This is a genomic window from Streptomyces sp. cf386 (assembly GCF_900103585.1).
Classification (GTDB): Bacteria; Actinomycetota; Actinomycetes; order Streptomycetales; family Streptomycetaceae; genus Streptomyces.
Window position 1 is genome coordinate 398,417 of sequence record NZ_FNHV01000004.1, and the last position, 57,671, is coordinate 456,087.

Here is a 57,671-nt window from a genome sequence, read left to right on the forward strand (position 1 = left end):
GCCGGAAGCCGCCGATGTCGCCGAGGGCGCTCAGCAGCGGGGCGCCCGACGGGGGAGAGGCGAGGTCGTTGACCGCCGTCTCCTCCAGGCCCTGCACCATCGGCTTGATGGTGAACTGGCTCCCGCTGTCCCACTTCGTCAGATCCTCGGTGCCGTAGATCGTCGCACCCGTCCCGTACATCATCCGGTTCGAGTCGAACGGGTCGATCTCCAGCGCCTCCGTCATCCAGCCCAGCTTCGGCGTCTGCTCGGGCGGCGAGGGGTTCGCGCCCCAGGTCAACCACGGTGACGACGAGACGTCCATCGTGTAGCGGTTGGCGCGGTTGGGATACGACGTGTAGTCCCACGCCTTCGTCCAGGTGCCGCCGCTGTCCGTCGAGCGGAAGATCTGCGTGTCCGGCCACCAGGAGCTGTACGCCGTCGCCATCACGGTGCCGGGCCGCTGCCGGTCGACGGTCAGCCCGCTGAAGCCGTAGTAGGTGTCGGCCTCCGCCACCGGGCTGATGTCCGTCCAGGCGCCGGTCGCCGTCGCGTACCGCCACAGCCGGCCCTTGCCGCCGTCGTACGGGCCGCCCTTGTCGCTGTAGGCGAGATAGAGGTATCCGTTCTCCGCGTCCAGCACGCCCTTGTGCGCCAGGTATCCCGTCGGCTGCCCGGCGACCCGCGACCACGTCGCACCCGCGTCGGTGGACCGGTACACGGCGTTGTCCTTGTCGGCGACCCCGACGTAGATGGTCTGCGTCGCGCTCCCGGACGTTCCCGTGGACTCGTCGAAGGTGACCCAGACGATGCCCTGGTTGTCGCTGGCGTATCCGCTGGTGTCGCTCGGATCCTGCACGTAGTTCCCGACGTTGGGGAAGTTCGCCACCTGCGACCAGGTCGCCCCGGAATCCGTCGACCGCCACAGCCCCTTGCCGCTGGGCGCGCCCAGATACAGCACGCTGTTCCTGTTCGGGTCGACCGCCAGGCGCTCACCCATGCCCCGGCCGGGCATGTTGCCGCCCAGCTTGAACGGCAGATCGGCCTTCTGCCAGCTCGCGCCCCGGTCGGAGGAGCGCATGACGGCGCCGTTCCCCGGGTCCCAGCTGTTGGTGTACGTCCCGACCGCTGCGTACACCCGGTCCGGGTCCACGGAGTCGGACGCGAGGCTCACCACACCCGTGTGCCCCCAGTCGCCCCAGCCCACCGAGTCCAGCAGCGGCGTCCAGGTCTTCGACGACTCCTGCCAGCGGTAGGCGCCGCCGATGTCGGTGCGGGCGTAGGCGAGGTTCTTCTCGGCGCGGTTGAAGACGATGCCGGGGACGAAACCGCCGCCGTCGATGCGGGCGTTCTTCCAGGTGTAGGTGTCGGCGCTGATCGACACGTCCTTCGACGCATGGGCGGCCAGCGCGGGCGGGCTGCCCGCGAGGAGGCCGGCCGCGAGCGCCAGCACCGCCGTGAGGATGCGGGTTCTTCGCACGGGGGTCCTTTCCGGGATGTGGGGGGAGGGAGAGGAAACCGAGATGGTAAGCGCTTGCTATCGACTGCGAGAGTAGCCGGGCGACCCCCAGTGCGGGAGAGGGCCGCCCGGCGAATCGGCCTCGCCGTCAGGTGACGAGACCACGCACGCGAAGCCTTCAAGCGGTTCCGCGAAAACGCCGTGAGCCGTCACGCCCCTTTCTTCAGGGACGCGGGGAACTGCGCGACCAGCCACAGTGGACCGGCAGACAAGTCACGGCCTTCTCGCGGAGCGCTTGGCGGGGGCTGGTTACTCGAGAAGCTCCGCGTACGAACCCATGGCCAAGGCGATGTCCGCCTGGGCCCAGAACCGGTGATACGTGAACGACGGCGCCGCACCGCCCGCGAGATACGCCTCGATCTTCGACCAGGCCGGATCGTCCTCGTAGAACGAGCGGATCGACTCGAAGGTCGACGACGAGTTGATCGCGTCGCCGTTCGGCATGGTGCCGGTCCAGCCGCTCGGGACGTAGATCCCGTCGTCGAAGCGGTTGTAGTCGGCCCGGGTCTCCGGGACGGCGATGCCCAGGGCGTCCTGGTGGTGGTCCCACATGCCGTCGAGGAGCGCCTTGGCCGTGGACGCGGCCTCGGTGTCACCGGAGCGGTCGGCGTAGTACGTCAGGGTCTTGGCGTACGCGGCCGCCACGCCGACGTCGTTGGTGTAGTCGGCGACGGTGACGTGAAGTCCGTTGTTGGCGCCCGGACTTGAGGCGTTCCAGGTGTCGGGCTGGCCCGACCACTGGAGTGTGGACGGGAACCGGAAGGTGCCGTCCGGGTTGATCGTGGTGTGGGACAGCGCCCAGTCGACCCACTTGTCGAGGACCGTCTTCGCGGCAGCGTTCCCCGTCTGCTGGTAGTACTCGGCCACCCGCTCCATCGACCACGCCTGGAAGCCGAACCACTGGTTGGACGGCGGGTCGTGGTAGACGGGCTGCTGGTCGTAGTACATCCCGTAGAAGGTCGACTTGCCCGACGGCGGAGTCGCGTACCGGCCCGCCCAGCTGTTGGTCGCACCGCCCGCGATCGCGCCCTCGCTGGACTGCAGCCAGCGGTAGAACTCGACCTGCCGCTCAAGGGACTTGGCCCAGTCCGCCTGTCCCGTCGCCGACTTGGGCTTCAGATCGGCATACGCGCTGAGCGCATACGCGGCCATGGGGTTCTGGTAGCCGCCGTGCGCGTGGCTGGAGCCGATGCGCCAGGCCCAGCCCGCCGAGGTGTCGGTGGCGCCGCCCCAGGCGTAGTACCAGGAGAGCAGATAGTGCGAGGCGTCCTTGCCGGTGCCGGCCGGGCAGGACGAGGCGCCCACACAGTTGCCGACCTTCTTGAAGTACTTGTCGTACATCGCGTAGCGCAGGTAGTCGCCCATCTTCGCGGCCTTGGCCACGGTCGCGGAGATGTCGCCGCCCTTGCCCTGCTCGTCGGCCCACTTGTCGGCCCAGTACGCGGCCTGCACCGCACGGGCGTCGGCGTCCGGGGCGTTGGTGAACTTCCACTGCTTGGCGTACGACGCGTCACCGGTGAACAGGTCCAAGTACCCGTTCGTCCCGCCGTACTTGAAGGCGTCGCAGGTCGGCTGCGGCACCGTCTCCCACACCGACTCCTGCGCGCCGCGCTGGAAGGTGTTGATGTACGACGGCCCGGTGTCCGTCGGACCCGCCTCGCACTTGCCCGGCGAGTTGCCGTAGCCGTAGGTGTTGTCGACGTCCTGGAGCCAGTGCATGCCGTAGACGTCGTCCGTGTCGTAGGCGCTCTTCAGCTCACCGGCGATCGGGTCCGAGCCGACCGAGACCGACGCGTCGAGCTTCGCCGGGTACTCGTTCGGGGTGTCCAGTTCGGGCGCGTACGTCGCCGGCTTCGAGGCGTTGTAGAAGGAGTTCGTCGGCTGGTCGGCGTGGGTCGGGATCATGTACTTCTCCATGATGTCCCAGGCCCCGTTGAACTTGGACCAGTCGCCCGTGACCTTGCCGTACATGGCTTGCAGCCAGAGAAGGTAGCTGTAGGCCTCCGACGTGGTCTCGTGACCGTGGTCCGGCGCCTCGACGATCAGCGTCTCCACCGAGTGGTAGGGGATGCCCTCGGGTGAGAAGTAGCCGTTCGCCGGGTTGGTGATCTTGCCGTACAACTCCAGGAAGCGGGCGTCGTACGCCTTGGTCGCCGCGATCTGGGTCGCCGTGACCGTGGCCTTCGCGTGCCCGCCCGCCGTCGACTCGAAGGTCGCCGCGCCGGTGCCGGATGCGGCGGCGGTGATGGTCACCTTCTGGGCGGTGTTCCAGTTCGAGGGCGTGAAGGTGAGCGAGGCGCCGCCGGTCACCGACAGCCCCGAGGTGCCGCTCGCGCGGGCGGTGGTGACGGTCACGTGGGCCGACGGCTGGGTCGACAGCTTGATGTCGTAGGAGGCCGTCTTGCCCTGTTGGACGGGGAGTTGGGTCTGCGAGGCCACCACGGCGGGGCCCGAGGCGACCGTGACGCCGACCGGCGTGGACTCCGCGGACGCGCCCAGGCTGTCGTACGCCTTCGCGAGGAGCGAATGACTGCCCACGGTCAAACTTGAGGCCGAGAGCGAGTACGGCGCCGTCGTGTCCGTGCCCAGCAGCGTGGTGTTGTCGTAGAACTCGACCTTGCTGATCGTCGCGCCGTCCGCGGCGGCGGCGGTGGCCGCGAGCGGGACCGCGTCGCCCTGCGAGTAGACGGCGCCCGCCGCCGGGCTGGTCAGCACGGTGATGGGGGGTTGGTGGGCGCCCGTGCAGGAGGTGCCGTTGATCGCGAAGTTCGTCGGGGCGGCGTTGGAGCCGCTGTAGGTGAACTGCGCGCCGGTGGTGGCCGCGGCTCCGGCGGCGATCCGCGCGTTGTGGGCGGCGCTCTGTACGGTGACCGACTGGCCGGACTGGGACCAGGTGCCGTTCCAGCCGTTGCCGAGCCTCTGGTTGCCCGTGTAGCTGTAGGTCAGCGTCCAGCCGTCGATGACGTCCGCGCCGCGGTTGGTGATCGTCAGATCCGCGGTGAAGCCGGAGCCCCAGTCATTGGTCTTGTAGTCGACACTGCACTGAACCGCTGCCGCCTGAGCGGGAGTCGATCCGGCGCTCAGCATCGTCAAGGGAAGCGCCAGGGCCGCGACGACGGCCGTCCACAACCGTCGTACGGCGCTGCGTCTGCGTGGGGGATGCACGTGCTGGTTCCTCCTTGCGGCTCGGAGAAGTCAAGGCTTGAACCAGTGGGAGCGCTCCCATAGTGGGGACGGGGGTGCAAGGGGTCAAGGTGCTTGAAGAGTCGAAAAGATTCGATGAGTTCAGTTGAGTAAAAGTCAGCAACTCCCCTGTCCTTTACCGTCACTTGGCGCTAGCTTCAAAAGCACCAGTGGGAGCGATTCCATCAGTCGACGCGTCCGTCACGACGCGCCTGATCTGCAAGGAGTCGCTCAAGCGACACCCCCCGCTTTCAGTACTTTTAGCCGTCGCCGGCATCTCCTCCTTGCCTCTTGCGCGCCCTGCACGGACGGACCGTCAGCACCCGCAACCAAGAAGGAACCCGCACTCATGAGTCGTACCAGAACAGCGATGCTCGCCGCCCTGGCGCTGGTCGCCGGTGCCTCGGGGACCGCGCTCGCCGCGGATCCCGGGGGCATCGGCACGGCCGCCGTGCCCTGCACCGTCGACTACAAGGTGCAGAACCAGTGGGACACCGGCTTCACCGCCGCCGTGACGGTCACCAACCAGGGCACCGCGAAGTCCAACTGGTCGGTGAAGTGGTCGTATGCCGGAAACCAGAAGGTCACCAGCGGCTGGAACGCCAGGATCAGCCAGAGCGGCGCCGATGTCACCGCCGCCAACGAGACGTACAACGGGACGCTGTCGACCGGCGGTTCGGTCAGCTTCGGCTTCCAGGGCTCGTACAGCGGCACCAACGCGATCCCCGCCACCTTCACCCTCGACGGCGTGACCTGCAACGTCGACGACGGCAGCGGCGGACCCACGGATCCACCGGACCCCGACCCGACCGGTCCCAAGGTCGACAACCCCTACTCCGGCGCCAAGGTGTACGTGAACCCGGAGTGGTCCGCGAAGGCCGCCGCCGAGCCGGGCGGCAGCCGGATCGCGGGCCAGCCGACCGGGGTGTGGCTGGACCGGATCGCCGCCATCAACGGCGTGAACGGCGGCATGGGCCTGCGCGACCACCTCGACGAGGCCCTGACCCAGAAGGGCTCCGGCGAGCTCGTCGTCCAGCTGGTCATCTACAACCTGCCGGGCCGTGACTGCGCCGCCCTCGCCTCCAACGGCGAGCTCGGCCCGACGGAGCTCGGCCGCTACAAGACCGAGTACATCGACCCGATCGCCGCGATCCTCGCCGACCCGAAGTACGCCTCGCTGCGGATCGTCACCACGATCGAGATCGACTCGCTGCCGAACCTCGTCACCAACACCGGCAGCCGGCCCACGGCCACCCCGCAGTGCGACGTGATGAAGGCCAACGGCAACTACCAGAAGGGCGTCGGCTACGCCCTCAACAAGCTGGGCGACGCGGCCAACGTCTACAACTACATCGACGCCGGTCACCACGGCTGGATCGGCTGGGACGACAACTTCGCCGCCAGCGCCACCGTGATGAAGGAGGCCGCCACCTCCGAGGGCGCCACCGTGAACGACGTGCACGGCTTCATCGCCAACACGGCCAACTACAGCGCCCTGAAGGAGAACAACTTCACCATCAACGACTCCGCGGGCGGCAAGTCCGTCCGAGAGTCGAAGTGGGTCGACTGGAACCGGTACGTCGACGAGCTGTCCTTCGCGCAGGGCTTCCGCAACCAGCTGGTCACGACCGGCTTCAACTCCGGCATCGGCATGCTGATCGACACGTCGAGGAACGGCTGGGGCGGCAGCGCGCGGCCGGCCGGTCCGGGCGCGACGACCGACGTCGACACCTACGTGAACGGAGGCCGCTACGACCGTCGCATCCACGTCGGCAACTGGTGCAACCAGTCCGGTGCCGGCCTCGGTGAGCGCCCGCAGGCCAATCCGGCGGCCGGGATCGACGCATACGTCTGGATCAAGCCGCCGGGGGAGTCCGACGGTGCGAGCCAGGAGATACCGAACGACGAGGGCAAGGGGTTCGACCGGATGTGCGACCCGACCTATACGGGGAACCCGCGCAACGGCAACAACATGTCCGGGTCGTTGCCGAACGCTCCGCTGTCGGGGCACTGGTTCTCGGCGCAGTTCCAGCAGCTGATGCAGAACGCGTACCCGCCGTTGTCGTAGGGCGGTGACTGCGGCTGCGGCTGCGGGTGCGTTGTGGCTGGTCGCGCAGTTCCCCGCGCCCCTATAGGGCGTTGTAGTCCGCCGGGGTTGGTCAGTTCTCTCTGGCCAGGCCTCGGCGGATTGCGAACTCCACTGCTGAGTAGTTGCCGTCTGGGCGGTCCAGTTCATACGGGACCGTCGGGTGCAGCGGTGGCTGGGCCATGAATCTGGGGCGGGTGCCGTGGTGGGGCTGGGCGGCGTGGACCAGGAAGGGGTGGCAGAGGTAGACGTCGCCGGGGACGCCGGTGGCGTGGGCGAGGGGGCGGTGTGCCGAGGCCTCGGCGACCTTCGGGCCCAGCTCCAGGAAGGAGGCGCCGGCCTCGCCGTACGGTGCCAGGACCGGCGGTACGTCGAGATGCGAACCGACCCGGATGCGGGTCGGGGCGTCCGCTTCGGTGACCTCGCTGAACAGGAACAGCATCAGCAGTGAGCGGTCCCTGGAGTGCACGTTCGTATGCGGGTGCTCGGCGCCTTCGGGCACGTAACTGCCCTCGATGTGCCAGCCCGCGTCGTTCGGTTCCTCCTCGTGCGGGAAGCGCAGCGGGAAGCTGCCCAGCGAGTAGCGCGACTGCCAGCGGTCCTCGCCCACCAGCACATCGAAGGCCTCGTGCAGGACAGGGGTGTTGACGGCGGCCGCGAACGGGCCCTGCGCCATGTCGTACACCCAGTGCACGGGGTCCTTCCAGGTGCCCGGGTCCTCGGGGTCGTACCCCGTCTCCCGCCACAGCAGCCGGGCGCAGTGCTCGGCGACGCGAGGCGGGAAGGCGCCCTCGATCTTCACGAACCCGTCCTCGAGGAAGCGCTCCACCATCTCGTCGTTCATCGGGCCATCGTGGGTGATCGGCCGTGCGGCCCGCATCCCATTTTTCGTGCTGCCGTTTTGCCGTTACGGCAACGGCGGTGGCCCCGCGCCGGTGCGTCGGCGCACGCTGGCCCCATCCGAAGGAGAGGCTGACGAGCATGGCGCACCACCACCACGGAAACCACCCCACAGACCGCCAGGCCGGTCACCATCACCACGACCCCACCGACATCGACTGGAGCGAGATGGCTCCGCACCTGGAGGCGCAGGCGGAGCTGTTCACGCCCCTGTACGAGCACGCCTTGGCCTGGCTGGCGAAACGGCAGACCGAGCCGGGGCTGATCGTCGACGCGGGCAGCGGGCCCGGCGTGGTCGCCTGTCTGCTCGCGGACACCTTCCCCGGCGCCCGCGTGGTCGCCGTGGATGCTTCCGAGCCGCTTCTCGAACGAGCCCGGGCCCATGCCGAGCGGCTCGGCGTCGCCGACCGCTTCAGCATCCTCGCCGGTGAACTCCCGGGCGTCCTGGACGACTTGGAGTACCCCGCCGACCTGGTGTGGGCCGGCCGCAGCCTGCACCACCTCGGCGACCAGCGTGCCGCCCTCGCCGCCTTCGCCGCCCGCCTCACGCACGGCGGCACGCTGGCCCTGCAGGAAGGCGGCCTGTCGGCCCGCTTCCTCCCGCGCGACCTCGGCTTCGGGCGGCCGGGGCTCCAGGCACGCATCGACGTCCTGGAGGAGGAGCGGTTCGCCGCGATGCGCGCGGACCTGCCCGGCTCCGTCGCCGAGACCGAGGACTGGCCGGCCCTGCTCACCGCCGCCGGCCTCCGGCCCTCCGGCACCCGGACCTTCCTCCTCGACCTGCCCGCCCCGACCACGGACCGCGCCCGCGCCTACATCGCCGACTACCTGACCCGCACCCGCGACGGGCTCGCCGACCGCCTCGACGCCGACGACCGCGCGACCCTGGACCGGCTCCTCGACCCGGACGACAAGGCGAGCGTCCACCATCGGCCGGACGTGTTCCTCCTCGCGGCGCAGACGGTGTACACGGCGGTGCGGACGAAGTGACGCCGATCGGCACCCTGCCCGGGCGTGCGGGCCCTTGACTTCGAGAGCGCTCCAGCTGATCTACTCCCCCCTGTTCGACGCACACAGGGGGTAACCATGACCGACTCTCCGGTCGCACTCATCACCGGCGGCGGCAGCGGCATCGGCGCCGCCGTCGCGCGGCAACTTCTCGACGCGGGCCACCGGGTCGCCGTCACGGGCCGCGGTGAGGCACGGCTGCGCGGTTTCGCCGAGGAACTCGGGGAGCCCGACGGCCTGTTGACTGTCGTCGGGAACACGGCGGAGTACGGCGACGTCCAGGCGGCCGTTGACACGACGCTCAAGGCCTTCGGCCGGCTGGACACGGTCGTCGCCAACGCCGGTTTCGCCACCCACGATTCGGTCGCCGAGGGCGATCCGGCCGGCTGGACCGAGATGGTGCTGACCAACGTCCTCGGCCCGGCCCTGCTCATCCGTGCCTCCATCGACGCCCTCAAGGAGACCCGCGGCCGGATCGTCCTCGTCGGCAGCGTCGCCGGGTTCGTGCACGGGCCGGGCAACATCTACGGGGCGACGAAGTGGGCGGTGACCGGGCTCGCCGAGAACACCCGGCGGCAGGTCACCGAGTGGGGCGTCGGAGTGACCCTGATCGCGCCCGGACGCGTGGAGACACCGTTCTGGGACAGCTACGGCAGCCTGCCGCCGGGCCATCTGCTCACCGCCGACCAGATCGCCGACTCGGTCGTGTGGGCCGTCCGACAGCCCGACGGCGTCGACATCAACACCGTCGTCGTACGACCGCTCGGGCAGCCCAACTGACCGGGTATGGCGATCAGTTGGCCTGGATGAACTCCTTCGCCAGCCGCTCGCCCAGCGTCACCGCCGCGTCGTGGCTCTCGATGGGCGTGACCTGGGAGTTCCTGAAGAGGATGTACGTCACGCCGGAGCCGGTGCCGCCGGTGGCCGGGTCGGGGTCGATGCCGAGGGCCTCGGCGGCGGCGTAGGAGGCCTCGCCGATGATCCCCTTGGGACCGGTGTCGCCGACGACGGCGTACAGGATCTGGTCGTCGTGGATGACGGCGGCCACGCTGCCGCCCTTGATGCCCGCCTTCAAGTAGTCCCAGGTGTCGCTGATGCCGGGGACGACGACATACGGCAGCGTGTCGGACCGCAGCGGCCTGCCGTCGGACTGGTGGAACGAGGTGTCGGGCTGGAACCAGGGGTCGGTGTCCTCGTTGCAGCTGTCGGTGCGCTGGCCGTCGCAGTCGATGTCCATGTCGGCCTTCCAGAAGGCGGCGCCGTGCTTGCCGCACACGGGAATCGTGGCGGCGGTCGACTCGTCGGTGCGGTATTTGCCGTTCGAGAGCTGCGCACAGGACGTCACCTTCGCGAGCAGGCCGGCCGCGCTGACCGGTTCCTCCAGGGGCGGCATCGGTTGTGGTGTGCCGGAGGCGCTTGCGGGGAGCAGCGCGGTGGCCAGCAGCGCGGCGCCGGAGGCCGTGGTCAGGGTCAGTGTTCGGATGCGCACATGAGGCCCTTCTGTTAGGCAAGTTTCCTTACCTGCGTTCGGTGCTGATTGCGGCGCGATGACCCCGGTAGAAGACTGGTCGTGTCGGAGATGTCGGACCTTCTCCCGGTTTCTGGAGGTGTCATGTTCGTACGCGCCATCTACACGACCGGCGATCCCACGAAGATCGACACGGCCATCAGAGCACTGAACACCGAAGGGCGGGACCTGCTGGAGGACCGTCCGGGGTACCGCGGCGCGAGTGTCTTCGCGGACCGGACACTCGGAAAGCTGCTCGCGGCGAGCTGGTGGGAGACGGAGGAGGCACGGCGCAACAGCGACGAGGTGCTGCGGGAGCGGCGGGCGGCGATGCTGGATCCGTTCCTGGGGACAGTGGCCGTCGAGAACTACGAGGCACTGGTCTTCCACCAGGTCCGGCAGCCGCTGGCGGGCGGCGGACTACGGGTCAGCAGGCTGGAGTTCGACCCCAGGGACACCGACCTGCTCGCCGACACGTTCCGGGCGTCGGTGCTTCCCAGGTTCGAGACCCTCCCGGGGCTGGCCCGGGCGTCCCTGCTGGTGGACCGGGAGAGGGGGCGCGGAATGGTCGGAGTGCTCTTCGTCGACCAGCCGTCCCTGGCGGCGTCCCGCGCGGGCCAGGCGGCGGCCCGGCATGAGGGGGCGGCCAAGGCGCATGTGACCGTGGTCGGGCTGGAGGAGTTCGAGGTCATCTACACCGACGTACGCGGCGACTGACGCCCCGCGCGGCGAGGCAGCGGCCCGTACACGTCCGCCCGCCGCTCGGGCAGCCGAGTGGCGGGCGGACGGTCGTACCGAGGCGGGCGTCAGGCCACGTCGAACGTGGCCGGGTCCGGGCCGATCCGCCGGTCCTCGTTCAGCGCGCTGATCGCAGCGAGGTCCTCGTCGTCCAGGCTGAAGTCGAAGACCTCGATGTTCTCCTTGATCCGCGACGGCGTCACGGACTTCGGGATCACGACGTTGCCGAGCTGCAGATGCCAGCGCAGCACGATCTGGGCCGGGGTGCGGCCGTGCTTCTGCGCGATGGCGACGATCGCCGGGACCTCCAGCAGCCCCTTGCCCTGGCCGAGCGGCGACCAGGCCTCGGTGGCGATGCCCTGCTCGGCGTGGTAGTCACGGGAGGCGTGCTGCTGCAGGTGCGGGTGCAGCTCGATCTGGTTGACCGCCGGGATCACCGACGTCTCGGTGATGAGCCGCTGAAGATGCTCGGGCAGGAAGTTGGAGACGCCGATCGCGCGGATACGACCGTCGGCGTGGAGCTTCTCGAAGGCCTTGTACGTGTCGACGTACGTGCCGCGGGCCGGCAGCGGCCAGTGGATGAGGTAGAGGTCGATGTACTCCAGGCCCAGCTTCTCCAGCGAGACGTCGAAGGCACGCAGTGTGGAGTCGTACCCCTGGTCGCCGTTCCAGAGCTTGGTGGTGACGAAGATGTCCTCGCGCGGGACGCCGGCGGCCGCGATGGCCTTGCCGGTGCCCTCTTCGTTGCCGTAGATCGCCGCTGTGTCGATGCTGCGGTACCCGGCCTCCAGCGCCGTGGTGACCGCCCGCTCCGCCTCGTCGTCCGGCACCTGCCAGACGCCGAAGCCCAGCTGGGGCATCTCGACGCCGTTGTTGAGGATGATCGGGGGGACCTTGCTGCTCACGAGCTCTTGATCCTTACGGTTGTCGTCAGGTGGTACGCCCATCGTCAACGATCACGGGCCGCGATGCATTCCTGACCGGAGAATCCGCGAGAAACGAATCCGCCGGAAGCGATACCACCGGAAACGATGCCACCGGAAGCGACCTCACGCCCGGTAGAGCGCCTCGACCTCGCCCGAGTACGCGTTCTCGATCGCCTTGCGCTTCAATTTCAGCGAGGGCGTGAGCAGTCCGTGCTCCTCGGTGAACGGCTGGGCGAGGATACGGAACGTGCGGATCGACTCGGCCTGCGAGACAAGGGTGTTGGCGGCGACCACCGCGCGCCGCACCTCGGTCTCCAGATCCGCGTCGCGGACCAGCTGGGCCGGTGTCATCTGGGGCTTGTCGCGCATCATCAGCCAGTGTTCGACGGCCTCCTGGTCAAGGGTGACCAGGGCCGCGATGTACGGGCGGTCGTTGCCGACGACGATGCACTGGGCGACCAGCGGGTGATCGCGGACGCGCTCCTCCAGCAGGCCGGGGGAGACGCTCTTGCCGCCGGAGGTGACCAGGATCTCCTTCTTGCGGCCGGTGATGGTGAGGTAGCCGTCCTCGTCGAGGGAGCCCAGGTCGCCGGTGGCCAGCCAGCCGTCGTGCAGGGACGCGTCGGTGGCCTTCTGGTTGTTGAGGTAGCCCTGGAAGATGTTGGCACCGTGCAGCCAGATCTCGCCGTCGTCCGCGATGTGCACGGTCATGCCCGGGATGGGCTGGCCGACCGTGCCGTAGCGGGTGCGATAGGGCGGGTTGGCGGTCGCGGCCGCCGTGGACTCGGTGAGGCCGTACCCCTCGTAGACATGGACGCCGGCGCCCGCGAAGAACAGGCCGAGGCGCCGGTCCATCGCCGAACCGCCGGTCATCGCCTGCTTGATACGGCCGCCCATCGCGGCCCGCATCTTGGAGTAGACGAGCTTGTCGAAGAGCTGGTGCTGCATGCGCAGCCCCGCCGAGGGGCCGGGGCCGATGCCCCACGCCTTGGACTCCACGGCGTCCGCGTACTTCACGGCGACCTCGACGGCCTTCTCGAAGGCGCCCGCCCTGCCCTCCTTCTCGGCCTTGCGGCGGGCGGCGTTGAAGACCTTCTCGAAGATGTACGGCACGGCGAGGAAGAACGTCGGCTTGAACGCGGCCAGGTCCGGCAGCAGGGCGGCGGCGTTCATCTGCGGCTGGTGGCCGAAGCGGACCCGGCCGCGGATCGCCGCGACCTGCACCATCCGCCCGAAGACGTGCGCGAGCGGCAGGAACAGCAGGGTCGCCGCCTCGTCGCCCTTCTTGGAGTGGAACACCGGCTCCCAGCGCTCGATGACGGTGTCCGACTCGTACATGAAGTTGCCGTGCGAGATGACACAGCCCTTGGGGCGCCCCGTCGTCCCCGAGGTGTAGATGATCGTCGCGACGGAGTCGGGGGTGACCGCCTGCCGGTGACGGTGGACCACGTCGTCGTCGAGGGGGGCGCCGGCGTCGTACAGCTCCTGCACGGCGCCCGAGTCCAGCTGCCAGAGCTGGTGCAGTTGGGGCAGCCGGTCGATGACGGTGGCGATCGTCATCGCGTGGTCCTCGTGCTCGACGACCGCCGCCGACACCTCGGCGTCGTACAGCATCCAGAAGCACTGCTCGGCCGAGGAGGTGGGGTAGATCGGCACGACCTGGGCGCCGATGGTCCACAGCGCGTAGTCGAACAGCGTCCACTCGTACCGGGTGCGGGACATGATCGCGACCCGGTCGCCGAACCGGATGCCCCGGGCGAGCAGGCCCTTGGCCAGGGCGAGCACCTCGTCCCGGAACTCGGCCGAGGTGACATCCCGCCACTGCCCGTCCTCGTCCTTGCGGCCGAGGGCGACATAGAGCGGGTCATCCTGGGCATGCTCGAACACGACGTCGGCCAGGCCGCCCACCGGCGGCGCCAACGCCAACGGAGGGTTGGTGAACTCGCGCAAACCCCGCTCCCCGCTCCGAATGCCTCGGCAGACGCTCCGCTCAGCGCCGTGAAAGCTACCCCACCCGCCTTGCGGACGGGAGGGGGCCGGAAACCGGCGGACGCTCAGGTATGCACTGGTCAGGGCCGGAAAATGCGCTCACATGGGGAAGGGTCGGACAGAAAACTGACGGTTGAGTAAGTTTCGGGCCCGTAATCTCCACCGAATCTGTACGACCCGATTACGCGGTACGGGCCCTGTTGATCATGTCATCCCCGGCGTGCCGTCGTCTCCTCTGTCAGCGCACGCGTGGCCGAATCCGTCACTCCGGTCTTCTGCGCGGACGGCCTCCTGACCAGCGCGAGTACCAGAACTCCGGCCACCGTCGCGGTCGACCCCGCCGCCACCGCGACCGAATTCAGCCCGTCGGCGAAGGCGGCGCGCAGGGCCTGTTCGCCGAACGCGCTCCGCAGCGCACCGGCGCCACCGCCCGCCAGGGCATGCGCCGCCTCCCGCGGCAGCGCGTCCCCCATCCGTGAGGTCAGCACCGTGCCGTACAGAGCGATGCCGAGCGCGTACCCGAGTTGGCGGAAAGTGTTCACCGCCCCGCCCGCCATGCCCGCCCGCTCCTGCGGCACGGCGGCCAGCGCGGCTCCCGCGATACCGGGCGACACCAGCCCCGTACCGACGCCCACCAGCACCAGCCCCGGTATCAGGGCGCTCGCCGTCGACCCGGCGTCCAGCACCGCCATGCAGTACTGGCCCGCGCCGATCAGCAGCAGCCCGCCCCCGATGGTGAACCGCGCCGGCACCCCGTGCAGCAGCCGTCCACCGGCCGCGGCGACCACGAACGAGGCGAGCGACAGCCACAGGAAGACCGCACCCCCGCGCACCGGGCTCATCCCAAGCAGGGTCTGCAACCAGATCGAGGTGTAGGCCATGACACCGAACGCCGCCGCGTTGAATGCCAGCGCCCCCGCCATCACACCCGAGAACGCGGGCCGCAGGAACAGCCCCGGATCCAGCAGCGGATCGGCGACCCGCCGCTCCACCACGACGAAGCAGACCAGCGCCAGCGCAGCCCCCGCGAACCACACCAGCGTCCCGGCCGCGCCCCATCCGTGGCTCCCGGCCCGCACGGCCCCGTACGTCACCGCCCCCGCGAACGTCGCGAACGTCACCGTCCCCGCCCAGTCGATACGACGCCCGCGCGCACCCCGCGACTCCGGCACCACCCGCAGCGTCAGCCACACCGCGACCACGCTCACCGGCAGATTGACGTAGAAGATCCACCGCCAGCCCGGCCCGTCGGTGAGCAGCCCACCGGCGATTGGCCCCACCGCGGCCGCTGCACCGCTGACCGCGCCCCACACGCCGAGCGCCACCGACCGCCGCTTGCCCTGGTAGACGGAGCCGAGCAGCGGCAGCGTCGTGGCGAACATGGCCGCCGCGCCGATCCCCTGCAGTCCCCGGGCGGCGACCAGCATTCCCGGCCCGGTCGAGACCCCGCACAGCAGCGAGGCCACCGCGAACACGACGACGCCCACCACGTGGACCCGCCGCCGCCCCAGCACATCGGCCGCGGCCCCCACCCCGAGCAGCAGCGCGGCCAGCGCCAGCGCGTACCCGTCCATCACCCACTGCAGATCACTGAGCGAGGCGTCCAGCGCCCTCGCCATGTCCGGCAACGCGACGATCGCGATCGTCACGTCCAGCAACAACATGAACGTGCCCAGGCACACGGCCGTGAGCGGCCCCCATGTGCGCATGTCCTCTTCCCCTCCTGAGTTCGATCCGTACGCCTCCGTACGATGGGCCGCACGCGGCTGATCACGGCCGTGCTAGACGTCCGGCCGCCGAAATCCGACAGGAGATGCCGCTGTGCGGATGGAATCCGACATCTTCGACGAGCTCGATCTGCAACTGCTCGACGCGCTGGAGGTGAACGCCCGGGCGTCCTTCGCCCGGCTCGGAGAGGTGCTCGGCGTCTCCGACCAGACCGTCGCGCGCCGCTACCGCCGACTGTGCGCCGAGGGCGGCCTCCGGGTGGTCGCCGTGCGGGACGCCGAGCGCCTCGGCCAGGACCAGTGGATGCTGCGGCTGCGCTGCGTCCCGGACAGCGCCCAGGCCATCGCGGACGCCCTCGCCCAACGGCCCGACACCAACTGGATCGGCATCGCCTCCGGCGGCACCGAGGTCATCTTCGGCACCCGGCCGCGCAGCCCCGGCGACCGAGACGACCTCCTGCTCGGCAAACTCCCGCGCACCCCGCGCGTCCTGGAGATCCGGGCCCACCAGATGCTGCACCGCTTCTACGGCGGCCCGACGGGCTGGCTCAGCAAGTTCAGGGTGCTCGCGGACGACCAGAAGGCCGCGTTGCGCAACGACACCGTCCGCGCCGCCGGACCGGCTCGCATCGACCCCGAGGACGAGCCCCTGGTGGCCGCCCTGGAACGCGACGGCCGCGCCGGCTACCCCGAACTCCAGCGCGTCACCGGCCGCTCCGAGTCCACCGTCAAACGCCGCCTCGCCGCGCTGCTGGCCTCCGGCGCCGTGTACATCGACGTGGAGTACCACTCCGAGACCATCGGCTACCCGGTCGCCGCCGTCCTGTGGATCACCACCACCCCGGCAGCCCTGGCATCGGTCGGCAAGGCCCTGGCCACCCACGACGAGATCGCCCACGCCGCAGCGACGGCGGGCCCGTGCAGCATCGTGGCAACGGCGGTGATCAGAAACACGGCGGACCTGTACACCTACCTCAGCGGCCCGCTCGGACGGCTGGACGGGTTGCAGCACGTGGAGTCGTCGGTGTTCCTACGGCGCGTGAAACAGCTGACGTATCAACGCCCGGCTCGCTGAGCCAACCAAGGGGCGCGGGGAACTGCGCGACCAGCCACAACGGACCGGCAGTCGAACACGTCCTCCCAGCGGAGCGTCTAGCGCCGGTGCAACCGATCCCCACCCGCCAGAATCGCCGTCGCCAGCGCACCGGCAGCGCCCTGCGCGGCCGTGCGGCGGTGGCCGTGGACCAGCACGAAATCGACCCGGCCCAGCTCCGGTAGCCCGAACCGTTCGGGAACCCGGGTGAGCCCCGGAGGGATCAGACCCCGCGAGTGCGCCATCACGCCGAGCCCGGCGCGCGCCGCCGCGATCAGGCCGTTGAGGCTGCCACTTGTGCACACGATGCGCCACTCCCGCCCCTGTCGCTCCAGTGCCTCCAGGGCGAGGGCCCGGGTGATGCCCGGCGGCGGGAACACGATCAACGGCACAGGGCGATCGGCGTCAAGGCGGAGTCTCTCCGCTCCGATCCACACCAGCCGGTCGTGCCAGACCAGTTCGCCCCGTGGATCCTCGGGGCGCCGTTTCGCCAGCACCAGGTCGAGTTTCCCGGCGGCCAGCTGCTCGTGCAGGGTGCCGGACAGCTCGACCGTCAGTTCCAGGTCGACCTCGGGATGGTCGTACCGGAAGCCCTCCAGGATCTCCGGCAGCCGGGTCAGGACGAAGTCCTCGGACGCGCCGAAGCGGAGCCGGCCGCGCAGCCGGGTGCCGGTGAAGAACGCGGTGGCCTGGTCGTGCACCTCCAGGATCCGGCGGGCGAAGCCGAGCATCGCCTCGCCGTCCTCGGTCAGTTCGACCGAGTGGGTGTCCCGGGTGAACAGCTGCCGCCCCGTGGCGTCCTCCAGCCGCCGTACGTGCTGGCTGACGGTCGACTGGCGCAGGCCGAGCCGGCGGGCGGCCTGCGTGAAGCTCAGCGTCTGGGCCACCGCGAGGAACGTTCGCAGATGAGAGGGGTCGTACACGCCTCCAGGCTATCCACTGTTATCGCGGAACGTGATGGCAGTCAGAGTGGTATGCCGGATTCCCGATCGCTGATCGTCGGAGGACGATGGAAAGGGCACGTCCGTGCCCGGAACCTCAGGTTCAGCGAAGCGACAGAGAAGTAGTGGAGCACAGTGAAACGCCTGCAATGGCCGCGTTGGATGCCGATCGACCCGTACATCCTCCTGCTGCTGGGGACCGTCGGCCTCGCGGCCCTCTTCCCGGCCCGCGGGACGGCCTCCGACGTGGCGTCCGGTGCCTCCACCGCCGCGATCGCCTTCCTCTTCTTCCTCTACGGCGCCCGGCTGTCGACCCGTGAGGCGCTGGACGGGCTGAAGCACTGGCGGCTCCATGTCACCGTGCTGGCCTGCACCTTCGTCGTGTTCCCGCTGCTGGGCCTGGCCGCCCGCGGGCTCGTCCCGGTGGTTCTGACGCAGCCGCTCTACCAGGGCCTGCTCTTCCTCACCCTCGTTCCGTCGACCATCCAGTCGTCGATCGCCTTCACGTCGATGGCGCGCGGCAACGTGCCCGCTGCGATCTGCGCGGGCTCCTTCTCCTCGCTCGTCGGCATCGTCATCACCCCGCTCCTCGCGGCGGCCGTGCTCGGCGGCAGCGCCGGCGGGTTCTCCGCCGACTCGGTGGTGAAGATCGTGCTGCAGCTGCTGGTGCCGTTCGTCGCCGGGCAGGTGCTGCGCCGCTGGATCGGCGGCTTCGTCACCCGGCACAAGAAGGTCCTCGGGCTCGTCGACCGCGGCTCGATCCTGCTGGTCGTCTACACCGCGTTCAGCGCGGGCATGGTCCAGGGCATCTGGGGCCAGGTGAGCCCGATCCGGCTGGGCGGACTGCTCGCCGTGGAGGCGGTGCTGCTGGCCGTGATGCTCGCCCTGACCTGGTACGGCGCCAAGGCGCTGCGCTTCGACCGCGCGGACCGCATCGCGATCCAGTTCGCGGGCTCCAAGAAGTCCCTCGCGGCCGGGCTGCCCATGGCGAGCGTCCTGTTCGGCGCGCACGCCTCGCTGGCCGTGCTTCCGCTGATGCTCTTCCACCAGATGCAGCTGATGGTGTGCGCGGTCATCGCCAAGCGCCGCGCCCACGACGCCGAGGTCGACGCCCCCGAGCCGGTCACCGCGTCGGCGCCACCTTCAGAGCCACGAACCGCGGTCGGTACAGGGACACGTTCCGGTTGAGCTGCGCCGCGGCGCCGCCCGTCTCCAGCCAGTTGACGTCATAGCTCAGCACGAGACGCCCGTCGTCGCTCAGCTCGGGGTGGGTCTGCGGGTTGTAGGCGGCGACCTGGCCGCCCTGCGGCAGCGACGGGCTGAAGTCCCTCGTCGGCCCGTGCCACGGGCCGGTCGGGGAGCAGGCCCAGTACGACGTGACGGTCGTCAGCCCCTCGGTCCCCGCGGCCATGGTGAACAGGACGTACGTCCCCCGCACCCGCGCCACCGAGAACGCGCTGCCCACCCCCGTGCGCTGCCCGTCCCCGAGCACCGCACGCGGCCGGGCCTGCGCCCCACCCGCCCACGCGGAGCCGTTCCAGTACTGCCAGGCCCCCGGCTCCGCCAGCCTGCCCTCCCGCACACGTGCGACGTACGCGTGCGAGGCGGGCCGGGACGCGGCCTGGCCGTCGTCACCGCCGAAGACGTACGTCCAGCCGCCCTCCTCGACCAGCGTCGTCCCGAACAGGACCCGCCGGGAGGGATCCGGCACCAGCTGCTGGTCGAAGACCTTCACCACCGACTCGACCCGCAGGCCGGGCAGCGAGAGCGTGGCGACCTCGGTGGCGGTCGGCACCCCGAAGATCCAGGGCGACTGCCCGGCCGTACGCACCCACAGCAGCACCCGCAGGACCTGCTCGGACGAGCCGGGGGAGCGGGGCTCCACTTGGGCCGCGACCGGCCAGCGCCACTGGTCCGGGGCGGGGTCGGGGAAGAGCGGGGTGGGCAGGGTGCGCTCCAGGCGTCCGTCGCGCATGACGACCGCCGAGTTTCGCACCAGGGGAGCGGCCGTGTCCCGCCAGGTGAAGGACTCGCCGAACGGATTGGGCGGGGCGTACACCTGGCCGAGATAGGTGTCCGAGAACAGCCACAGCAACCGCCCGTCCGGCAGCCGGACGGAGTGCGTCCCGTCGCCGCCGGTCCAGTCGTCGCCGCGGGAGGGATCGTCGCCGTAGCGGACGAACTCGGCGTTGAGATCCTCGTCGGCCGACCAGGAGGCGACCGAGTGCGGTGCACACGCGCCACCGCCCTCCCGTTCGCCGTCGTCCGGGAGGGCGGTGAGCAGCACCGCCGCGAGAACCAGGACCAGCAGGACTCCGAGGCCGGTTCCCGTGCGCTGCCGTGCTCGTGTGTCGTCGGGCACTTCAGGGACGTTAGTGGCCTCAGCGCACCTGGTCCATGGGCAGCCACAGGACGGTGTCGGCAGTGGTCGAGGTCTTCTTGCGGGTGGTGGCCAGAGCCGTGGCCTCGATCTCGGCGTCGCCGAGGGCCCGGTTCCACACATGGACGTCGTCGATCGCGCCGGTGAGGAAGGCCCGGCTGTCCATGCGCTGGCCGACATGCACGCCGAACGGCGAGTTGCGGCTGACCGAGCCGGCCACGTCCGCGGTGCTGATCGCCGTACCGTCGAGGAACAGCGTCAGCTGTCCGCCGCCGCGCCGCAGGGCGAGGTGATGCCACCGGCCGTCGTTGCGGGCGCCGTTGAACCACACGGACGCGGTGCGTACGGTCCGGAAGCCCTCCCGGGTGGTCATCAGGGCGCGCACCCGGTCGTTGTCGGGTTCACCGCGCAGCCAGATCTGGGGCTGGGTGGTGCCGATCCCGCCCATCCACAGGAAGGGCTGCTCGCCGCTGGTGGCCGAGTACCGGAAGAACAGCGAAGCCGTGAAGTCCCCTGTCCCGAGCGGGAGTCGGGAGCGGTACGGCAGACGTACGGCGTCGTCCGTGCCGTCGAACTCCAGGGCGTCGCCGAACACGCCCCTGGTGGTGTTCGCGCCGCCGAGGACCGTCGCTCGGGGAGCGCCCGGGGCGATGTCGAGGGTGGTCGGGTCCGGGGCGCGGCGCGGACCGAGCCAGGCCTCGTTGAACCGGGCGAAGCGGATCTCGTCGCGTGCGTCGACGGCACCGCCCTCGTACATCAGGCCCACCGTGGACGCGTCGATGCCCACCATGTCGGAGTAGCCCGACCAGTCACCGGTGACGACCTTGCCGCGGTCCACGCCTTCCCAGGTGGCGCCGCCGTCGTAGGAGGACCGGACCATCATGGTCCGCCGGCGGTCGGGGTCGGCGGGCGCGGACAGCAGCATGCGGTTGCCCAGGCGCAGCGTGGCGGCCTGGACCTGCGGCGTGTACAGGTCCGGCAGGCCGCGGAAGGGCCCGGTGAAGCTGTCGCCGCCGTCGCGGCTGAACGTCTGGGAGCGGTGGCCGAGGTCGGAGCCGTCCTGCTCCCGGCCGCTGATGATGATCGTGCCGTCCGCGCGCTCGCTGAGGGTCACCTCGGACGGCTTCTGCCGGAAGGTGCCGTCGTCGGCGGCGATGGGCCAGGTGTCGATGGCGCCGGCCCGCCAGGTGTCGCCGCCGTCGTCGCTGACGATGAGGGCGGCGTGGTTGGCGCTGACCCGACTGCCGTTCCAGGTCTCGGTGTTGACGCCGAAGACGAGACGCCCGGCGTGCTTGCCCTTGGTGAGCTGGATGCCGTGCACGGGGCCGGTGGCGTACCAGGAGTTCCAGTCCGCCGGCAGTATCTGGTCGCTCAGATCGCGCGGTTTGGACCAGGTCAGGCCGTCGTCGTCGCTGTACTGCAGATAGGGCGAGCGATCACACGGCACGGAACAACTTCCGCTGTCCGTGCGGCCCGTGTTGTACGTCTCCGCCAGCAGGATGCGGCCGGTCTCGCGGTCCACGATCGGCGCGGGGTTGCCGTGGGTGTCGCCGGCGCCGTCGTTGACGACTTGGAGCGGGCCCCAGGTGCGGCCGCCGTCTGTCGACCGCTTGAGCACGATGTCGATGTCGGCGGCGTCGCCGCAGTTGAGCACCCGCCCCTCGGCGAACGCCAGCAGGGTGCCGTCCTTGGTCTTCGTGATCGCCGGGATACGGAAGCAGGCGTAGCCGGGGTCCTGGTCGGCCCTGAAGAGGATCTGCTGCTCGAACAGCGGTGTCCGGGTGGTGGGTTGGGACTGCGCCGGACCTAAGGTCGCGGCCGTCGCCGTGAGGGCGACGGCCGCGACGAGGGCAGCTCTGAGACGTGCGCGAACTCTTGACGGCATGGTGCGGCCCGCCCTTCATCGTCTGGTCATGCGTCCAGGCATCTGAACATTCGGACATCCCACGTCCAAGGTGCGCATCACAGACGTTAGTTGGGCTATCGCACGCATCACAAGAACCGTGCACGTGTCACATCACGGATGGAGTACTGCTTTCCCTCTGAGCAAGGGTGCACCAGCAGCCACCGGGAACTGCACGACGGGGCCCCAACCCGGCGCAGGGGGCGCTCCCCGCCGATCGGGGCCCCGCCGCCGTGTCGCGGGGAGCCTGTCAGGCCTGGGCGGCCGCGGTCCGCAGGGCCAGCCGGTGTTCGCCCGCGTACACGTTCATGGAGCTGCCCCGCAGGAAGCCCACCAGCGTCAGCCCCGTCTCCGCGGCCAGGTCCACGGCGAGGGACGAGGGTGCCGAGACCGCCGCCAGGACCGGGATGCCGGCCATGACCGCCTTCTGGGCGAGCTCGAAGCTGGCCCGCCCCGAGACCAGCAGGATCGTGCGGGACAGGGGGAGGTCCCCGTTCTGAAGGGCACGCCCGACCAGCTTGTCGACCGCGTTGTGCCGGCCCACGTCCTCCCGGATGTCCAGCAGCTCGCCGTCCTCCGTGAAGAGCGCCGCCGCGTGCAGACCCCCGGTCCGGTCGAAGACCCGCTGGGCCGCGCGCAGCCGGTCGGGGAGGCTCGCGAGCAGGTCGGGCCCGACCCGGACCGGGGGAGTGTCGGCTATCGGCCAGCGGGCCGTCGTGCGCACCGTGTCCAGGCTCGCCTTGCCGCACAGGCCGCAGGACGAGGTCGTGTAGACGTTCCGTTCGAGGGTGATGTCCGGCATGGCGATGCCCGGCGCGGTCCTCACGTCCACCACGTTGTAGGTGTTCGAGCCGTCCGCCGTGGCGCCCGCGCAGTAGACGATGTTCTGCAGGTCGCCCGCCTCGCCGAGCACCCCCTCGCTCACCAGGAACCCGGCGGCGAGCGCGAAGTCGTCACCCGGGGTGCGCATGGTGATCGCGAGCGGCTTGCCGTTCAGCCGGATCTCCAGCGGTTCCTCGGCGACGAGCGTGTCCGGGCGGGAGGAGATCGCCCCGTCCCGGATGCGGATCACCTTGCGTCGTTCCGTGACTCGTCCCATGTCGTGTCTCAGTCCCGGTTCTGTACGTGCTGGTAGCCGAAACGGCCCTTGATGCAGAGGTTGCCGTGGGTCACCGGGTTGTCGTGCGGCGAGGTGACCTTCACGATTTCATTGTCCTGCACGTGGAGCGTGAGGTTGCAGCCCACTCCGCAGTACGCGCAGACGGTCGTCGTCTCGGTCTGCTCGGTCTCGTCCCACGTACCCGCCGCCCGCATGTCGAACTCGGACTTGAAGGACAGGGCACCCGTGGGGCACACCTCGATGCAGTTGCCGCAGTACACACAGGCGGAATCCGTGAGGGGCGCGTCATGCTCCACCGCGATCCGGGCGTCGAACCCACGCCCGGCCACGGAGATCGCGAAGCTGTTCTGCCACTGGTCCCCGCACGCGTCCACGCACTTGTAACAGAGGATGCACTTGTCGTAGTCCCGCACATACAACTCGTTGTCGATCCTCGGCTCCTCGTCGACCCGCGCCGCGTCCGGGCCGAAGCGGTCCGGCTTCGCCTCGTACTCCTTGATCCACTCGGCGACCTGCGGGGTGGTCGACAAGTCGACCGAAGAGGCCAGAAGCTCCAGGACGATCTTGCGGCTGTGCCGGGCGCGCTCGGTGCCGGTCTTCACCTCCATGCCTGCCTCGGCCTTGCGTGAGCAGGCCGGGACGAGCGTCCGCGACCCCTCGACCTCGACGACACACACGCGGCAGGCGTTCTTGGGCCGCAGCGTGTCCCCTTCGCAGAGGGTCGGGACGTCCTTCCCGGCGGCCCGGCAGGCGTCGAGGATCGTCGAGCCCTCGGGGGCCCTGGCCTCCTGCCCGTCGATCGTGAACTCGACCAGCCGGCGCGGCACACCCAGCGGTATCGCGGTCATTCGTACGCCCCCAGACGGTCGATGGCGGATTCCACGGCGTTCCAGGCGGTCTGCCCCAGACCGCAGATCGAGGCGTCCCGCATCGCGCGGCCGACCTCCCTGAGCAGGGCGATGTCACCGGAGGCAGCCGCACCCGTCCGCTCGACGATCCGGTGCAGCGCCTCCTCCTGCCGTACGGTCCCGACCCGGCACGGCACACACTGCCCGCACGACTCGTCGCGGAAGAACTCGGCGATGCGCAGCAGCAGCCGGGGCAGCGGGACGGTGTCGTCGAAGGCCATGACCACGCCGGAGCCGAGCGTCGTGCCCGCCTCTCGCGTGCCCTCGAAGGTGAGCGGGATGTCCAGCTCGTCGGGCCGGACGAAACCGCCCGCCGCGCCGCCCAGCAGCACCGCCCGCAGCCCCTTCCGGACCCCGGCCAGCTCCAGCAGCTCGCCCAGCGTCGCGCCGAAGGGGAGCTCGTAGATGCCGGGCCGGTCCACGCTCCCGGACACGCAGAACAGCTTCGGTCCGGTGGACCTCGCCGTGCCGATCGCCGCGTACGCCGGTGCGCCCATGGTCAGGATCGGCAGGACGTTGACCAGCGTCTCCACGTTGTTCTCGACCGTCGGCTTGCCGAGCAGTCCCTTCTCCACCGGGAACGGCGGCTTCGAGCGCGGCTCGCCCCGGTAGCCCTCGATGGAGTTGAAGAGAGCCGTCTCCTCGCCGCAGATGTACGCCCCCGCGCCCCGCCTGATCTCGATGTCGAAGGCGTATCCCTGTCCGAGGACGTCGTCACCGAGCAGCCCACGCGCGCGTGCCTGCGCGATGGCGTGCTCCAGGCGGTGCAGGGAGCGGGGGTACTCGCCGCGCAGATACAGGTAGCCCTGGTGGGCGCCGGTCGCGTACGCCGCGATGGTCATCGCCTCGACCAGCGCGTACGGGTCGCCCTCCATGAGCACGCGGTCCTTGAAGGTTCCCGGCTCGGACTCGTCCGCGTTGCAGACGATGTAGTGCGGGTGGTCGGGCTGCGACGCCGTGGCCTGCCACTTGCGGCCGGTGGGGAAGGCGGCGCCGCCACGCCCGACCAGGCCGGAGTCGGTGACCTCGCGGATGACTCCGGCGGGACCGAGCTCGAAGGCCCGGCGTAGTGCGGTGTAGCCGCCGTGGGCCCGGTAGTCGTCCAGCGACGACGGGTCGACGACGCCGACGCGGCGCAGCAGGGTCAGTGAGGGATCTCCGGCCTGTGGCACCGCCATCGCCGCTGACGGCTCCTCGGACGCCGAGTCCGGCGCGCTCGCGGCGAGGACGGCGTCGTGCACGGTCGTCGGCGCCGAGACCGCCGTACGCACCGGATCGCCTGCCTTGATCGCGAGCGCCGCCGGAGCCCGTTCGCACAGGCCCAGACACGGACTGCGCTCCACCGACACCCCGCTGCCGAGCCCCAGCCGCGCCTCGATCCCGGCGCACAGCTCGCTCGCCCCGGCGGCAGCGCACGCGAGGTCCGTGCAGACGTGGAGCACGGTGGCGGGCCGGGGCTTGACCGAGAACATGGCGTAGAAGGTGGCCACCCCGTAGGCCTCCGACGGCGGCACCGTGAGCCGCCGGCACAGGTAGTCGAGGGCGCCCTCGCTGATCCAGCCGATCCGGTCGTTGATCGCGTGCAGCCCCGGCAACAGCAGGTCGCGGCGGTCCCGGGCCTCGCGTCCGCCACGCGCCCACCGCAGGTCGGCGTCGGACCGGTCGGCGCCCTCCCAGGAGGACTCCGGCGGGCCCAACAGGGCGTCGACGGCCGCCCGTTCGTCGTCCGTCGGTTTGCTGTCGCCGAAGTGCAGGTCCACTTACGTCACCTCACGATGGTCGCGACGGGGAGCTTCTCGATCCGGATCGCCGACGCCTTGAACTCCGCCGTCCCCGCGATCGGGCAGTTCGCCTCGATCGTCAGTTGGTTGGTGTCCACCTCGTCGGGAAAGTGCATGGTCATGAAGGCGAGCCCCGGCCGCAGCGCGGGGTCGACCCACACCGGCGCCACGACCGAACCGCGCCGTGAGGTCACCTGGACCTCCTCGCCGACCACGACCCCGTACCGCTCGGCGTCCTCCGGGCTGATCTCGACGAACTCGCCGCGCCGCAGCGGGGAGGCGAAACTCCCGCTCTGCACCCCGGTGTTGTACGAGTCGAGCCGCCGCCCGGTGGTGAGCCGGACCGGGTACTCCTCGTCGGTGAGGTCGACCGGCGGATCGTGCTGGACGATCCCGAACGGCGCCGGCATCCCGCGCCCGGCGGGGTCCTTCTCCCACAACCGGCCGTGCAGATAGGTCGGTTCGAGCTGCTCGGTGCTCGGGCACGGCCACTGGATGCCCTGGTGCTCCTCCAGGCGTCGGTACGTCATCCCGTAGTGGTCCGGCGACACCGACCTGAGCTCGTTCCACACCGCCTCGGAGTCCGCGTACTTCCACTCGTGGCCGAGCCGCGCCGCCAGCTCGCAGATGATGTCGATGTCCTCGCGGGCCTCACCGGGCGGGGTGACCGCCCGGCGCACCCGCTGAACCCGCCGCTCGCTGTTGGTGGTGGTGCCCTCGGTCTCGGCCCACCCGGCGGTCGCGGGCAGGACGACGTCCGCCAGCTCGGCCGTCTTCGTCAGGAAGATGTCCTGGACCACCAGGAAGTCCAGCTGCCGTATACGCCGTACGGCCTGCTCGCTGTCCGCCTCCGACTGTGCCGGGTTCTCGCCGATGCAGTAGACGGCCTTGAGCGTGCCCTCCTCCATCGCCTCGAACATCTCGGTGAGGTTGAGGCCGTAGTGGGGCTGGATGACGGTGTCCCAGGCCGACTCGAACTTCAGGCGGGTGTCGGGGTCGAGGATGTCCTGGAAGCCGGGCAGGCGGTTGGGGATCGCGCCCATGTCGCCGCCGCCCTGGACGTTGTTCTGCCCGCGCAGGGGCTGGAGCCCGGAGCCGTAGCGCCCGACATGCCCCGTCAGCAGCGACAGGTTGATCAGCGCGCGGACGTTGTCGGTGCCGTTGTGGTGCTCGGTGATGCCGAGGGTCCAGCACAGCTGGGCGCGCTCGGCTCGGGCGTAGGCGTGCGCCAACTCCCGTATGGCGGCGGCCGGTACCCCCGTCACCTTCTCGGCGAGGGACAGGGTCCACGGCTCGACCAGCGCCTTGTACTCCTCGAATCCGCTGGTCGCCCGCTCGATGAACGCCTCGTTGGCCAGCCCCGCGTGGATGATCTCGCGACCGATCGCGTGCGCCATCGGGATGTCGGTGCCGACGTTGAGCCCCATCCAGCTCTCCGCCCACTCGGCGGTGGAGGTGCGGCGCGGGTCGACCGCGTACATACGGGCGCCGTTGTGGATGCCCTTCAGTACGTGCTGGAAGAAGATCGGGTGCGCGAAGCGGGCGTTGGAGCCCCACATCACGATGACGTCGGTGTGCTCGATCTCCTCGTACGAGGAGGTGCCACCGCCCGAGCCGAAGGCCGCCGACAGACCTGCCACGCTCGGCGCGTGGCAGGTGCGGTTGCAGGAGTCGACGTTGTTGGTGCCCATGACGACCCGGGCGAACTTCTGCGCCACGAAGTTCATCTCGTTCGTGGCACGGGCGCAGGAGAACATGCCGAAGGCGCCCCGGTTGCGGGCCAGGCCCTCGGCCGCGCGGGTCAGGGCCTCCTCCCAGGTCGCCCGCCGGAAGGGCGCGTCGCGGGCGTCACGTACGAGTGGGTGCGTCAGCCGGGTGTAGTTCTTCGGAGTTCGGTCGCGTTTCCTCATACGGCGCTCCTCATGCGGCGCTCCTCAGCGCGAGCAGGTCCGAGATGGCGTGCACGGTGCGCAGGGTGGGCACCGGCACGCCGGTGATCTCCGCCAACTCGACGACCGCCGCGAGGAGTACGTCGAGTTCGAGCGGCTTGCCGCGCTCCAGGTCCTGGAGCGTGGAGGTGCGGTGGTCGCCGACCCGCTCGGCGCCCGCGAGTCGGCGCTCGATGGAGACGCCGACCTCGCAGCCGAGGGCCTCGGCGACCGTGAGCGTCTCGGTCATCATGATCTCGATGACCTTGCGGGTGCCGCCGTGCAGACACATCTGCCGCATGGTGGCGCGGGCGAGTGCGCTGATCGGGTTGAAGGAGATGTTGCCGAGCAGCTTGAGCCAGATGTCGTTGCGCAGGTCGGGTTCGACCGGGCACTTCAGGCCACCGGCGATCATGGCCTCGCCGAGGTCCAGACAGCGCTTGGACACGCTGCGGTCGGGCTCGCCGATGGAGAACCGGGTGCCTTCCAAGTGCCGTACGACTCCCGGGCCTTCGAGTTCGGTCGCCGCGTAGACCACGCAGCCGACGGCCCGTTCGGGCGCGAGCACCGCACTGACCGCGCCGTTCGGGTCCACGCTTTCGACGCGGTGGCCGTCGTGCGGGCCGCCGTGTCGGTGGAAGTACCACCAGGGGATGCCGTTCTGGGCGGCCACGACCGCTGTGGTGTCGTGCAGAAGGGGCTCGATCAGCGGCCCGCACGCCGCGTACGAGTTGGCCTTCAGCCCCAGGAAGACGTAGTCGACCGGGCCGACTTCGGCCGGGTCGTCGGTGGCGTGGGCGCGGGCGGTGAAGTCGCCGCGCGGACTGAGCACGCGCACTCCGTGCTGCCTCATGGCCGCGAGATGCGGTCCACGGGCGATGAGATGCACGTCGGCGCCGGCGCGATGCAGCGCGGCTCCGACATAGGCGCCGATGGCACCGGCGCCGAGGACTGCAACTTTCACTTCGGAACGCTCCGTTCGGTCGAGGGAGTACCGCGGAGGTGGCTGGGAAGTAGTGTCCGATCCGGTCGAATGTCGTCGACTGAATATTGTCTACAGTATGGATAGGGGGTCAGCAAGGGTTCGCGCACGGCGTTCGGAAAGGCTTTGCGTACGGCTTTCGATGCGTCCTTCGGACGGTGTTCGACCGTTCGTCGCGCCCGGCATACCGTTCATCGCATACGGTCGACGCGCCGCCTTCTCAACTGCCCTGGTGCTCCCTACCGTTCGGGATCATGAGTCCCCCTGTCGCGCCCCCGGGATGGAGCCGTTGGCTGGTTCCGCCCGCCGCTCTCTCGGTTCATCTGTCCATCGGCCAGGCCTACGCCTGGAGCGTGTTCAAGCCCCCGCTCGAATCAGCGCTCGGCCTCAGCGGCACGCAGAGCGCGCTACCCTTCCAACTCGGCATCGTCATGCTCGGCCTGTCGGCCGCGTTCGGCGGCACGCTGGTGGAGCGCAACGGGCCGCGCTGGGCCATGACCGTCGCCCTGATCTGCTTCTCGTCCGGCTTCCTGCTCTCCGCGCTGGGCGCGGCCACCGAGCAGTACTGGCTGATCGTTTTCGGCTACGGCTTCGTCGGCGGCATCGGCCTCGGCATCGGTTACATCTCGCCGGTCTCCACACTGATCAAGTGGTTCCCCGACCGGCCCGGCATGGCCACCGGCATCGCGATCATGGGCTTCGGCGGCGGCGCGCTCATCGCCTCGCCCTGGTCGGCGCAGATGCTGGACTCGTTCGGCAGCGACAGCTCCGGGATCGCGATGGCGTTCCTGGTGCACGGGCTGTCGTACTCCGTCTTCATGCTGCTCGGTGTGCTGCTGGTCCGCGTCCCGCGCACCGAGAAGCCGGTCGGCGACGGGCCGAGCGCCTTCGACGGGCCGCAGGTGTCCGCGCGCAACGCCGTGCGCACGCCGCAGTTCTGGTGTTTGTGGGTCGTGCTCTGCATGAACGTGACCGCGGGCATCGGCATCCTGGAGAAGGCCGCGCCGATGATCACGGACTTCTTCGCGAACACCTCCACCCCGGTGTCGGTGTCCGCGGCGGCCGGGTTCGTCGCGCTGCTGTCGGCGGCCAACATGGCGGGCCGCATCGGCTGGTCGTCGACCTCCGACCTGATCGGGCGCAAGAACATCTACCGCCTCTACCTGGGGGCGGGCGCGCTGATGTACGGCCTGATCGCGCTGGCCGGGGACTCGTCGAAGCCGCTGTTCATCCTGTGCGCGCTGGTGATCCTCTCCTTCTACGGCGGCGGCTTCGCGACGATCCCCGCCTATCTGAAGGATCTCTTCGGGACGTACCAGGTGGGCGCCATCCATGGACGGCTGCTCACCGCCTGGTCCACGGCCGGTGTCCTCGGGCCGCTGATCGTGAACTGGATCGCCGACCGGCAGGAGGAGGCGGGCAAGGACGGCTCCTCCTTGTACACCATGTCCCTGTTCATCATGATCGGGCTGCTCGCCGTAGGCTTCGTCGCCAACGAACTCGTCCGGCCGGTCCACCCCCGCCATCACATTCCCGCCCCGGAGTCGAAGGAGAAGGAGGCCGCGGATGTCCAGTGACAGCAGTCCGCCCAGCCGACGAGGGCTGATCGCCTTCGCCTGGGTATGGGTGGGGGTGCCCCTCGCGTACGGGGTCTACGAACTCGTGCAGAAGGCAACGCAGCTGTTCACCGGCTAGGGGTTCGGAAGTTGTTCGGGCGTCCGACGGTCTGATCGAAGCTGACAACGCGGGCGCTCGTTTCCTGTGGCATCACGTGCCCTCGTACCCGCGAGTCACTGATCAGACTGGTGAATCCCGTTACCCGAGGTTCGAGGGGATCACCAATCGATGAACGGCTCCCGCATCGCCGCTGTCGGCCACTATCAGCCCGCCAGGGTACTCACCAACGAGGACCTGGCGGGCATGGTCGACACCAGTGACGAGTGGATCATGAGCCGGGTGGGGATCCGCACGCGCCACATCGCCGGCCCCGACGAGCCGGTCGATGAACTGGCCGCCCACGCCGCCGCCAAGGCCCTCGCGGCGGCAGGTCTCGCACCCGGCGACATCGATCTGGTCCTGGTCGCCACCTCCACCGCCATCGACCGGTCCCCGAACATGGCCGCGCGGGTCGCGGCCCGGCTCGGCATCCCGTCGCCCGCCGCCATGGACCTCAACGTCGTCTGCGCCGGCTTCACCCATGCCCTGGCCACCGCCGACCACGCCGTCCGGGCGGGCGGCGCGACCCGGGCCCTGGTGATCGGCGCCGACAAGATGTCCGACGTCACCGACTGGGGTGACCGCACGACCTGTGTGCTGGTCGGCGACGGGGCGGGCGCGGCGGTCGTGGAGGCATCCGAGGACACCGGCATCGGGCCGGTGCTGTGGGGTTCGGTGCCCGAGATGGGGCACGCGGTGCGCATCGAGGGGCAGCCCGCACGGTTCGCGCAGGAAGGGCAGAGCGTCTACCGCTGGGCGACGACCCAGCTACCGGCCATCGCCCGCCGGGCCTGCGAGCGGGCGGGCCTCGCACCCGAGGACCTCGCCGGGGTCGTGCTGCACCAGGCCAACCTGCGCATCATCGAGCCCCTCGCCATGAAGCTCGGCGCGGTCAACGCCGTGGTCGCGCGGGATGTCGCCGAGTCCGGGAACACCTCGGCGGCGAGCATTCCGCTGGCGTTCTCCAAGCTTGTGGAGCAGGGGCGGATCTCCAGCGGGGACCCGGTGCTGCTGTTCGGGTTCGGCGGGAATCTGTCGTACGCCGGGCAGGTCGTCCGCTGTCCCTGACGCCGGTGTGATGTGGCCAACTCCCCGGTTCCCTGGTCTTTGTGCGCCGTAGACTGTAGACGAAAGACAATCGATACTGGCTTTCCGTGACGGCCGGCTACGGGACGCAGTCGCCCGGCGTTCGCCCAGGAGGGGACCGATGTTGTCGACAGGACTGCCGCAGGGTGCGGTGCCCAAGCTCGAACGGCCCGGTCCGCTGCGCGACCGCGTCTACGAGGCGCTGCTCGAACTCATCACGACCCGAGCCCTCCAGCCCGGCCAGCACCTGGTCGAGAGCGAACTCGCCGGCCACCTCGGTGTGTCACGGCAGCCGGTGCGCGAGGCGCTGCAACGGCTGAACACCGAGGGCTGGGTCGATCTGCGGCCCGCCCAGGGCGCGTTCGTGCACGAGCCGACGGAGGAGGAGGCCGACCAGCTCCTCACCGTCCGCACCCTCCTGGAGGCCGAGGCCGCCCGGCTCGCGGCCGCCCACGCCGACAGCCCCGGCATCGCGGCCCTGGAGCAGCTCTGCACGGAGGGCGAGAAGGCCGTCGCCGCCGATGACGTGGACGCCGCCGTCGCCCTCAACGCCCGCTTCCACGCGAAGATCATGGACCTCGCGGGCAACGCGGTCCTGGCCGAGCTGGCGGCACAGGTCGACCGACGCGTCCGCTGGTACTACACGCCTGTCGCCCGCCAGCGTGGGCAGCAGTCCTGGATCGAGCACCGGGGGATGATCGCCGCGATCACGGAGCGGGACGAGCAGCGCGCCACCGAGCTGATGCGGGAACACACGGAGCACACGCGGCGGTCGTATCACGCGCGTCAGCGGTCGTAGCAGCACTCACCGCGGGTGCGCGGCCCCCGTGTCCTCCCTGGCGGAGGGCGCGGGGGCCGCCTGTTTGCCGGTGTGGCACCAGTGCGCGCAACGCTCGCGGCGTCTTTGTCCACTGAGTGGAGAAAGTTGAGGGCAATCTCTGCGCAACTTCTTCCCAGTCCCGACGACCACTGCTACGTTCCCCTCGAAAGCAGGCCACGAATGGGGCCTCCCCGGGCTCGAGCGAAGGCGAGAGCTTAGGGAAGGCCGAAACCCGGCGCGCACAGGCCGATTGAGGCGGGGAGGGGCTCGTGAGACGCATGACGGCACGACCCGCAAACGCCCATCAGGCCAAACTGCTCAGGCTGTTGCGCGACGGAGGTCCCAACTCCCGGGCCCAGCTGGGTGATCAGATCGACCTCTCACGGTCCAAGCTGGCCGTGGAGGTGGACCGCCTGCTGGAGACGGGCCTGGTCGTGGCCGACGGACTCGCCGCCTCGCGCGGTGGGCGCCGTTCGCACAACATCCGGCTCAACCCCGGGCTGCGCTTCCTCGGCGTCGACATCGGCGCGACCTCGGTCGACGTCGCCGTCACCAACGCCGAACTGGAGATCCTGGGCCATCTCAACCAGCCCATGGACGTACGCGAGGGCCCGGTCGCGGTGTTCGAGCAAGTCCTGTCCATGGCAGCGAAGTTGAGGGCCTCCGGGCTCGCGGAGGGGTACGACGGCGCCGGCATCGGCGTCCCCGGACCGGTCCGCTTCCCCGAAGGTGTCCCGGTGGCCCCGCCGATCATGCCGGGCTGGGACGGCTTCCCCGTGCGGGAGGCGCTCAGCCAGGAACTCGGCTGTCCGGTCATGGTCGACAACGACGTGAACCTGATGGCGATGGGGGAGCAGCATGCGGGGGTCGCACGCTCCGTGGGCGACTTCCTCTGCGTCAAGATCGGCACCGGCATCGGCTGCGGCATCGTCGCGGGCGGTGACGTGCACCGCGGTGTCACCGGCAGCGCGGGCGACATCGGGCACATCCAGGCCGTGCCCGACGGCCGCCCCTGCGCCTGCGGCAACCGGGGCTGTCTGGAGGCACACTTCAGCGGCTCGGCCCTCGCCCGGGACGCCGTGGAGGCGGCCCAGCAGGGACTGTCGGAGGAACTCGCCTCGCGGCTGGAGGCGAACGGCACCCTGACCGCCGTCGACGTCGCCGCCGCGGCCGCCGCGGGCGACGCCACCGCCCTCGACCTGATCCGCGAGGGCGGCAACCGCGTCGGCCAGGTCATCGCCGGACTCGTCAGCTTCTTCAACCCCGGCCTGGTGGTGATCGGCGGCGGGGTGACCGGCCTCGGCCACAACCTGCTCGCCGCGATCCGCACCCAGGTCTACCGCCAGTCGCTGCCCCTGGCGACCGGCAATCTCCCCATCGTGTTGGGGGAGTTGGGCCCCACTGCCGGAGTCATCGGCGCGGCCCGGCTCATCAGCGACCACCTGTTCTCACCCGCGTAAGCCACTCGCTCCGCACAGCTCACCAGCACCGCACCTCGCACAGCGCTCAGCTCTGCCCTGCTCTGCCTCGCCCCGCCCTGAAACCGGCCCGCACGCCCGCCAAGGGGACCTCATGGCACCAGAACCACCGCTGCTCAGCATGTCCGGCATCACCAAGTCGTTCCCCGGAGTCCGCGCCCTCGACGGCGTCGACCTCGGCGTCCAGGCCGGTGAAGTGCACTGCCTGCTCGGCCAGAACGGCGCCGGCAAGTCCACGCTCATCAAGGTTCTGGCCGGCGCCCACCAGCCCGACACCGGCACCATCCACTGGCGCGGCGAGGAGGTCACCCTCCGCTCGCCGATCGCCGCGATGCGTCTGGGCATCGCCACCATCTACCAGGAACTCGACCTGGTCGAGCACCTGTCGGTGGCCGAGAACGTCCACCTCGGCCATGAGCCCACGGCCGCCGGTTTCGTCGTACGCGGAAAGGTCGCCCGGGAGTCGACCGCGCAGCTTCTCAAGCGACTTGGGCATCCCGAGATCGACCCGAGCCGCCTGGTCGGGGAGCTGTCGGCGGCGCAGCAGCAGATCGTGTCCATGGCGCGGGCGCTCTCCCACGACGTACGGCTGATCGTGATGGACGAGCCGTCCGCCGCCCTCGACCCGGACGAGGTCGACAACCTCTTCCGCATCGTCGGCGACCTCACCGCCGCCGGTGTCGCCGTCGTCTACATCTCGCACCGGCTGGAGGAGATCCGCCGGATCGGCGACCGGGTCACCGTCCTGAAGGACGGGCGGGCCGTGGCCGGCGGACTCCCGGCGAAGACGACGCCGACGCGCGACGTCGTGGCGATGATGACGGGGCGCAACGTCGAGTACGTCTTCCCCGAGCGGCCGGCGAAGGACGCCACGGGCGGGAAGCCGCTGCTGGAGGTGCGCGGACTCGCCCGGGACGGTGAGTTCGAGCCACTCGACCTGACGGTGCGGCCCGGCGAGATCGTCGGGCTCGCGGGACTCGTGGGCTCGGGGCGCTCCGAGATCCTGGAGACGATCTACGGGGCCAGGAAGCCCAGCGCCGGTCAGGTCCTCGTGGACGGGCGGGCGCTCAGGCCCGGCAGCGTGCGCGCCGCCGTACGTGCGGGGCTCGGGCTCGCCCCCGAGGAGCGCAAGGCACAGGCGCTGCTGATGCTGGAGTCCGTCACCCGCAATGTGTCGGTGTCGTCCATGTCCCGCTTCTCGCGTGGCGGCTGGATCGACCGCGCCGCCGAACTGGCAGCCGCGCGGACCGCGACACGCGAGCTGTCGCTGCGGCCCGACAACCCCTCCGTGCCCGTGCGCACGCTCTCCGGCGGCAACCAGCAGAAGGCCGTCCTGGCCCGCTGGCTGCTGCGCGGCTGCCGCGTCCTGCTGCTCGACGAACCCACCCGCGGCGTCGACGTCGGCGCCCGCGCCGAGCTGTACGCGGTCGTCCGACGCCTGGCCGACGAAGGCCTCGCCGTGCTGCTGGTCTCCAGCGAGGTGCCCGAGGTACTGGGCCTCGCCGACCGCGTCCTGGTACTCCGCGAAGGCCGGGTCGTCCACACGGCACCGGCCCGCGAACTCGACGAACACCGCGTACTCGACCTCGTCATGGAAGGAAGCCCGGCGTCATGACGCAGCACGCCTCACCGCCGAGGGACAGCACCGGCAAGGTGCCCTCGGCCGGCGCAGCGCCCGCATGGCGGGGCCTGATGGCCCGTGCCGACGTGCGCACCCTCTCCCTGCTCGGCGTCCTCGCCGCGCTGATCGTCATCGGCGGCATCACCAAGCCGGACGAGTTCCTGGACACCCGCAACCTCCAACTGGTCCTCACCCAGGCCTCCGTGATCGGCGTCGTCACCGTCGGCATGACCTTCGTCATCATCTCCGGCGGCATCGACCTGTCCGTCGGCGCGATCGTCGCGCTGGCCTCGGTGTGGGCGACGACGGTCGCCACCCAGGAGTACGGCTTCGCCGGCATCCTCTTCACGGCGGTGATCGTCGGTGTGGGATGCGGCCTGGTCAACGGGATGCTGATCGCCTACGGCGCGATGGTGCCGTTCATCGCCACGCTCGCCATGCTGGCCTCCGCGCGCGGCCTGGCGTTGCAGATCACCGACGGCAAGACGCAGATCGTCACCATCCCCTCGGTACTCGACCTCGGCGAGCGCGACGCCTACGTCCTCGGCATCCCGCCACTGGTCATGGTGTTCGCGGTCGTGACGATCATCGGCTGGCTGGTCCTGAACCGCACGACCTTCGGGCGGCGCACGGTCGCCGTCGGCGGCAACGCGGAGGCGGCCCGGCTCGCCGGTATCGACGTCCGCCGCCAGCGGCTCTACCTCTACCTGCTGTCCGGACTGTGCTGCGGCATCGCAGCCTTCCTGCTGATCATCCTGTCCGGATCAGGCCAGAACACCAACGGCAACCTCTACGAACTCGACGCCATCGCGGCCGCGATCATCGGCGGCACGCTGCTCACCGGGGGCCGCGGCACCATCGTCGGCTCCGTGCTCGGCGTCCTGATCTTCACCACGATCACCAACATCTTCGCCCTGAACAACCTGCAGAGCGACGTCCAGCAGATCGCCAAGGGCGCGATCATCGTCGCCGCCGTGCTGGTCCAGCGCCGTACCGCGAGCACGACCTGAGGAAAGGGTTCACCGCCATGCCAGAGCCGACCGACTTCACGAGTCGCTTCACCAGTCGCAGAGGGCTGCTCTTCGGGACCGCCGCCGTAGGTGCCGGTGCCCTCCTCGTGGGGTGCACGAGCAACGAGTCCGACGACGAGCCGGCCGCGAACGACCAGCCGGCCGCCGACGACAAGCCCGGCAAGCAGGTCACCATCGGCTTCGCCGGACCGCAGGCCGACCACGGCTGGCTCAACGCGATCAACGACAACGCCAAGAGCCGGGCGAAGAAGTACTCCGACGTGACGTTGGAGATCACCGAGGGTTCCAACGACACCGCCGCCCAGATCGGCCAGATAGAGACGCTGATCAACAAGAAGGTCGACGTGCTGGTGGTGCTGCCCGCCGACGGCAAGGCGCTCACCCAGGTCGGCCTGAAGGCGATGCGGGCCGGCATCCCGGTCATCAACCTCGACCGGATCTTCAACACCCCGCAGGCGTACCGCTGCTGGATCGGCGGCGACAACTACGGCATGGGGCTCAACGCCGGGCACTACATCGGCGAGAAGCTCAAGGACAAGGCCGACGCCACGGTCATCGAACTGGCGGGCCTGGACAACCTGGAGCTGACCAAGCAGCGCACCGAGGGCTTCGACGCCGCCCTGAAGAACTACCCCAACATCAAGAAGGTGGCCCGTCAGGCGGCCGAGTTCACGGTCGAGTCCGGGCAGGCCAAGATGGCCCAACTCCTACAGGCGCAGTCGAAGTTCGACGCCCTGTGGAACCACGACGACGACCAGGGCGTGGGCGCCCTGCGCGCCATCGAGCAGGCGGGGCGTGACGACTTCCTGATGGTCGGCGGCGCGGGTGCGCTGTCCGCGTTCCAGGCCATCAAGCAGGACGACGGCGTCCTCAAGGCCACCGTTCTGTACCCGCCGACGATGGCCGCGTCCGCCATCGACCTGGCCCGTGCGCTGGGCCAGGGCAAGGGCGTCGGCGGCATGGCCGAGTTCGAGATCCCGGCCTCGATCACGCTCTACTCGGCGGTCGTCGACAAGACGAACATCGACCAGTACATGTCCACCGGCTTCAAGTGAGGCGCACCCTGCCCGACGGGGACGAGGGGTTCGTCGGGCAGGGCCGGGAGCGTTCTGCGGATCGAGCCGACCCGGGGTGCGGTAGCTCCGGGCGGGACGGATCGCCGGTACGGGACGGGATCGCCGTACGGGACGGGATCGCCGTACGGGACCAGGCTTCGGAACTGACTTCGGTACTGGCTGACGCCGTGGCGTCAGCCGGCCGGTGCCGCGGGTCGGGTCGACCCCGTAGCGCCGGCTGATGCCGTGATGCGGGCCGTGGCCACCGCTGGCGAGGTCTGCAAGATGCCCCCAACCCCCCACCGCGGCACGACGACGAGGAGGACCATCGCATGGGACAGCCGCAGCAGCCCGACGAGGCCGAGGCGGAGGCAGGCGTGGGCGTGACCGGCCCCGCCGCCGAGGCCGGGGTCGACGTGTCCCGGCCCGGCACGGCGGCGGACAAGCCACCCCTGCGCGTCGGCATGGTCGGCTACGCCTTCATGGGCGCCGCGCACTCCCAGGGCTGGCGCACCGCGGGCCGCGTCTTCGACCTGCCCCGCACCCCGGCCCTGGCCGCGATCTGCGGGCGGGACGCGGCGGCCGTGCGCGCGGCGGCCGACCGGCACGGCTGGGCGACGGCGGAGACCGACTGGCGTGCCCTGATCGAGCGGGACGACATCGACCTCGTCGACATCTGCACCCCGGGCGACAGCCACGCCGAGATCGCGCTCGCCGCGCTGGCCGCGGGCAAGCACGTCCTGTGCGAGAAGCCCCTCGCGAACAGCGTCGAGGAAGCCGAGGCGATGGCGGTGGCGGCCGAAACGGCGTACAGCAACGGCCAGGTGGCGATGGTCGGCTTCAACTACCGCCGCGTCCCGGCCAGCGCGCTGGCCCGCAGCATGGTCGCCGAGGGCCGACTCGGCACCCTGCGGCATGTGCGGGTGACGTACCTTCAGGACTGGCTCGTGGACCCGGAGTTCCCGCTCACCTGGCGGCTGCGCAAGGAGCTGGCCGGCTCGGGCGCGCTCGGCGACCTGGGGGCGCACATCATCGACCTCGCGCAGTACCTGGCGGGCGAGCAGCTCACGGGGGTGTCCGCCCTGACGGAGACCTTCGTCAAGGAACGCCCGCTGCCCGGCGGAGCCGTGAAGGGCCTTTCCGCCGTGTCGGCGGAGGGTGCCACCGGACAGGTCACCGTCGACGACGCCGCCCTGTTCACCGGCCGCTTCCCGTCCGGCGCCCTCGCCTCCTTCGAGGCCACCCGCTTCGCCACCGGCCGCAAGAACGCCCTGCGCCTGGAACTCAACGGATCGCACGGCTCGATCGCCTTCGACCTGGAGCGGCTCAACGAGCTCAGCTACCACGACGGAACCGAACCCGGAGCCCACGCCGGCTTCCGCCGCATCCTCGTCACCGAACCCGACCACCCCTACCTGGACGCCTGGTGGCCGCCGGGCCACGGCCTCGGCTACGAGCACACCTTCGTCCACCAGGCCCGCGACCTGGTCCACGCCATCGCGCAGGGCCGCCGGCCCGCACCCTCCTTCGCCGACGGGCTGCAGGTGCAGCGCGTGCTCGCGGCGGTGGAGGAGAGCGCCGAGAAGAACTCCGTCTACACCCCGATAGCGGTCTGAGGAGGCTGACGCGCGATGCCGCGTACGTTCACGCTGTTCACCGGCCAGTGGGCCGATCTGCCGCTGGAGGAGGTCTGCCGGCTCGCTCGCGACTTCGGCTACGACGGTCTCGAACTCGCCTGCTGGGGCGACCACTTCGAGGTCGACAAGGCCCTCGCGGACCCGTCGTACATCGACTCCAGGAAGGCGCTGCTCGACAAGTACGGCCTCAAGTGCTGGGCCATCTCCAACCACCTCGTCGGCCAGGCGGTCTGCGACGCCATCATCGACGAACGCCACCAGGCCATCCTGCCGGGCGAGGTGTGGGGCGACGGAGAGGCGGAGGGGGTCCGGCAGCGCGCCGCGGCCCGTATGAAGGACACCGCGCGGGCCGCCGCCGCCTTCGGCGTCGACACGGTGATCGGCTTCACCGGCTCCGCCATCTGGCACCTGGTCGCCATGTTCCCGCCCGCGCCCGAGTCGATGATCGAACGCGGCTACGAGGACTTCGCCGAGCGCTGGAACCCGATCCTGGACGTCTTCGACGAGGAGGGCGTGCGGTTCGCGCACGAGGTCCATCCCAGCGAGATCGCCTACGACTACTGGACCACCTGGCGGGCTCTGGAGGCGGTGGGGGGCCGCCCCGCCTTCGGCCTGAACTTCGACCCGTCGCACTTCGTGTGGCAGGACCTCGATCCCGTCGGCTTCCTGTGGGACTTCCGCGACCGCATCTACCACGTCGACTGCAAGGAGGCCCGCAAGCGCCTGGACGGCCGCAACGGCCGCCTCGGCTCCCATCTGCCGTGGGGTGACCCGCGCCGGGGCTGGGACTTCGTGTCGGCCGGGCACGGTGACGTCCCCTGGGAGGACGTCTTCCGCATGCTGCGATCCATCGACTACACGGGTCCGATCTCCGTGGAGTGGGAGGACGCCGGCATGGACCGGCTCCAGGGCGCCCCCGAGGCACTGACCCGGCTGAAGGCCTTCGACTTCGAGCCGCCCAGCGCGTCCTTCGACGCCGCGTTCAACAGCTGAACCACGCACCCGGCGCTGGTCGGGGACGGGGCCCGGATGCACCGCCGGTCCCCCCTCCGACCTGCGCGGATCCCGCTTTGTCCTGTGCTGGGAAAAAGTTCAACCGATCCTGACGCAAGGGGTGTTCGCCCCGGACGGACGCGGTTACCGTCCCTGAAGTGTTCAGGACACACACAGAAGCGTTCAGGACACAGGGAAATGTTCACGGCACGACCACCTCCGGGGTGACGGCGCACCCCGGCGCCCGCACCGCACGTCTTCGCACCCACCCCGTACGGCCCACCCGTTCCCGGAGGGACTTCGTGCACAGAACCAGACTCAGAAGCACCCGCACCCCCAGGCGCCCCAGACTTCGCACCGCCGTCGCCCTGTTCACCGGCCTGCTCCTCGCAGTGGGCGCCCCGGCCACCGTCGCCGGCGCCCACCCCGGTCACCCGGAACACGACGAACCGGCCGCCGCAGAGGGGCAGTTCCAGCAGGTGCCGCTCGCCAAGGGCGAACCCGAGATGGGCGAGCCCATGTCGCTCGCCGTGCTCCCGAACCGCAGTGTGCTGCACACCTCGCGCGACGGCACGCTGCGCCTCACCGATCAGGGCGGTGTCACCAAGGTCGCCGGCAAGATCGACGTCTACAGCCACGACGAGGAGGGCCTCCAGGGCGTCGGCATCGACCCGGACTTCGCCAACAACCGGGCGATCTACCTCTACTACGCCCCACCGCTCGACACCCCCGCGGGCGACGCCCCGGAGAGCGGCACCGCCGCGGAGTTCGCGAAGTTCGACGGCGTCAACCGCCTCTCCCGCTTCGTCCTGAACGCCAACGGCACGCTGAACACGGCCAGCGAGAAGAAGGTCATCGACGTCGCGGCCTCCCGCGGGACCTGCTGCCACGTCGGCGGCGACATCGACTTCGACGCGGCCGGCAACCTGTACCTGTCGACCGGCGACGACACCAACCCCTTCGCCTCCGACGGCTACACCCCGATCGACGACCGCGAGGGCCGCAACCCCGCCTTCGACGCCCGCCGCAGCTCCGGCAACACCAACGACCTGCGCGGTAAGATCCTCCGGATCAAGGTCGCCGAGGACGGCTCGTACACCGTCCCGGAGGGCAACCTCTTCGCCCCGGGCACGGACAAGACCCGTCCCGAGATCTACGCGATGGGCTTCCGCAACCCGTTCCGGATGAGCGTCGACGACAAGACCGGCATCGTGTACGTCGGCGACTACGGCCCCGACGCCGGCGCCGCCAGCCCCACCCGGGGCCCGGCCGGACAGGTCGAGTTCGCCAAGGTCACGAAGGCCGCCAACTTCGGCTGGCCGTTCTGCACCGGCAACAACGACGCCTACCTCGACTACGACTTCGCCACCGGCACCTCCGGCGAGAAGTTCGACTGCGCCGCCCCGAAGAACACCTCGCCGTACAACACGGGCCTCACCGACCTGCCGCCCGCGCAGGCCGCCTGGATCCCGTACGACGGTGCCTCCGTGCCCGAGTTCGGCACCGGCTCCGAGTCCCCGATGGCCGGTCCCGTCTACCGCTACGACCCCGACCTCGACTCCAAGGTGAAGTTCCCCGAGGCCTACGACGGCGACTTCTTCGCGGGTGAGTTCGGCCGCCGCTGGATCAAGCGGATCGAGCAGAACGAGGACGGCTCCGTCGCGAAGATCAACGACTTCCCGTGGACCGGCACCCAGATCATGGACATGGAGTTCGGCCCCGACGGCGCGCTCTACGTCCTCGACTACGGCATCTCCTGGTTCCAGGGCGACGAGCACTCCGCGCTGTACCGGATCGAGAACGCCGAGGACGGCTTCTCCCCGATCGCCGAGGTGAGCGCCGACAAGACCTCCGGCGCGGCCGGCCTGAACGTCAAGTTCACCGGCTCCGCCAAGGACGCCGACTCCCCGGACCTCACCTACAGCTGGGACTTCGGCGACGGCACCAAGGGCGAGGGCCTCAACCCCACCCACAAGTACAAGAAGGTCGGCACCTACACCGCCACCTTCACCGCCAAGGACCCCGAGGGCAACACCGGCAACGCCAGCACCCGGATCGTGGTCGGCAACACCGAGCCCAAGGTGCGGATCGACATCCCGGGCAACGGCGCCATGGCCGAGTTCGGCAAGCCCGTCCCGTTCAAGGTGACCGTCACCGACCCCGAGGAGACGATCGACTGCTCCAAGGTCAAGGTCGCCTACAGCCTCGGCCACGACTCCCACGCCCACGAGCTGACCAGCGAGATGGGCTGCGAGGGCACCCTGACACCGCCCGCCGGTGACGGCGGCCACGACCCCAACGCCAACATCTACGGCGTCGTCGGTGCCGGCTACACCGACGGCGGGGCGAACGGCCAGGAGGCCCTGACCGGCACCGGCCGTGCCGTGCTCCAGCCGCTGCACCGACAGGGCGAGCACTTCACCACCCAGTCGGGTGTGTCGGTGATCGACAAGACCGGCGCCAACGGCGGCAAGACCGTCGGCAACATCGACGACGGCGATTGGATCGCCTTCACCCCCTACCGGTTCGACGGACAGAAGAAGATGACCGTGCGGGCCTCCTCCGGCGGCGCGGGCGGCTTCATCGAGCTGCGTACCGGTTCGCCCGACGGGCCGCTCCATGGCTCGGCCTACATCCCGCCGACCGGCAGCTGGGAGACCTTCCAGAACGTCGACGTGCCGCTGCGGGCACTGCCCAAGGGCACCACGGAGATCTACCTGGTCTTCAAGGGCGGCGAGGGCGCGCTGTACGACGTGGACGACTTCGAGTTCTCCAAGGAGCCGTTCAAGGGCGGCAAGAAGGTCCTGGTCTTCTCCAAGACCGCCGGTTTCCGGCACGACTCCATCCCGGCCGGCATCGCGGCCCTGAAGGAGCTCGGCGCCCCGGCCGGCATCACGGTCGACGCGACCGAGGAGGCCCGGCAGTTCACCACGACCAACCTCGCCAAGTACGACGCGGTGGCGTTCCTGTCCACCACCGGTGATGTGCTGAACGCCGATCAGCAGAAGGCGTTCGAGGACTACGTGGCGGGCGGCGGCGGTTACATGGGTATCCACGCCGCGGCCGACACCGAGTACGACTGGGCGTTCTACGGCGGTCTCGTCGGCGCCTACTTCGACTCGCACCCGGCCATCCAGAAGGCCACGGTCCGCGTCGAGGACCACGACCACCCGTCGACCGCGCACCTGGGCGACGCCTGGGAGCGCACCGACGAGTGGTACAACTACCGCACCAACCCGCGTGAGCAGGCCAAGGTCCTCGCCACCCTGGACGAGACCACCTACCAGGGCGGCACCATGAAGGGCGACCACCCGATCGCCTGGTGCCAGAGCTACGGCGGCGGCCGGTCCTTCTACACGGGCGGCGGCCACACCAAGGAGTCCTACGCCGAAGATGCCTTCCGGGCCCATCTCCTCGGCGGCCTCCAGTACGCCACCGGCCAGGTGAAGGCGGACTGCAAGCCGAGCAAGGACTACCGGAAGATCTTCAACGGCCAGACCCTGGAGGGCTGGAAGCAGGCCGGCCCCGGCAAGTTCAACGTCAAGGACGGCGCCCTGGAGACCGAGGGCGGCATGGGCCTGCTCTGGTACCAGGCCAAGGAGCTGAAGTCGTACTCGCTCAAGCTCGACTGGAAGATGCAGGGCGACGACAACTCCGGGATCTTCGTGGGCTTCCCCGCCTCCGACGACCCCTGGTCCGCGGTGAACAAGGGCTACGAGATCCAGATCGACGCCACGGACGCGCCCGAACGCACCACGGGCTCCGTCTACTCGTTCAAGTCGGCGAACATCAAGGCCCGTGACCAGGTTCTGCGGCCGCCTGGCCAGTGGAACTCCTACGAGATCAAGGTCCAGGGCGAGCGCCTCCAGGTGTTCCTCAACGGAGTCAAGATCAACGACTTCACCAACAAGGACCCCGAGCGGAGCCTGACCGACGGCTACATCGGCCTCCAGAACCATGGCGCCGACGACCAGGTCTCCTTCCGCAACATCCAGTTGAAGGAACTGCCCGTCACGGGTAACTGAACGGCGGCGGGCGGGGGACGCCGGACCCCCGCCCGCCGTCTCCTCCCCTCCCCACGGGTTCGCGCACGACCAGGAGGCTGCCCATGTCCGCGTCCCTCTCCCGACCGCGTGTGGGGGTGTGGCTGATCGGAGCCCGAGGTTCCGTCGCCACCACCGTCGTCACGGGGTGCGCCGCCGTCACCGCGGGACTGCACCCGCCCACCGGCATGGTGACCGAGACCCCGGCGTTCACCGACAGCGGCCTGCCCGCTCTGTCCGACCTCGTCTTCGGCGGCCACGACACCCTCGACTGCCCCCTGCCCAAACGCGCCGAGACCCTGACCGCAGGCGGCGTCCTCCCACCGGGCATCGCCACCGCCGTCGCCGCCGAACTCGCCGCCGCCGACCGGGAGATCAGGCCGGGCGGCCCCACCCCGGGGGACACCAGGAGCGAGACCGAACTGATCACTGCCTTCGCCGACGACATACGCGACTTCGTGCATCGTCATGAGCTGAAGCGGGCGGTCGTCGTGAACGTCGCCTCCACGGAACCCGCGTCCGCGCGGCCCGGCGCCCCGCTGCCGGCCAGCACCCTGTATGCCCTGGCGGCCCTGCGCGCGGGCTGTTCCTACGTCAACTTCACCCCCTCCGAGGGCATGCACCACCCCGTCGCCGCCCGCGAGGCCGAGCGCAGCGGCCTGCCGTACGCCGGCCGGGACGGCAAGACCGGACAGACCCTGCTGCGGGCCGTGCTGGGCCCGATGTTCGCGCAGCGGGCGCTTTCGGTCCGGGCCTGGTCCGGAACGAACCTGCTGGGAGGAGGCGACGGCGCGGCCCTCGCCGACCCGGCCGCCGCCGCGGCGAAGAACGCCGGCAAGGAACGCGTCCTCGCCGACACCCTCGGCACCGTCCCCGAGGGCGAGGTGCACATCGACGACGTCCCCGCCCTCGGCGACTGGAAGACCGCCTGGGACCACATCGCCTTCGACGGCTTCCTCGGCACCCGCATGATCCTCCAGACCATCTGGCAGGGCTGCGACTCGGCCCTCGCAGCACCCCTGGTACTGGACCTGGCCCGCCTGACCCTCCGGGCCCACGAGGTCGGCCTGTCCGGTCCGCTCGCCGAACTCGGCTTCTACTTCAAGGATCCGGTGGGGGACGGGTCGGCGAGCCTGGGAGAGCAGTACGCGGCGTTGACGGGGCTGGGGGAGCGGTTCCGGCGGGCGGGCGCGAGTGAGGTGGCTCGGGGGGCTGTGGCTAGGGGCGGGGCGGACAGGGTTCGGGGGCGGGGGGAGGCTGGCGCCTGGGGTGCCGGTGATCGTGAGTCTGGTGGGGAGGCTGGCGCTCGGGGTGCCGGTCATCACGAGTCTGCCGGGGTTGCTTTCGCCCGGGGGGCCGGTCAGCGCGGGTCGGTTGAGGAGGTGGCTGCCCGGGGCGTTGACCTGCGTGGGTCGGTTGAGGTAGCTGCGGTAGGGGGCGCTGAGTTGCGTGGGTCGGCTGAGCAGGTTGCGGTAGGGGGCGCTGAGACGCGCGAGTCTGCCGAGGAGGCTGCCGCGCAGGGCGTCGATCCGCGCGACCTCACTGAGAAGGCCGCCGCGCGGGGCGTCGATCCGCGCGAGCCCGTTCCGGGGGAGCGGCCGTGAGCCGTAGCCGTGCGTGGGCCGAACTGCTCCGGCTCCCCGCCCTGTTCACCGTCCCCGGCGACGCCCTGAGCGGTGCCGTTGCTGCCGGCGGCCGACCCAACCCCCGCACCCTGCTCGCCATCGGCTCCTCCCTCTGCCTCTACGAGGCCGGCATGGCTCTCAACGACTGGGCGGACCGCGCGGAGGACGCCGCCGAACGCCCCCACCGCCCCCTGCCCTCCGGCCGCATCCGGCCGTCCTCCGCCTTCACCGCGGCCTGCGCCCTGACCGCCGCCGGGCTCGGCCTGGCAGCCGGGGCCGGCCGACCCGCCCTGGCGGTGGCCGCACCCCTGGCCGCCACCGTCTGGGCGTACGACCTCAGCCTGAAGCACACACCCGCCGGCCCCGTGGCCATGGCCGCCGCTCGCGGCCTCGACCATCTCCTCGGCGCCGCCACCGCCGGCCGTCCGCACAAGGCACTGCCCTCCGCCGCCCTCCTCGGCACCCACACCCTCGCCGTGACGACCGTCTCCCGCAGGGAGACCCAGGGCGGCACCTCCCTGCCGCCCCTGGCCGCCCTGGCAGCGACGGCCGTCCTCACCCGGCTCGTGGCACGCGTCGCGCACGGCACGAAGCGAGCCGCGTCGACGGGCGCCCAGGTCGGCATCGTCACCGCCACCACCACCGCCACTGCGACCGGCATGGGAATCGGCGCCGGACGCCGCAGGCACGCGCACGACCGGGTCGGGCTCGCCCTCGACGGGGCCCTGCGCACCGCCCTGGCCACCGCCTACGCCGCCACGGCCGGCCGCCCCTACACCCACGCCGCGCTCAACCCCTCACCGCCTCTGACCCAGCGAGCCGTCGGTGGCGGCATCCGCGCCACCATCCCACTCCAGGCCGCGCTCGCGGCTCGCGCAGGATCCGGGCTCACCGCCGTGGCCATCGCCGCGCTCGCCCCGATCGGACGGAAGTACGCGAAGAAGGTGAGCGTCACATGAGCCCTCGACCCGACCCGACGCGAGATCCTGGCGAACCGGCCTCTCCTCGCAGTCACGTGAGCTCCCTTCCCCATCCGGCGCGGGATCCCGGCGAACCAGCCTCTGCCCGCACCCCCCTCCGCTTCGGCTACGGCACCAACGGCCTCGCCGACCTCCGCATCGACGACGCCCTCGCCCTGCTCGCGGACCTCGGCTATGACGGCGTCGGCCTGACGCTCGACCACATGCACCTCGACCCCCTCGCCCCGGACCTCGCGGCCCGCACCCGCCGCCTCGCACAGCGCCTGGACGCGCTCGGCCTGGGCGTCACCGTGGAGACGGGCGCCCGCTATGTGCTCGACCCACGCCGCAAGCACGGCCCCTCCCTGCTGGACCCCGATCCCGACGACCGCGCACGCCGCGTCGACCTGCTGATCCGTGCCGTCCGGGTGGCCGCCGACCTCGGTGCTCACGCCGTCCACTGCTTCAGCGGCATCACGCCCGCGGGCACCAATCCGGACACAGCCTGGGACCGTCTCGCCGAGGCCCTCACCCCGGTCCTGGACGCCGCCACCGCCGCCGACGTCCCCCTTGCCGTCGAACCCGAACCGGGCCATCTCCTCGCCACCCTCGCCGACTTCCACCGACTCCGCCGCGCCCTCGGCGACCCCGAGCACCTCGGCCTCACCCTCGACATCGGCCACTGCCAGTGCCTCGAACCCCTCTCTCCCGCCGACTGCGTCCGCGCCGTCGGCCCCTGGCTGCGCCACGTCCAGATCGAGGACATGCGCCGCGGCATCCATGAACACCTCCCCTTCGGTGACGGCGAGATCGACTTCCCACCCGTGCTCGCAGCCCTCGCCGCCACCGGCTACCAAGGCCTGACCGTGGTCGAACTGCCCCGCCACTCCCACGCGGGCCCGCACTTCGCCGAACTGTCCCTCCCGTTCCTCCGCAGCGCCGAGGCCACGGCCACCCGATCACCGATCCCTGTCCCAGTCCCACTTCATGGCGATCCCTCCGCCACCCCCGAAGGGAGCACCTCATGACCCACCCCCGCACCAGCCCGGCGACCCCGGCAGCGGACACCCACCAGCACCGAGCAGGAGCCGAAGGCAGAGCGGGCACGGAGAGCCGCGGCGACGCCGAGGGTAGAGCGGATGCCGAAGGCAGAGTGGATGCCGAGGGCAGAGTGGATGCCGAGGGTAGAGCGGGTGCCGAAGGCAGAGCCGACGCCGAAGTCAGAGCGGGTGCCGAGAGCCGAGCCGGTGCCGAAGGCAGACCTGGCTTGGACACCCGGGCGGACGCCCAACGAAGAGCCGGCTCGGACACCCGAGCGGGTGCCGAGAGCCGAGCCGGTGCCGAAGGCAGACCTGGCTTGGACACCCGGGCGGACGCCCAACGAAGAGCCGGCTCGGACACCCGAGCGGGTGCCGAAAGCGGAACGGGCCCCGATGACCTGGCCGATGTCCTGCACCCGCCGGAGACCCGAGGCACCCCGCAATCCCTCGCCCTCACCCCACCCGCCGACGTGCGCGCCCACATCACCGCCCACCTCGGCTCCGCCGCCCGCGCCTGGCTGCACCGCGCCCTCGACGAGGCCGCCGCGAATCCCGGCTCTCACGGGCCCATCTCCGTCTGGGAGCTGCGCATCGCCGAGGCCGGACGGCGCTGCGGCCCCGATCACGCCGACGCCGCTCGCGTCCTCATCCTGCACGCGGCCCGTGCCGACGTGGACGCCCTCACCCGGGTCTACTTTCAGGGCACCACCGCTGAACGCCGTGCCGTCGTGCAGGCACTGCCCCACCTGGTTCCCGGCCACGAAGCCCTCCCACTGGTCGAGGACGCCCTGCGCACCAACGACACCCGGCTCCTCGCCGCCGCCGTCGGCCCCTACGCCGCCCGCCATCTCGACCCCCACCAGTGGCGCCACGCCGTCCTGAAGTGCCTGTTCACCGGTGTGTCCGTCGATGTGGTGGCCGACCTCGACCGCCGCGCCCACCGCGACGCCGAACTCGCCCGCATGCTCGGCGACTACGCCGCCGAACGCTCCGCCGCGGGCCGCCCCGTACCCGAAGACCTGCACCGCGTCCTGACCCTGACCGACCCCACGGCCACCCCACCCGCACCCGCCGCCCCGCGCGGTACCCGCGGCACCGACGGCAAGGAGTCCTGATGCGCCTCTTCGACCCCCACATCCACATGACGTCGCGCACCACCGACGACTACGAGGCCATGTACGCCGCCGGTGTCCGCGCCGTCGTCGAGCCCTCCTTCTGGCTCGGCCAGCCCCGCACCTCTCCCGCCTCCTTCCTCGACTACTTCGACTCGCTCCTCGGCTGGGAGCCCTTCCGCGCCGCCCAGTACGGCATCGCCCACCACTGCACGCTCGCCCTCAATCCCAAGGAGGCGAACGACCCCCGCTGCGTCCCCGTCCTCGACGAACTGCCCCGGTATCTCGTCAAGGACCAGGTCGTCGCCGTCGGCGAGATCGGCTATGACTCGATGACCCCCGCCGAGGACACCGCCCTCGCCGCCCAACTCCAGCTCGCCGCCGACCACGAACTGCCCGCGCTGGTCCACACCCCGCACCGCGACAAGCTGGCCGGCCTGCGCCGCACCCTCGACGTCGTCCGCGAGTCCGCACTGTCCCCGGACCGTGTCCTCGTCGACCACCTCAACGAGACGACGGTCAAGGAGGCCAAGGACAGCGGCTGCTGGCTCGGCTTCTCCGTATATCCCGACACCAAGATGGACGAGGAGCGGATGGTCGCCATCCTCCGCGAGTACGGGCCCGAGCAGGTGCTGGTCAACTCCGCCGCCGACTGGGGCAGGAGCGACCCCCTGAAGACGCGCAAGGTCGCCGACCTGATGCTGGCCGAGGGCTTCGATGAGGACGACGTCGACCGGGTGCTGTGGCGCAACCCCGCCGCCTTCTACGGGCTCAGTGGCCGCCTCACCCTTGATGTCTCGACTCCGCAGGCGACCCACGAGGGCAACTCCATTCTCCGGGGCGCTCCGAAGGGCTCCCAGGAATCGGCGGACGATCCGAAAGACCACCCCCGGGAATCCGCGGACGCTCCGAAGGACTCCGGAGGACCGATCGGCCCATCGAGAGAGCGACCCGACCCGACCCCCGCCCCGGCCTCGGGAGCGTGAGCGATGCGCTTCCGCCACCCCGACGGCTCCACGGTCCACCTCGCCTATTGCACCAACGTCCACCCGGCCGAGACCCTCGACGGCGTCCTCGCCCAACTCCGGGACCACTGCGAACCCGTCCGCCGGCGGCTCGGCCGCGACCGTCTCGGCATCGGCCTGTGGCTCGCCAAGGATGCCGCGCACGCCCTCGTCTCCGACCCGTCCGCCCTGCGCGGTCTGGGCACGGAACTCGACCGGCGCGGCCTCGAGGTCGTCACGCTGAACGGCTTCCCCTATGAGGGCTTCGGCGCCGAACAGGTCAAGTACCGCGTCTACAAGCCGGACTGGTCCGACCCCGAACGCCTCGACCACACCACCGCCCTGGCACGTGTCCTCGCCGGCCTCCTCCCCGACGACGTCACCCAGGGCAGCATCTCCACTCTGCCCCTCGCCTGGCGCACCGGCTACGACGACCACCGGGCCGAGACCGCCCGAATCGCGCTCCTCGCCCTCGCCCAACGCCTCGACGCACTCCGGGAGTTGACCGGCCGAGACATCCGCGTCGGACTCGAACCCGAGCCCGGCTGCATCGTCGAGACCACCGCTGACGCCATCGCCCCGCTCACCGCGATCGGCCACGACCGCATCGGCATCTGCGTCGACACCTGTCACCTCGCCACCTCCTTCGAAGATCCGCACACCGCCCTGGACGCGCTCATCGAAGCCCGCGTCCCAGTCGTCAAATCCCAGCTCTCAGCCGCCCTGCACGCCGAACACCCTCACCTCCCCGAAGTCCGCGAGGCCCTCGCCGCCTTCGACGAACCCCGCTTCCTGCACCAGACCCGCACCGCCACTGCCGCCGGTCTGCGCGGCACCGACGACCTGGACGAGGCACTCAAGGGCGACGCCCTGCCCGATGCCTCTCCATGGCGCGCCCACTTCCACGTCCCGCTCCACGCGGCTCCCACCGCGCCCCTCACCTCCACGATCCCCGTCCTCAAGGCGGCACTGACGCGGCTCGTCGGCGGCCCCAGCCCGCTCACCCGGCACCTCGAGGTCGAGACCTACACCTGGCAGGCCCTCCCGGCCGAACTGCGACCCCGCGCCCGCAGTCAGCTCGCCGACGGCATCGCCGCCGAACTCACCCTCGTCCGCGACCTGTTGACCGACCTCGGCCTGAAGGAGCTGCCATGACCGAACCACCGGACCCGGCGCTCCCAGCAGTCCCGGCCACCCGCCCGGCGCCGCGATCGGACGCCACCGTCGCGAGCCGCCCCACCCCTCTCCTCGTCCTCGATGTCGTCGGACTCACCCCCCGTCTCCTCGACCACATGCCCCACCTCAAGACGCTCGCCCTGTCCGGCTCCCACGCGCCCCTCGGCACCGTCCTGCCCGCGGTCACCTGCGCTGCCCAGTCCACCTTCCTCACCGGCACCCACCCGTCGGAGCACGGCATCGTCGGCAATGGCTGGTACTTCCGCGACCTGGGTGACGTACTCCTGTGGCGCCAGCACAACGGACTGGTCGCCGGCGACAAACTCTGGGACGCCGCGCGCCGCGCCCACCCCGGCTACACGGTCGCGAATATCTGCTGGTGGTACGCCATGGGCGCAGACACCGACATCACCGTCACCCCCCGTCCGATCTACTACTCCGACGGCCGCAAGGAACCCGACTGCTACACCCGGCCGCCCGCCCTGCACGACGAACTCACCGAGAAACTCGGCACCTTCCCGCTCTTCCACTTCTGGGGACCCGGCGCGGACCTCGTCTCCAGCCGCTGGATCATCGACGCGACCCGGCACATCATCCGCACCCGCCATCCCGATCTGACGCTCTGCTACCTCCCTCATCTCGACTACGACTTGCAGCGCTTCGGCCCCGACGATCCACGATCCCGGCAGGCAGCCGCCGACTTGGACGCCGCCATGGCCCCGCTCCTGGACGAAGCGCGCGCCGAGGGCCGTACCGTTGTCGCGCTGTCGGAGTACGGCATCACCCGCGTGAACCGGCCCATCGACATCAACCGCGCCCTGCGGCGGGCAGGCCTGCTGGAGGTGCACACCCAGGACGGCATGGAGTACCTCGACCCGATGGCGTCACGTGCCTTCGCGGTCGCCGACCATCAGCTCGCCCACGTCTACGTACGTCGGCCGGAGGACCTCGACGCGACCCGGGCCGCGCTGGACGGTCTGCCCGGCATTGAGCAACTCCTCGACGACGAGGGCAAGAAGGCCCATCATCTCGACCATCCGCGCTCCGGCGAACTGGTCGCCATCGCGGAGCCGGACGCCTGGTTCACGTACTACTACTGGCTTGACGACGCCCACGCGCCCGACTTCGCGCGACTCGTCGAGATCCATCGCAAACCCGGCTACGACCCGGTCGAACTCTTCATGGATCTCCTCGACCCCTACGTCAAGGTCAAGGCCGCGACCGCGCTTGCCCGCAAGAAACTCGGCATGCGCTATCGCATGGCGGTCGTGCCCCTGGATCCGTCACCTATTCGCGGCAGCCATGGCCGCCTTCCCGCGAGCGACGACGAAGGTCCGCTCCTCATCTGCTCCACCCCCCGCGCTGTCGGCGACCGCGTCGCGGCCACCGATGTGAAGTCACTCCTGCTCCAACTCGCCGGTCTCGGCTGACCGGTCACGACCGGCACGCAGCACCTCGCCGGTCCCACCGACCCGTCTCTTCCGACTGGTCACAAGTGAAGCACTCACCACTGACAACGGCCTTCGACCTCGAGGAGTTCCAGGCATGAGCCGCTTTTCGCAGACGGATCCCGAACTCACCCACCGCCTCACCAGACGAGGCATGCTCGGCGTGGCGGCGGGCACCACGGCCACCGCCCTGCTGGGCGCAGCAGCCGCAGCCACCCCCGCGAGCGCCGCCACCGGAACCGCGTCCGCCACCGGAACCGCGTCCGCCACCGGCACCGCCTCCCATGGCGCCGGCCGTGGCCGCCCCGTCCTCCCGCCCGGCCGCCTCGGCATCCAGCTCTACAGCCTGCGCGACAAGGTCTCCACACTCGGCTTCGCCCCCGTCTTCGCCGAACTGGAGAAGTACGGCTATGACGAGGTCGAGTTCGCCGGATACACCCAGGGCTCGGCCGGCCCGATCACCCTGGCCCAGCTCAAGCGGCTGGCCCGGAACCACGGCCTGAACCCGATCGGCAGCCACGTCGGCTACTACTCCAACGACCCGGGTGCCTACACCTTCGCCCAGAACCTCACCAAGGTCCTCGACGACGCCCAGGCCCTCGGCCTGAAGCACATAGGCACCGCTTCCGGGCCGTTCCGCTACGGCTCCACCGTCGACGCCTGGAAGCGCGCTGCCGAGGAGTTCAACACCTACGGCGCGGCGGCGAAGGCGCGCGGCATGAAGTTCTACCAGCACAACCACTCCGAGGAGTTCTCTTTCGCCACCGACAACCCCAAGGTCCGTCTCTACGACGTGCTGCTCGCCGAGACCGACCCCGACCTCGTCTTCCTGGAGATGGACATCTTCTGGGCGTACTCGGGCCAGTTCCGCTTCTCCATGCGGCCCGACGGCTCACCGGCCCCCTTCGACCCGCTGGACTACGTGCTGAAGCGGCCCCACCGCTACCCGCTCTTCCACGTCAAGGACGGCGTGAGCGACCCGACCAACCAGTACGGCTACGACATGGTCGACGTCGGTGACGGCGACATCGACTACAAGCGGTTCATCTCGGCCGTCACCAGACTCCGCGGCCAGCGATTCGCCCACCACTGGCAGGCGGAGCACGACAACCCGACCGAGTCCCTCACGTTCGCCCGCCGTTCGAGCGAGCACCTGCACTCGCTGCGCGAGAAGGACTGCTGACGCGGCTTTCCCGGCCGTCGTCCAGCGCCGTTCAGAGTGCTGGTCGACGGCCGTCCTCTTGTGGCGTGCGGGATGTTGCTGCCGACGGGTGTACGGGCCAGCTGGTTTCGCGAAACGCGCCCCGTGGTCAGGCGGCTACAGGTTGGCTACTCTCGGACCTCCGCCGAGTTCATACGAACCAGGGCTCAACTGCCCCTGATTCATGGGGACTTGGTCATCGAGGCGGTGCTCGGATTCGTCATGAGGGAAAGGCGCCAAGCGGCCTGGTCATTCGTTGCTGACTTCAGGGGGTTCACCTTGTCCGAAATGCGCTTCGGTTTCGAGGGAGACGGAAAAGAGGTCGCGGCTGACGCGGGGAGCCTGGAGGGTTGGTTCAAGGACACCGAGACCCTTAGCCGGGCCAGTATCAGTCATGTCTCCCGCCCGCCCGCTCCTGGAACTCAGGGGTATGTGCTGGAGGCGGTGAGCGTCATGGCGGACTCGGCCCCTGTTTTCGGTGCGGTGCTGTCGACCTTCGGGACGTGGCTGGTCCAGCGACTGCAAAGAGGGCAGGTCACGGTCACCATCACGTGTCCCAACGGTGTGACCATCACCGAAACCGTGCGTCGGCAGGCCGATGTCCCGGCTCTCAAGCAGCGGATCATCGCGGACTGCCAGGTGTGAGAGGAAGTGGTATGAGCGTGCCGTGGCCGACGCGCCTGCTCGACAGGGATAATTCATGGGTCGTACTGGTCGGAACGTCTCAACACGACTCTCCCCCCAGCAACCTGCCGGACATCCCTCAGGCATCGACCAGTGTCGAGGATCTCGCCGCAGCGCTGTGCGGCCCGCACGGTCTCTTCACCAAGGAACACGTCATCACCGTGCGTGATCCGAGCAGTGTGGAGGAGGTTCTCAGCGCTCTCGACAGCATCGCGGGCCAGAAGCCGGACGTGGTCCTCTTCTACTACGTCGGCCACGGCATGTACACGTCCCTCGATCGGGACAGTCGCAAGGAATTGTTCCTGGCCCTGTCAGGTTCGATCGATGACCAGGCCGAGGCGGTCCGTACGGGACTGCCGGTTGGCTCAGTCTTCAGTCGGCTGCGCTATCTGCGAGCCAAGCAGTCAGTCGTCGTATTGGACTGTTGCTTCGCGGGGCGCGCACTGGACGACCCCGGCGTGGGCGACGTTCACGTCCTGTGCGCTACAGGGCGCACCAGTTTGGCCCTCTACGAGCTGGATGAGCGTCACACCGGCTTCACGGGTAGCCTGCTGCGCCTGTTCAGGAACGGGATCCCGGACGGGCCCCAGTACCTTGACCTGCACACGGTGTTCCATCACCTCTCGGTCACCTTGCCGACGACTCCCAGCGCTGCGTCCCCGGAATCGAACGGCTGCCTGCCGCGCCCGCGGCAGCGGACGACGGACCAACGAGGCAGTCTTGCCCTGGTGCGCAATCCGGCGTTCGGGACTGGACGCACTCTCGAAGGGCTCGGCGTTCGCGCGGAGTTCGCCCGCAGGGTCGCCGCTCTCGGAGAGGATCCCCTGATCGACCCCGGTGATCAGCGCATGCTCTTGGCGCACGCGGCGGAACTCTTCGCTGCGATATCCGTGGACACCGCCGCGCTGCATGGGCTACCCGAAGTGAGCCGGCCGGTTCCGGCCGAATAGTCCACCTGGGGAGGGCCCCGCGACTGCGGGGCCCTCCCCAGGCATTGGAAACGTCCTTACGTGGTGGCGTCGGCGGCAAGCGGTCGACCGCGTGAGGATGCTCCTGTCTGGGAGCGCCCAGGCTGGCGCAGCAGCAACGCGATCGCCGCCGCCACGATCGAGACGCCCCCCGCCAGCGCGTAGGCGCCGTCATAGCCCCAGGCCGCGACCACCATGGAGCCGAGACCGCCGCCGAACAGGCCGCTGATCAGCTTGCCGCTGTAGACGAGGCCGTAGTTGGTGGCGTTGTAGTTCTCCCCGAAGTAGTCCGGGGTGAGTGCTGCGAACAACGGGTAGAACGCGCCGCCGCCGAAGCCCGAGAGGAAGGCGAAGAAGAGGAACAGCCATTCGTTCCTGAGGTCGCCGGCCCAGATCACGCCGAACTGGGCGAGACCCAGCACGACGATCACGAACACCAGGGTCGACTTGCGGCCCCAGCGGTCGGACAGCCAGCCCACGACACCGCGGCCGATGCCGTTGACGACCGCCATCACGCCCATCGACGACGCCGCGACCAGCGGGCCGAAGCCCACCTCCTTGGCGTAGTCGACCTGGAAGGAGATGCCGAAGATCGACACCCCTGCGGTCAGCACGACCGACAGCCACATCAGGGGCAGCATGCCTGTCCTGATGGCCTCCCGGGGCGTGTACTGCTTCACCGCCGGAGGGTTCTTGACCAGGCTCGTCGCGTTCTTCTGGTCGCCCGTGTACGTCCGCGGGTCGACGTCCGCGGGCCACCAGTTCTTCGGCGGGTCCTTGAAGAAGAACGCGCATCCGAAGACGACGATCATGATGTAGCAGCCGATCAGGTCCAGCACCCGGTGGTAGTTCGCGGTGTCGAACCCGTAGTTGAAGATGAAGATGAACGGCAGTGATCCGTACGCGAACCCACCATTGACGAACCCGGTCCGGGCACCGCGCCGCTCGGGGAACCACTTGCCCACCATGTTGATGCAGGTCGCGTAGATCAGCCCGGCGCCGATACCGCCGATGACGCCGAAGCCGATGATCGCGAGCCAGACATCGCCCAGGTGCGACAGGGCGAGGAACCCGAGCAGGCACATGCCGGAGCCGATGTACATGGCCGTGCGGGCCGTCAGGATGCCCTTCTCGCGCAGCCAGCCCGCCGGGAAGGCGATGCCGGCCTGGAAGAACACCCAGACGCTGAGGATCCAGAAGGTGTTGCTCTGCGTCCAGCCGTGCGCGTGGGACAGGGTGTCCTCCGCGGAGCCGTACGCGTATTCGAAGACGCTGATGGCCATCATGGCGATCCACGGGAGATACACCATGAGGTTGCGGGAGTGACCGAGGATGTCGCGGTCGGTCTCGCCGACCCGATAGACGCGGCCTCGCGCGTCGGTCACCTCGCGGTAGGGACGGTGTGCGGCGTCGGACGGTGCGGACGAACTGCTTGCTGCGTACGGATCTGCCGTCATGTCAGGCCATGTCCTCGCCGAGCGGTCGTGGGTTGGGAACGATGCGGCCGTCTTCCCTGTCGCGGCCCGGCGGGCTGAGGAACAGCGCCACGCATCCGGCGAAGAGCGAGATGGAGCCGGCCAGGATGAAGGCACCGGAGTGTCCCCAGGCACTGACGACCACGGCACCCATGCCCGCGCCCAGACCGGAGACGAGCTTGGCGCTGTAGACCATGCCGTAGTTGGACGCGTTGTTGTTCTCACCGAAGTAGTCGGCGGTGAGCGCCGCGAACATCGGGAAGATGGCGCCGCCGCCGAAGCCGGAGATCGAGGAGAAGATCAGGAACAGGGGAAGGTTCTTGGCGTCGGCCGACCAGAGGATGCCGTACTGGGACAGACCCAGAATGACGCACACGGCGAGCAGACACCGCTTACGGCCGTACAGGTCGGACAGCCAGCCGATGACACCTCGGCCGGTGCCGTTGACGATCGCCTTCAGGGACATGGCCGTGGCCACGATCCCGCCCGCGAATCCCGCCTCCTCGCCGATGTCCACCTGGAAGGCGATACCGAAGATGTTCACGCCGGACGTGCACGCCAGACAGAACCACATCAGGGCCACCCGGCCCGTCTTCCACGCCTCCTTGGGGGAGTACTGGCGGACCGCCGGCGGGTTCATCCGCAGCGAGCGTGCCGCGCGCGGGTCAGCGGGCGGGTTGAGCGGGTCGACCGCTGCGGGCCACCAGTTCTTCGGCGGGTCCTTGAAGAAGTAGCCGGAGGCCGCGACGATTCCGGCGAGGAAGATACCCACCGAAACCAGCACCCAGCGGAAGTTGGTGAGATCCATGTAGCCGGTGAAGAGGAAGACGAAGGGCACGGAGCCATAGGCGAAACCGCCGTTGACGAAGCCGGTCTTGCCGCCCTTGCGCTCCGGATACCA

At 70.0% G+C, this 57,671-nt stretch carries 43 protein-coding genes and 1 pseudogene (2 of these 44 running past the window's edge); 27 read left to right on the plus strand and 17 right to left on the minus strand.

Features of this window, described 5'->3' with window-relative positions; translation table 11 throughout:
• Nucleotides 1–1,459 carry the 5' portion of a cellulose binding domain-containing protein gene (locus BLU79_RS12985; RefSeq protein ID WP_093905855.1) on the minus strand. 1,205 nt of this gene lie to the left of the window's left edge, so the window shows 1,459 of its 2,664 coding nt (coding positions 1–1,459); it begins with the start codon at nt 1,457–1,459; the stop codon falls past the left edge of the window.
• A 288-nt stretch (nt 1,460–1,747) separates the two neighbouring features.
• Nucleotides 1,748–4,663, minus strand: a complete 2,916-nt coding sequence (locus BLU79_RS12990) for a glycoside hydrolase family 48 protein (protein WP_093905856.1) — start codon at nt 4,661–4,663, stop codon at nt 1,748–1,750.
• A gap of 367 nt (nt 4,664–5,030) precedes the next feature.
• On the opposite strand from BLU79_RS12990, the gene BLU79_RS12995 reads away from it, so the two are divergent.
• On the plus strand, nt 5,031–6,749 hold the full coding sequence (locus tag BLU79_RS12995; protein WP_093905857.1) for a glycoside hydrolase family 6 protein: 1,719 nt from the start codon (nt 5,031–5,033) through the stop codon (nt 6,747–6,749).
• A 91-nt stretch (nt 6,750–6,840) separates the two neighbouring features.
• Here BLU79_RS12995 and BLU79_RS13000 read toward each other — a convergent pair whose 3' ends face one another.
• Nucleotides 6,841–7,611 (minus strand): phytanoyl-CoA dioxygenase family protein, encoded by a 771-nt coding sequence (locus BLU79_RS13000; protein WP_256333280.1) that lies wholly within the window; start codon nt 7,609–7,611, stop codon nt 6,841–6,843.
• Between the two features lie 137 nt (nt 7,612–7,748).
• Between BLU79_RS13000 and BLU79_RS13005 the strand changes: the two genes are divergently transcribed.
• Nucleotides 7,749–8,657 (plus strand): class I SAM-dependent methyltransferase, encoded by a 909-nt coding sequence (locus tag BLU79_RS13005; protein WP_093905859.1) that lies wholly within the window; start codon nt 7,749–7,751, stop codon nt 8,655–8,657.
• 96 nt (nt 8,658–8,753) lie between these two features.
• Complete coding sequence (locus tag BLU79_RS13010) at nt 8,754–9,455, plus strand: SDR family oxidoreductase (protein ID WP_093905860.1); 702 nt, start codon at nt 8,754–8,756, stop codon at nt 9,453–9,455.
• 13 nt (nt 9,456–9,468) lie between these two features.
• Here the strand turns inward: BLU79_RS13010 and BLU79_RS13015 are convergent, their stop codons facing one another.
• Nucleotides 9,469–10,164 (minus strand): glycoside hydrolase family 75 protein, encoded by a 696-nt coding sequence (locus BLU79_RS13015; RefSeq protein WP_093905861.1) that lies wholly within the window; start codon nt 10,162–10,164, stop codon nt 9,469–9,471.
• A gap of 123 nt (nt 10,165–10,287) precedes the next feature.
• Between BLU79_RS13015 and BLU79_RS13020 the strand changes: the two genes are divergently transcribed.
• Nucleotides 10,288–10,899, plus strand: a complete 612-nt coding sequence (locus BLU79_RS13020) for a hypothetical protein (RefSeq protein ID WP_093905862.1) — start codon at nt 10,288–10,290, stop codon at nt 10,897–10,899.
• 89 nt (nt 10,900–10,988) lie between these two features.
• On the opposite strand, the gene BLU79_RS13025 is transcribed toward BLU79_RS13020, so the two are convergent.
• From BLU79_RS13025 to BLU79_RS13035, 3 genes are all read right to left on the minus strand, one after another.
• A complete protein-coding gene (locus tag BLU79_RS13025; protein ID WP_093905863.1) occupies nt 10,989–11,825 on the minus strand; it encodes an aldo/keto reductase in 837 nt (278 codons plus the stop codon).
• 144 nt (nt 11,826–11,969) lie between these two features.
• On the minus strand, nt 11,970–13,796 hold the full coding sequence (locus BLU79_RS13030; protein ID WP_093905864.1) for an AMP-dependent synthetase/ligase: 1,827 nt from the start codon (nt 13,794–13,796) through the stop codon (nt 11,970–11,972).
• Nucleotides 13,797–14,044: 248 nt separating this feature from the next.
• Complete coding sequence (locus tag BLU79_RS13035) at nt 14,045–15,544, minus strand: MFS transporter (RefSeq protein ID WP_093905865.1); 1,500 nt, start codon at nt 15,542–15,544, stop codon at nt 14,045–14,047.
• A gap of 118 nt (nt 15,545–15,662) precedes the next feature.
• On the opposite strand from BLU79_RS13035, the gene BLU79_RS13040 reads away from it, so the two are divergent.
• Entirely contained in the window at nt 15,663–16,637 is a 975-nt protein-coding gene (locus BLU79_RS13040) for an Lrp/AsnC family transcriptional regulator (protein WP_177001014.1), read from the plus strand.
• Between the two features lie 77 nt (nt 16,638–16,714).
• Here BLU79_RS13040 and BLU79_RS13045 read toward each other — a convergent pair whose 3' ends face one another.
• Nucleotides 16,715–17,578: a LysR substrate-binding domain-containing protein gene (locus BLU79_RS13045; RefSeq protein ID WP_093905867.1), complete on the minus strand. Its 864-nt coding sequence runs from the start codon at nt 17,576–17,578 to the stop codon at nt 16,715–16,717.
• A 180-nt stretch (nt 17,579–17,758) separates the two neighbouring features.
• Between BLU79_RS13045 and BLU79_RS13050 the strand changes: the two genes are divergently transcribed.
• Nucleotides 17,759–18,784 (plus strand): bile acid:sodium symporter family protein, encoded by a 1,026-nt coding sequence (locus BLU79_RS13050; RefSeq protein ID WP_177000996.1) that lies wholly within the window; start codon nt 17,759–17,761, stop codon nt 18,782–18,784.
• Here the strand turns inward: BLU79_RS13050 and BLU79_RS13055 are convergent.
• The 7 genes from BLU79_RS13055 to BLU79_RS13085 form a co-directional block, all read right to left on the minus strand.
• The gene (locus BLU79_RS13055; protein ID WP_093905869.1) at nt 18,720–19,958 is read right to left on the minus strand and encodes a DUF4185 domain-containing protein; all 1,239 of its coding nucleotides are present in this window, start codon (nt 19,956–19,958) and stop codon (nt 18,720–18,722) included. The genes BLU79_RS13050 and BLU79_RS13055 overlap by 65 nt on opposite strands.
• A 19-nt stretch (nt 19,959–19,977) precedes the next feature.
• Nucleotides 19,978–21,861 carry a sialidase family protein gene (locus tag BLU79_RS13060; protein WP_093905870.1) on the minus strand — a complete coding sequence of 628 codons (1,884 nt, stop codon included), beginning with the start codon at nt 21,859–21,861 and terminating at the stop codon, nt 19,978–19,980.
• Nucleotides 21,862–22,129: 268 nt separating this feature from the next.
• The gene (fdhD, locus tag BLU79_RS13065; RefSeq protein WP_093905871.1) at nt 22,130–22,978 is read right to left on the minus strand and encodes a formate dehydrogenase accessory sulfurtransferase FdhD; all 849 of its coding nucleotides are present in this window, start codon (nt 22,976–22,978) and stop codon (nt 22,130–22,132) included.
• Between the two features lie 8 nt (nt 22,979–22,986).
• Nucleotides 22,987–23,847, minus strand: a complete 861-nt coding sequence (locus BLU79_RS13070; protein ID WP_093905872.1) for a 2Fe-2S iron-sulfur cluster-binding protein — start codon at nt 23,845–23,847, stop codon at nt 22,987–22,989.
• Nucleotides 23,844–25,667, minus strand: a complete 1,824-nt coding sequence (locus tag BLU79_RS13075) for an NAD(P)H-dependent oxidoreductase subunit E (protein WP_093905873.1) — start codon at nt 25,665–25,667, stop codon at nt 23,844–23,846. Before BLU79_RS13075 ends, BLU79_RS13070 begins: the two co-directional genes overlap by 4 nt.
• A gap of 5 nt (nt 25,668–25,672) precedes the next feature.
• The gene (locus BLU79_RS13080; RefSeq protein ID WP_093905874.1) at nt 25,673–27,598 is read right to left on the minus strand and encodes a molybdopterin oxidoreductase family protein; all 1,926 of its coding nucleotides are present in this window, start codon (nt 27,596–27,598) and stop codon (nt 25,673–25,675) included.
• 10 nt (nt 27,599–27,608) lie between these two features.
• On the minus strand, nt 27,609–28,580 hold the full coding sequence (locus BLU79_RS13085; protein ID WP_093905875.1) for a 2-dehydropantoate 2-reductase: 972 nt from the start codon (nt 28,578–28,580) through the stop codon (nt 27,609–27,611).
• Nucleotides 28,581–28,852: 272 nt separating this feature from the next.
• On the opposite strand from BLU79_RS13085, the gene BLU79_RS13090 reads away from it, so the two are divergent.
• From BLU79_RS13090 to BLU79_RS13185, 21 genes and pseudogenes are all read left to right on the plus strand, one after another.
• Entirely contained in the window at nt 28,853–30,175 is a 1,323-nt protein-coding gene (locus tag BLU79_RS13090; protein ID WP_093905876.1) for an OFA family MFS transporter, read from the plus strand.
• Nucleotides 30,165–30,293, plus strand: a complete 129-nt coding sequence (locus tag BLU79_RS48965; RefSeq protein WP_256333281.1) for an MFS transporter small subunit — start codon at nt 30,165–30,167, stop codon at nt 30,291–30,293. The genes BLU79_RS13090 and BLU79_RS48965 overlap by 11 nt, the downstream gene beginning before the upstream one ends.
• Before the next feature lie 150 nt (nt 30,294–30,443).
• The gene (locus tag BLU79_RS13095) at nt 30,444–31,382 is read left to right on the plus strand and encodes a beta-ketoacyl-ACP synthase III (protein ID WP_093905877.1); all 939 of its coding nucleotides are present in this window, start codon (nt 30,444–30,446) and stop codon (nt 31,380–31,382) included.
• 139 nt (nt 31,383–31,521) lie between these two features.
• Entirely contained in the window at nt 31,522–32,199 is a 678-nt protein-coding gene (locus BLU79_RS13100) for a GntR family transcriptional regulator (protein WP_093905878.1), read from the plus strand.
• Nucleotides 32,200–32,498: 299 nt separating this feature from the next.
• Nucleotides 32,499–33,680, plus strand: coding sequence for an ROK family transcriptional regulator (locus BLU79_RS13105; protein ID WP_093905879.1), 1,182 nt, complete (start codon nt 32,499–32,501; stop codon nt 33,678–33,680).
• Nucleotides 33,681–33,792: 112 nt separating this feature from the next.
• On the plus strand, nt 33,793–35,313 hold the full coding sequence (locus BLU79_RS13110; protein WP_093905880.1) for a sugar ABC transporter ATP-binding protein: 1,521 nt from the start codon (nt 33,793–33,795) through the stop codon (nt 35,311–35,313).
• Nucleotides 35,310–36,329: an ABC transporter permease gene (locus BLU79_RS13115; protein ID WP_093905881.1), complete on the plus strand. Its 1,020-nt coding sequence runs from the start codon at nt 35,310–35,312 to the stop codon at nt 36,327–36,329. Before BLU79_RS13110 ends, BLU79_RS13115 begins: the two co-directional genes overlap by 4 nt.
• Nucleotides 36,330–36,346: 17 nt before the next feature.
• The gene (locus BLU79_RS13120; protein ID WP_093905882.1) at nt 36,347–37,405 is read left to right on the plus strand and encodes a substrate-binding domain-containing protein; all 1,059 of its coding nucleotides are present in this window, start codon (nt 36,347–36,349) and stop codon (nt 37,403–37,405) included.
• A gap of 332 nt (nt 37,406–37,737) precedes the next feature.
• On the plus strand, nt 37,738–39,021 hold the full coding sequence (locus BLU79_RS13125) for a Gfo/Idh/MocA family protein (RefSeq protein WP_093905883.1): 1,284 nt from the start codon (nt 37,738–37,740) through the stop codon (nt 39,019–39,021).
• Nucleotides 39,022–39,036: 15 nt separating this feature from the next.
• Entirely contained in the window at nt 39,037–40,035 is a 999-nt protein-coding gene (locus BLU79_RS13130; protein ID WP_093905884.1) for a sugar phosphate isomerase/epimerase family protein, read from the plus strand.
• Nucleotides 40,036–40,337: 302 nt separating this feature from the next.
• The gene (locus BLU79_RS13135; protein ID WP_093905885.1) at nt 40,338–44,060 is read left to right on the plus strand and encodes a ThuA domain-containing protein; all 3,723 of its coding nucleotides are present in this window, start codon (nt 40,338–40,340) and stop codon (nt 44,058–44,060) included.
• Between the two features lie 83 nt (nt 44,061–44,143).
• Nucleotides 44,144–45,253, plus strand: a pseudogene (locus tag BLU79_RS13140) (inositol-3-phosphate synthase); the annotation flags it as partial.
• Nucleotides 45,254–45,678: 425 nt separating this feature from the next.
• Nucleotides 45,679–46,662 carry an SCO3242 family prenyltransferase gene (locus BLU79_RS13145; RefSeq protein WP_093905886.1) on the plus strand — a complete coding sequence of 328 codons (984 nt, stop codon included), beginning with the start codon at nt 45,679–45,681 and terminating at the stop codon, nt 46,660–46,662.
• Between the two features lie 56 nt (nt 46,663–46,718).
• On the plus strand, nt 46,719–47,690 hold the full coding sequence (locus tag BLU79_RS13150) for a sugar phosphate isomerase/epimerase family protein (RefSeq protein ID WP_093905887.1): 972 nt from the start codon (nt 46,719–46,721) through the stop codon (nt 47,688–47,690).
• Nucleotides 47,691–48,112: 422 nt separating this feature from the next.
• Complete coding sequence (locus BLU79_RS13155) at nt 48,113–48,817, plus strand: EboA domain-containing protein (protein ID WP_177001015.1); 705 nt, start codon at nt 48,113–48,115, stop codon at nt 48,815–48,817.
• Nucleotides 48,817–49,800 (plus strand): TatD family hydrolase, encoded by a 984-nt coding sequence (locus BLU79_RS13160; protein WP_093905888.1) that lies wholly within the window; start codon nt 48,817–48,819, stop codon nt 49,798–49,800. Before BLU79_RS13155 ends, BLU79_RS13160 begins: the two co-directional genes overlap by 1 nt.
• Before the next feature lie 3 nt (nt 49,801–49,803).
• Nucleotides 49,804–50,973, plus strand: a complete 1,170-nt coding sequence (gene eboE, locus BLU79_RS13165) for a metabolite traffic protein EboE (RefSeq protein WP_093905889.1) — start codon at nt 49,804–49,806, stop codon at nt 50,971–50,973.
• Nucleotides 50,970–52,424, plus strand: a complete 1,455-nt coding sequence (locus tag BLU79_RS13170) for an alkaline phosphatase family protein (protein ID WP_093905890.1) — start codon at nt 50,970–50,972, stop codon at nt 52,422–52,424. Before eboE ends, BLU79_RS13170 begins: the two co-directional genes overlap by 4 nt.
• 115 nt (nt 52,425–52,539) lie before the next feature.
• Nucleotides 52,540–53,625, plus strand: a complete 1,086-nt coding sequence (locus tag BLU79_RS13175; RefSeq protein WP_093905891.1) for a sugar phosphate isomerase/epimerase family protein — start codon at nt 52,540–52,542, stop codon at nt 53,623–53,625.
• Nucleotides 53,626–53,835: 210 nt separating this feature from the next.
• Entirely contained in the window at nt 53,836–54,288 is a 453-nt protein-coding gene (locus BLU79_RS13180) for an effector-associated constant component EACC1 (RefSeq protein ID WP_143052496.1), read from the plus strand.
• 11 nt (nt 54,289–54,299) lie between these two features.
• Nucleotides 54,300–55,277: a caspase family protein gene (locus BLU79_RS13185; protein ID WP_093905893.1), complete on the plus strand. Its 978-nt coding sequence runs from the start codon at nt 54,300–54,302 to the stop codon at nt 55,275–55,277.
• Between the two features lie 56 nt (nt 55,278–55,333).
• Here BLU79_RS13185 and BLU79_RS13190 read toward each other — a convergent pair whose 3' ends face one another.
• Both BLU79_RS13190 and BLU79_RS13195 read right to left on the minus strand, forming a co-directional pair.
• Nucleotides 55,334–56,752: an OFA family MFS transporter gene (locus BLU79_RS13190; protein ID WP_093905894.1), complete on the minus strand. Its 1,419-nt coding sequence runs from the start codon at nt 56,750–56,752 to the stop codon at nt 55,334–55,336.
• Between the two features lies 1 nt (nt 56,753).
• On the minus strand, nt 56,754–57,671 hold the 3' portion of the coding sequence (locus tag BLU79_RS13195) for an OFA family MFS transporter (protein ID WP_177000997.1). The gene runs 471 nt beyond the window's last position; the window shows 918 of its 1,389 coding nt (coding positions 472–1,389); its start codon lies off the right edge, out of view — the gene reads right to left on this strand; its stop codon occupies nt 56,754–56,756.

What these genes read in the sequence shown, in the direction of transcription:
- BLU79_RS13170 (WP_093905890.1), top strand. Translation starts at nt 50,970, where the DNA reads ATGACCGAACCACCGGACCCGGCGCTCCCAGCAGTCCCGGCCACCCGC.
- BLU79_RS13120 (WP_093905882.1), top strand. Translation starts at nt 36,347, where the DNA reads ATGCCAGAGCCGACCGACTTCACGAGTCGCTTCACCAGTCGCAGAGGG.
- BLU79_RS13125 (WP_093905883.1), top strand. Translation starts at nt 37,738, where the DNA reads ATGGGACAGCCGCAGCAGCCCGACGAGGCCGAGGCGGAGGCAGGCGTG.
- BLU79_RS13115 (WP_093905881.1), top strand. Translation starts at nt 35,310, where the DNA reads ATGACGCAGCACGCCTCACCGCCGAGGGACAGCACCGGCAAGGTGCCC.
- BLU79_RS13000 (WP_256333280.1), bottom strand. Translation starts at nt 7,611, where the DNA reads ATGAACGACGAGATGGTGGAGCGCTTCCTCGAGGACGGGTTCGTGAAG.
- BLU79_RS13005 (WP_093905859.1), top strand. Translation starts at nt 7,749, where the DNA reads ATGGCGCACCACCACCACGGAAACCACCCCACAGACCGCCAGGCCGGT.
- BLU79_RS13130 (WP_093905884.1), top strand. Translation starts at nt 39,037, where the DNA reads ATGCCGCGTACGTTCACGCTGTTCACCGGCCAGTGGGCCGATCTGCCG.
- BLU79_RS13095 (WP_093905877.1), top strand. Translation starts at nt 30,444, where the DNA reads ATGAACGGCTCCCGCATCGCCGCTGTCGGCCACTATCAGCCCGCCAGG.
- BLU79_RS13100 (WP_093905878.1), top strand. Translation starts at nt 31,522, where the DNA reads ATGTTGTCGACAGGACTGCCGCAGGGTGCGGTGCCCAAGCTCGAACGG.
- BLU79_RS13080 (WP_093905874.1), bottom strand. Translation starts at nt 27,598, where the DNA reads ATGAGGAAACGCGACCGAACTCCGAAGAACTACACCCGGCTGACGCAC.
- BLU79_RS13090 (WP_093905876.1), top strand. Translation starts at nt 28,853, where the DNA reads ATGAGTCCCCCTGTCGCGCCCCCGGGATGGAGCCGTTGGCTGGTTCCG.
- BLU79_RS13190 (WP_093905894.1), bottom strand. Translation starts at nt 56,752, where the DNA reads ATGACGGCAGATCCGTACGCAGCAAGCAGTTCGTCCGCACCGTCCGAC.
- BLU79_RS13010 (WP_093905860.1), top strand. Translation starts at nt 8,754, where the DNA reads ATGACCGACTCTCCGGTCGCACTCATCACCGGCGGCGGCAGCGGCATC.
- BLU79_RS13070 (WP_093905872.1), bottom strand. Translation starts at nt 23,847, where the DNA reads ATGACCGCGATACCGCTGGGTGTGCCGCGCCGGCTGGTCGAGTTCACG.
- BLU79_RS13050 (WP_177000996.1), top strand. Translation starts at nt 17,759, where the DNA reads ATGCCGATCGACCCGTACATCCTCCTGCTGCTGGGGACCGTCGGCCTC.
- BLU79_RS13175 (WP_093905891.1), top strand. Translation starts at nt 52,540, where the DNA reads ATGAGCCGCTTTTCGCAGACGGATCCCGAACTCACCCACCGCCTCACC.
- BLU79_RS13020 (WP_093905862.1), top strand. Translation starts at nt 10,288, where the DNA reads ATGTTCGTACGCGCCATCTACACGACCGGCGATCCCACGAAGATCGAC.
- fdhD (WP_093905871.1), bottom strand. Translation starts at nt 22,978, where the DNA reads ATGGGACGAGTCACGGAACGACGCAAGGTGATCCGCATCCGGGACGGG.
- BLU79_RS12995 (WP_093905857.1), top strand. Translation starts at nt 5,031, where the DNA reads ATGAGTCGTACCAGAACAGCGATGCTCGCCGCCCTGGCGCTGGTCGCC.
- BLU79_RS13185 (WP_093905893.1), top strand. Translation starts at nt 54,300, where the DNA reads ATGAGCGTGCCGTGGCCGACGCGCCTGCTCGACAGGGATAATTCATGG.
- BLU79_RS13160 (WP_093905888.1), top strand. Translation starts at nt 48,817, where the DNA reads ATGCGCCTCTTCGACCCCCACATCCACATGACGTCGCGCACCACCGAC.
- BLU79_RS13060 (WP_093905870.1), bottom strand. Translation starts at nt 21,861, where the DNA reads ATGCCGTCAAGAGTTCGCGCACGTCTCAGAGCTGCCCTCGTCGCGGCC.
- eboE (WP_093905889.1), top strand. Translation starts at nt 49,804, where the DNA reads ATGCGCTTCCGCCACCCCGACGGCTCCACGGTCCACCTCGCCTATTGC.
- BLU79_RS13040 (WP_177001014.1), top strand. Translation starts at nt 15,663, where the DNA reads ATGGAATCCGACATCTTCGACGAGCTCGATCTGCAACTGCTCGACGCG.
- BLU79_RS13035 (WP_093905865.1), bottom strand. Translation starts at nt 15,544, where the DNA reads ATGCGCACATGGGGGCCGCTCACGGCCGTGTGCCTGGGCACGTTCATG.
- BLU79_RS13105 (WP_093905879.1), top strand. Translation starts at nt 32,499, where the DNA reads ATGACGGCACGACCCGCAAACGCCCATCAGGCCAAACTGCTCAGGCTG.
- BLU79_RS13110 (WP_093905880.1), top strand. Translation starts at nt 33,793, where the DNA reads ATGGCACCAGAACCACCGCTGCTCAGCATGTCCGGCATCACCAAGTCG.
- BLU79_RS48965 (WP_256333281.1), top strand. Translation starts at nt 30,165, where the DNA reads ATGTCCAGTGACAGCAGTCCGCCCAGCCGACGAGGGCTGATCGCCTTC.